This window comes from Psychrobacter celer, assembly GCF_016107555.1.
Taxonomy (GTDB): domain Bacteria; phylum Pseudomonadota; class Gammaproteobacteria; order Pseudomonadales; family Moraxellaceae; genus Psychrobacter; species Psychrobacter celer.
This window is the reverse complement of record NZ_JABASU010000023.1, coordinates 1-46,455: the sequence shown is the minus strand read 5'-3', so window position 1 is coordinate 46,455 and position 46,455 is coordinate 1. Positions and strand designations below refer to the sequence as shown.

43 protein-coding genes are annotated in these 46,455 nt (G+C 46.3%); 12 read left to right on the top strand and 31 right to left on the bottom strand.

All coding sequences use genetic code 11. The features are described 5' to 3' along the window. Positions 1–458: 458 nt before the first annotated feature. Both pssA and JFC05_RS10360 read right to left on the bottom strand, forming a co-directional pair. Positions 459–1,241, bottom strand: coding sequence for a CDP-diacylglycerol--serine O-phosphatidyltransferase (gene pssA / locus JFC05_RS10365; protein ID WP_192994954.1), 783 nt, complete (start codon positions 1,239–1,241; stop codon positions 459–461). 100 nt (positions 1,242–1,341) lie between these two features. Continuing rightward, positions 1,342–2,226: a 23S rRNA (adenine(2030)-N(6))-methyltransferase RlmJ gene (locus tag JFC05_RS10360; RefSeq protein WP_198336826.1), complete on the bottom strand. Its 885-nt coding sequence runs from the start codon at positions 2,224–2,226 to the stop codon at positions 1,342–1,344. Between the two features lie 131 nt (positions 2,227–2,357). On the opposite strand from JFC05_RS10360, the gene JFC05_RS10355 reads away from it, so the two are divergent. Both JFC05_RS10355 and dapE read left to right on the top strand, forming a co-directional pair. Further along, entirely contained in the window at positions 2,358–3,113 is a 756-nt protein-coding gene (locus JFC05_RS10355) for a 2OG-Fe(II) oxygenase (protein ID WP_198336825.1), read from the top strand. A gap of 114 nt (positions 3,114–3,227) precedes the next feature. Further along, entirely contained in the window at positions 3,228–4,430 is a 1,203-nt protein-coding gene (gene dapE, locus JFC05_RS10350; RefSeq protein WP_420850569.1) for a succinyl-diaminopimelate desuccinylase, read from the top strand. 253 nt (positions 4,431–4,683) lie between these two features. Here the strand turns inward: dapE and JFC05_RS10345 are convergent, their stop codons facing one another. The 6 genes from JFC05_RS10345 to JFC05_RS10320 form a co-directional block, all read right to left on the bottom strand. After that, entirely contained in the window at positions 4,684–5,178 is a 495-nt protein-coding gene (locus tag JFC05_RS10345) for a GyrI-like domain-containing protein (protein WP_198336824.1), read from the bottom strand. Positions 5,179–5,243: 65 nt separating this feature from the next. Next, a complete protein-coding gene (gene iscX / locus JFC05_RS10340) occupies positions 5,244–5,453 on the bottom strand; it encodes a Fe-S cluster assembly protein IscX (RefSeq protein WP_198336823.1) in 210 nt (69 codons plus the stop codon). A 147-nt stretch (positions 5,454–5,600) separates the two neighbouring features. Further along, on the bottom strand, positions 5,601–6,140 hold the full coding sequence (locus JFC05_RS10335; protein WP_105244940.1) for an acyl-CoA thioesterase: 540 nt from the start codon (positions 6,138–6,140) through the stop codon (positions 5,601–5,603). Between the two features lie 142 nt (positions 6,141–6,282). Continuing rightward, on the bottom strand, positions 6,283–7,683 hold the full coding sequence (locus JFC05_RS10330; RefSeq protein WP_198336822.1) for an NAD(P)(+) transhydrogenase (Re/Si-specific) subunit beta: 1,401 nt from the start codon (positions 7,681–7,683) through the stop codon (positions 6,283–6,285). Further along, positions 7,680–8,027, bottom strand: a complete 348-nt coding sequence (locus JFC05_RS10325; protein WP_198336829.1) for a proton-translocating transhydrogenase family protein — start codon at positions 8,025–8,027, stop codon at positions 7,680–7,682. Before JFC05_RS10325 ends, JFC05_RS10330 begins: the two co-directional genes overlap by 4 nt. 97 nt (positions 8,028–8,124) lie before the next feature. Then, positions 8,125–9,282 carry a Re/Si-specific NAD(P)(+) transhydrogenase subunit alpha gene (locus tag JFC05_RS10320; RefSeq protein WP_198336821.1) on the bottom strand — a complete coding sequence of 386 codons (1,158 nt, stop codon included), beginning with the start codon at positions 9,280–9,282 and terminating at the stop codon, positions 8,125–8,127. A gap of 496 nt (positions 9,283–9,778) precedes the next feature. Between JFC05_RS10320 and yaaA the strand changes: the two genes are divergently transcribed. Beyond that, positions 9,779–10,579 (top strand): peroxide stress protein YaaA, encoded by an 801-nt coding sequence (yaaA, locus tag JFC05_RS10315; RefSeq protein WP_198336820.1) that lies wholly within the window; start codon positions 9,779–9,781, stop codon positions 10,577–10,579. Positions 10,580–10,789: 210 nt separating this feature from the next. On the opposite strand, the gene groL is transcribed toward yaaA, so the two are convergent. Then, complete coding sequence (gene groL / locus JFC05_RS10310; RefSeq protein WP_105244935.1) at positions 10,790–12,442, bottom strand: chaperonin GroEL; 1,653 nt, start codon at positions 12,440–12,442, stop codon at positions 10,790–10,792. Positions 12,443–12,598: 156 nt separating this feature from the next. Continuing rightward, positions 12,599–12,889 carry a co-chaperone GroES gene (locus JFC05_RS10305; RefSeq protein WP_075102316.1) on the bottom strand — a complete coding sequence of 97 codons (291 nt, stop codon included), beginning with the start codon at positions 12,887–12,889 and terminating at the stop codon, positions 12,599–12,601. 637 nt (positions 12,890–13,526) lie between these two features. Between JFC05_RS10305 and JFC05_RS10300 the strand changes: the two genes are divergently transcribed. Further along, positions 13,527–14,279, top strand: a complete 753-nt coding sequence (locus tag JFC05_RS10300) for a DUF3108 domain-containing protein (protein WP_198336819.1) — start codon at positions 13,527–13,529, stop codon at positions 14,277–14,279. 136 nt (positions 14,280–14,415) lie between these two features. On the opposite strand, the gene JFC05_RS10295 is transcribed toward JFC05_RS10300, so the two are convergent. Next, on the bottom strand, positions 14,416–14,904 hold the full coding sequence (locus JFC05_RS10295) for a hypothetical protein (RefSeq protein WP_198336818.1): 489 nt from the start codon (positions 14,902–14,904) through the stop codon (positions 14,416–14,418). 91 nt (positions 14,905–14,995) lie between these two features. After that, positions 14,996–15,613, bottom strand: coding sequence for an NAD(P)H:quinone oxidoreductase (wrbA, locus tag JFC05_RS10290; RefSeq protein ID WP_105244932.1), 618 nt, complete (start codon positions 15,611–15,613; stop codon positions 14,996–14,998). Between the two features lie 288 nt (positions 15,614–15,901). Here wrbA and JFC05_RS10285 point away from each other — a divergent pair, with 288 nt between their 5' ends. The 3 genes from JFC05_RS10285 to JFC05_RS10275 all read left to right on the top strand — a co-directional run bounded on the left by JFC05_RS10285 (position 15,902) and on the right by JFC05_RS10275 (position 20,827). Then, entirely contained in the window at positions 15,902–17,473 is a 1,572-nt protein-coding gene (locus tag JFC05_RS10285; protein ID WP_198336817.1) for a YihY/virulence factor BrkB family protein, read from the top strand. Between the two features lie 459 nt (positions 17,474–17,932). Beyond that, positions 17,933–19,504, top strand: coding sequence for a DUF2254 domain-containing protein (locus JFC05_RS10280; RefSeq protein ID WP_198336816.1), 1,572 nt, complete (start codon positions 17,933–17,935; stop codon positions 19,502–19,504). Between the two features lie 48 nt (positions 19,505–19,552). Further along, a complete protein-coding gene (locus JFC05_RS10275) occupies positions 19,553–20,827 on the top strand; it encodes a cation:proton antiporter (RefSeq protein ID WP_100749103.1) in 1,275 nt (424 codons plus the stop codon). A gap of 266 nt (positions 20,828–21,093) precedes the next feature. On the opposite strand, the gene JFC05_RS10270 is transcribed toward JFC05_RS10275, so the two are convergent. Genes JFC05_RS10270 through JFC05_RS10260 form a run of 3 tightly spaced genes read right to left on the bottom strand, consistent with a single transcriptional unit; the run spans position 21,094 to position 23,980 of the window. Then, entirely contained in the window at positions 21,094–21,642 is a 549-nt protein-coding gene (locus JFC05_RS10270) for a DUF2127 domain-containing protein (protein ID WP_198336815.1), read from the bottom strand. Continuing rightward, positions 21,635–22,846, bottom strand: a complete 1,212-nt coding sequence (locus JFC05_RS10265) for a dihydroorotase (protein WP_413772318.1) — start codon at positions 22,844–22,846, stop codon at positions 21,635–21,637. Before JFC05_RS10265 ends, JFC05_RS10270 begins: the two co-directional genes overlap by 8 nt. Before the next feature lie 60 nt (positions 22,847–22,906). Beyond that, positions 22,907–23,980, bottom strand: a complete 1,074-nt coding sequence (locus JFC05_RS10260) for an aspartate carbamoyltransferase catalytic subunit (protein WP_198336814.1) — start codon at positions 23,978–23,980, stop codon at positions 22,907–22,909. Between the two features lie 394 nt (positions 23,981–24,374). Here JFC05_RS10260 and JFC05_RS10255 point away from each other — a divergent pair, with 394 nt between their 5' ends. After that, positions 24,375–25,358 (top strand): class 1 fructose-bisphosphatase, encoded by a 984-nt coding sequence (locus JFC05_RS10255; protein ID WP_198336813.1) that lies wholly within the window; start codon positions 24,375–24,377, stop codon positions 25,356–25,358. A 100-nt stretch (positions 25,359–25,458) separates the two neighbouring features. Continuing rightward, the gene (locus JFC05_RS10250) at positions 25,459–26,259 is read left to right on the top strand and encodes a TrmH family RNA methyltransferase (RefSeq protein WP_198336812.1); all 801 of its coding nucleotides are present in this window, start codon (positions 25,459–25,461) and stop codon (positions 26,257–26,259) included. Positions 26,260–26,387: 128 nt separating this feature from the next. Here JFC05_RS10250 and JFC05_RS10245 read toward each other — a convergent pair whose 3' ends face one another. The 9 genes from JFC05_RS10245 to JFC05_RS10205 form a co-directional block, all read right to left on the bottom strand. Continuing rightward, positions 26,388–27,566, bottom strand: coding sequence for a cupin-like domain-containing protein (locus tag JFC05_RS10245; RefSeq protein ID WP_198336811.1), 1,179 nt, complete (start codon positions 27,564–27,566; stop codon positions 26,388–26,390). Positions 27,567–27,872: 306 nt separating this feature from the next. Next, complete coding sequence (locus JFC05_RS10240) at positions 27,873–28,805, bottom strand: electron transfer flavoprotein subunit alpha/FixB family protein (RefSeq protein ID WP_105244923.1); 933 nt, start codon at positions 28,803–28,805, stop codon at positions 27,873–27,875. A 155-nt stretch (positions 28,806–28,960) separates the two neighbouring features. After that, the gene (locus JFC05_RS10235; protein ID WP_075102301.1) at positions 28,961–29,710 is read right to left on the bottom strand and encodes an electron transfer flavoprotein subunit beta/FixA family protein; all 750 of its coding nucleotides are present in this window, start codon (positions 29,708–29,710) and stop codon (positions 28,961–28,963) included. 473 nt (positions 29,711–30,183) lie between these two features. Continuing rightward, positions 30,184–30,747, bottom strand: coding sequence for a DUF421 domain-containing protein (locus JFC05_RS10230; protein WP_198336810.1), 564 nt, complete (start codon positions 30,745–30,747; stop codon positions 30,184–30,186). Positions 30,748–30,958: 211 nt separating this feature from the next. Continuing rightward, on the bottom strand, positions 30,959–31,171 hold the full coding sequence (locus JFC05_RS10225; protein ID WP_071003179.1) for a cold-shock protein: 213 nt from the start codon (positions 31,169–31,171) through the stop codon (positions 30,959–30,961). Positions 31,172–31,557: 386 nt separating this feature from the next. Further along, positions 31,558–31,986, bottom strand: coding sequence for a hypothetical protein (locus JFC05_RS10220; RefSeq protein ID WP_075102299.1), 429 nt, complete (start codon positions 31,984–31,986; stop codon positions 31,558–31,560). 469 nt (positions 31,987–32,455) lie between these two features. Continuing rightward, complete coding sequence (gene ilvC, locus JFC05_RS10215; RefSeq protein WP_105244921.1) at positions 32,456–33,472, bottom strand: ketol-acid reductoisomerase; 1,017 nt, start codon at positions 33,470–33,472, stop codon at positions 32,456–32,458. 141 nt (positions 33,473–33,613) lie between these two features. Next, a complete protein-coding gene (ilvN, locus tag JFC05_RS10210) occupies positions 33,614–34,111 on the bottom strand; it encodes an acetolactate synthase small subunit (protein ID WP_192994616.1) in 498 nt (165 codons plus the stop codon). Next, positions 34,111–35,823, bottom strand: coding sequence for an acetolactate synthase 3 large subunit (locus JFC05_RS10205; protein ID WP_198336828.1), 1,713 nt, complete (start codon positions 35,821–35,823; stop codon positions 34,111–34,113). The genes ilvN and JFC05_RS10205 overlap by 1 nt, the downstream gene beginning before the upstream one ends. A gap of 1,033 nt (positions 35,824–36,856) precedes the next feature. Here JFC05_RS10205 and JFC05_RS10200 point away from each other — a divergent pair. Continuing rightward, complete coding sequence (locus JFC05_RS10200; protein WP_105244920.1) at positions 36,857–37,363, top strand: DUF4124 domain-containing protein; 507 nt, start codon at positions 36,857–36,859, stop codon at positions 37,361–37,363. 140 nt (positions 37,364–37,503) lie between these two features. Here the strand turns inward: JFC05_RS10200 and JFC05_RS10195 are convergent, their stop codons facing one another. Further along, complete coding sequence (locus JFC05_RS10195) at positions 37,504–39,321, bottom strand: NAD(P)H-hydrate dehydratase (protein WP_198336809.1); 1,818 nt, start codon at positions 39,319–39,321, stop codon at positions 37,504–37,506. Positions 39,322–39,406: 85 nt separating this feature from the next. Here JFC05_RS10195 and queG point away from each other — a divergent pair, with 85 nt between their 5' ends. Beyond that, positions 39,407–40,642, top strand: a complete 1,236-nt coding sequence (gene queG, locus JFC05_RS10190; RefSeq protein ID WP_198336808.1) for a tRNA epoxyqueuosine(34) reductase QueG — start codon at positions 39,407–39,409, stop codon at positions 40,640–40,642. Positions 40,643–40,844: 202 nt separating this feature from the next. Here the strand turns inward: queG and lysM are convergent, their stop codons facing one another. From lysM to JFC05_RS10160, 6 genes are all read right to left on the bottom strand, one after another. Beyond that, a complete protein-coding gene (gene lysM, locus JFC05_RS10185) occupies positions 40,845–41,354 on the bottom strand; it encodes a peptidoglycan-binding protein LysM (protein ID WP_105244917.1) in 510 nt (169 codons plus the stop codon). A 387-nt stretch (positions 41,355–41,741) separates the two neighbouring features. Continuing rightward, positions 41,742–41,978, bottom strand: a complete 237-nt coding sequence (gene acpP, locus JFC05_RS10180) for an acyl carrier protein (RefSeq protein WP_068034635.1) — start codon at positions 41,976–41,978, stop codon at positions 41,742–41,744. 276 nt (positions 41,979–42,254) lie between these two features. Beyond that, positions 42,255–42,983 (bottom strand): 3-oxoacyl-ACP reductase FabG, encoded by a 729-nt coding sequence (gene fabG / locus JFC05_RS10175; RefSeq protein WP_198336807.1) that lies wholly within the window; start codon positions 42,981–42,983, stop codon positions 42,255–42,257. Beyond that, positions 42,980–43,948, bottom strand: a complete 969-nt coding sequence (gene fabD / locus JFC05_RS10170) for an ACP S-malonyltransferase (RefSeq protein ID WP_198336806.1) — start codon at positions 43,946–43,948, stop codon at positions 42,980–42,982. Before fabD ends, fabG begins: the two co-directional genes overlap by 4 nt. A 422-nt stretch (positions 43,949–44,370) precedes the next feature. Beyond that, complete coding sequence (rpmF, locus tag JFC05_RS10165) at positions 44,371–44,553, bottom strand: 50S ribosomal protein L32 (RefSeq protein WP_010196743.1); 183 nt, start codon at positions 44,551–44,553, stop codon at positions 44,371–44,373. A 319-nt stretch (positions 44,554–44,872) separates the two neighbouring features. Continuing rightward, entirely contained in the window at positions 44,873–45,466 is a 594-nt protein-coding gene (locus tag JFC05_RS10160) for a YceD family protein (protein ID WP_105244915.1), read from the bottom strand. A 215-nt stretch (positions 45,467–45,681) separates the two neighbouring features. On the opposite strand from JFC05_RS10160, the gene JFC05_RS10155 reads away from it, so the two are divergent. Beyond that, on the top strand, positions 45,682–46,377 hold the full coding sequence (locus JFC05_RS10155) for an elongation factor P hydroxylase (RefSeq protein WP_198336827.1): 696 nt from the start codon (positions 45,682–45,684) through the stop codon (positions 46,375–46,377). Positions 46,378–46,455: the final 78 nt, after the last annotated feature.

Here is a 46,455-nt window from a genome sequence, read left to right as displayed (position 1 = left end):
ACGATTTGGTTTGTCAAGCTTTTTTTATAATTTGTTTCTCAAGGTTCGCTGCGTTGTTACTATGTAATCTACCCTAGTAATGCTTAGCTCGTCCTGATGAGGTGCGTATTATAGACGCTTTAAATAAGTTGTCAAGAGATAAATTATTTTATTTTAAATTAATTTAGTAGGCTTTGTTTTTAGAATGATGAATCATTCTGCTAACTGCCCTTCCCTTTCGACTGGGTGGCATTATACGCGTATTTAGATGGGGGTCAAGGGTGAACTGATAAATAATTCGCATTCTTTAATTATATCTCCAATGACTCCTCCTAACTAATTGTTATTACTATCAATATCTATTCATCAATATTTTTGTTTATCTCAGCCTATATCCTTAGGCTTAGCACCGTACTTAAAGACATAAAAAGGGGATCTACCTATCGGTAAATCCCTAGATACAAAGCCTAAAGGCAGCTCTAACTTTTTGCTTTTGCTTTAATCGTCGTAAAAATGCCCGATAACGCATAGAGAATGCCAATGGCTAAAATACCAACAGGAATGTCATAGAGAACGATGCTCATGATCAACACTCCAATGATAAGTACCACAAATGGGACTTTCTTTTTATCAAACTCTTTAAAGCTATAGTATTTGACATTGCTGACCATCAGCAGACCACAGATAACAACCCACACCGCAAACAAGAGTATAATAGCGGTATCATACTGTCCGACCCACTCATTATGATCGACCGCGACCATGACAGCGGACGTGACCAATATAGCCGCCAGTGGACTGGCCAAACCGACAAAGTATTTTTTATCAACTTCGCCTATCTGTACGTTAAACCTCGCTAGACGAAAAGCGGCGCAAGCGGTAAAAACAAAAGCACAGCCAATACCAATGCGGCCTAGCGGCTGCAACGCAAAACTATATACTAAAATCGCAGGCGCAACCCCAAAGGCCAGCATATCTGCTAAAGAGTCATACTGCTCGCCAAAAGGGCTTTGCGCATTGAGCATGCGTGCGACGCGGCCATCAGCACCATCTAAAATCGCCGACAAAAATATAGCCAGCGAGGCTTTGTAAAACGATCCTTGGGTACTGGCCAAAATCGAATAAAAGCCAGACAACAACGACAAGGTGGTAATCAAATTGGGGGCCAAATAGACACCGCGGCTGACCACCGGCTGACCCTCTGTAACTTCTGTCTCAATCACCTCAAACGTTAAGCCATCGTAATTATCATTATCCGCCATGCGAATATTGAACTCATGCTCGTCAACAAAAGGCGGCTGAGTTGCGGCATTATCATTTAAACTATGGTGAGATGGTTGCTCAGTCGTCATAACGGTATCCTTATTCGCCAACTAGCCAGCGGACATTGGTGGCACTATCAGGTGTCAGCTCTGGCGCATCAGCTACTTTTAGAGCAGGCTGCAAAAAGCGCAATATCTCACGGGCATGACTATCAAATTGCCATGGCGGATTGATGACGAGCAAACCTGTGCCATTGAGACCCACGGCGACATCATTTGGATAGATATTTAGCTCACAGACCAGCTGACGTCTCATCTCGGTACGCTTGAGTTTTTTGTAAAACAGCTCAACGGCTTCGATGTTTTTGATCGGGAACCACAGTGCATATGTGCCTTGTGGCCATTTATTATAGGCGGCGACGAGTAAATTGATCAGACGCGTAAAGTCTTTATGCTCTTGCTCATAAGGAGGATCAAGAAAAATAAGACCGCGGCGCTCGGCTGGCGGAATCACAGCGGTGACGCCTTCAAATGCATCACGATGATGAATGCCAATGGGCAGTTTGTACAATTGGTAGTTGAGCGCGTCATACTCGCTGGCTTTGGCCTCAAACGCTTCGCCGCGTACGCCAGTGTCTGGGTTTTTTTCGATATGATGGGCGATCCACCATGGCGAACCTGGGTAGACTTTATTATCATAAGTGGCTTTGGCTTGCTTGATGCCTGCTAGATAGTCTTTGACAGACGCTGGGGCTTGTGACATCTTGGTGTCATCGAGCTTTAACAATGCTTTGATGCCGCCCTCGGCTTCACCAGTTTTGCGCGCTTCTTCACTGCTGAGTGAATAAAGACCGCGACCACCGTAAGCGTCGAGCGCATAAAAGGGTTTGTTTTTTTGGCTTAGCTGATTAAGCAATTGCACCAATAAAATGTGTTTTACCACATCAGCAAAGTTACCAGCGTGATAAGCGTGTTTATAGTTCATAATCTCAAAAGTTTAAAGTAAGAAAAATTGCATCTATGGTAGCATAGGCAGCGTAAAAGATAATGTGGTTTTGGTAAATGCTCTTAATAAAAGGGCTTTGAATGCCAGCTGATTGATAATAACGAGGTGAGATGACTAAGATTATTAGCAACCTAAATGTGACAAAGCTGGTGGTCGATCATCCGATAGGACAGGACAACCCTCCGTTACTATCTCCAGACAGTCATAACGATGACCAAGACGCGCTTACCCAGCAGGTACTGCAACTGTCTGATTTTGCAGTCAGCTGGAAAGATAAGCTGACGGATAAGCAGCTTGATACATTTGTCACTGATGGCTGGCTCACTATTGATAATGTATTTAATAAGACCGCATTACTTGCGCTACAGGCTGAAAGTGGTTTTATTGACTATCGTGATGCGGCGCTAACCGCTGGCATTCGTATCAGTGATATTCGCGGTGATAGAATACGCTGGATCACAAAAAACTTTTTTGCTGGATTTTATTACTTGCAGTCCATCAACGCGCTAGCTGCTTTGTTCAATCAAAGCTTGTTTGCGGGTATTCGTCATAGTGAGGCGCATTATGCCTGCTATCCACCCGGCTTTGGCTATCAATGGCACAGCGACAACCCTGCTGGGCGCGATGAACGGGTGATCTCGGCGGTGTTTTATCTCAATGATGATTGGGGAGCGACTGACGGCGGTGCGCTAGAAGTCGTTGATAAGCATGGCACGCACCATGAAGTAATGCCAGTTGCTAATAGACTCATTATCTTCGACAGTGATTTGCAGCATCAAGTACAAATCGCTCATCGGCAACGCTACTCTATCGCAACATGGATGCGCCGAGATGGTTTGGTGCCGTTTGTTGAAGATAGTATGTAAAAGGTATAAGTCTATCATAAGCCGCTACCGCTTGTACCATGGCTGAATGTTCAACATACCCTAATCTTTAATCCAAAATCTTATCCTCTCACTTTATAATAAAAAGGTTTTTTCATGTCTGACGCTCACAATCAAAACATGACTCATCAGCAGCAAACACTGGACTTAAGCATCGCTTTGCTTGAGCGCCCTTCCGTCACTCCAGATGATGATGGCTGCCAAGATATTTTGTCGTCTCGCCTAGCGCAAGCAGGGTTTGACTGCGAGTTTATGTACTTTGGTAATAAAGAACAAAGCGGCGAGCATGCAGAAGTCAAAAACCTCTGGGCACGCCGTGGTACAGCCGACCCTGTGATATGTTTTGCTGGCCATACCGACGTCGTACCGACGGGTGACGAAAAAAACTGGACTTACCCGCCCTTTACCCCAACCATAAAAGATGGCTATCTCTGGGCGCGCGGTGCGGCAGATATGAAAACGGGCATTGCAGCCTTTACCATTGCCGCCGAGCGTTTCGTCGCGAGTCACCCTGAGCACAATGGCTCGATTGCCTTTTTAATCACTTCAGATGAAGAAGGTCCCTCTATCAATGGCACGGTGAAAGTCATTGAAACCTTAGAGGCTCGTCAAGAAAAAATTACTTATTGTCTCGTTGGTGAGCCGTCAAGTACTGATACGCTAGGCGATGTCATCAAAAATGGCCGCCGCGGATCGTTGGGTGCGGTGTTGACGGTCACAGGTAAGCAAGGTCATGTGGCTTATCCGCATTTAGCCTGCAACCCTATCCATGCAGCGATGTCTGCGCTCAGCGAGCTGACATCAACAACTTGGGACAACGGCAATGACTACTTCCCAGCCACCTCATTGCAGATATCAAATATCAATGGTGGTACGGGCGCAACCAACGTCATCCCCGAAACCTTAGAGGTCGTCTTTAACTTTCGCTTCTCGACCGAAACCAGTGAAGAGGAACTCAAAGCAAAAACACATGCCATTTTCGATAAGCATTTTGCTGATAGCAAAGCCAGTTATGATATCCAATGGAAATTATCCGGTCAGCCGTTTTTGACCCCTGAAGGCAAGCTGGTTTCAGCCTGTCAAAATGCGGTCAAGTCAGTCACAGGTACAGACACGACGCTATCGACATCAGGCGGTACATCTGATGGCCGCTTTATCGCTCCGACGGGCGCGCAAGTGGTCGAGCTTGGTGTCCGTAACGCCACCATTCATCAGGTCGATGAAAAAGTGGAAGTCGATGATTTGGGTAAGCTTGCGCAGATATACGAAGGGATTTTGGAAAATTTATTATTAGAGTAACTGTGTAGATAAAACCGAAAAGTAAAAAAGCGCGAGTCTTAGATGACTGGCGCTTTTTTATGGCTGGCTTTGGCTCAAAACTCATTTAAGTTGTTAGCTAGAGTGAATTCAGTATAAAAACGATACAGTGGGACTGGGATAAATTTTTCGCAGCATCGAGCAGCGTAGGCACAGCACGCAAGGAAAATTTAGACCAGTTCCACCTTGATATATAATGTATCTGTTTTATTTAGGATTGACTATAGTTACGGCTTTATCTAATACCTATATAAAGGTCGACTTGGCCGTACTCTAAATTCCCATCGATATAGTGCTCAAAGTCTACATCAAAGTTGCGAGTGTGTTCACAGTTTGGATCATTAAAGTACTCCCATGCCTTTTCCCATGCATTCATGACGGTATTAGGCATATGGCCTTCTTCAGAAAATACCAAGTACTTTCCTGCAGGAATATTTACCGCGACCAAGCCGCCTGCAGGGCTAGGCGCGCTTAATGCCTCAGGTTCACCCGTCACCTCCCAACTGGCCACCACATCAAACGCGCCTGCTAAATCATCACTCTCATAGTTATGATAAATACCGTAAATATCTTCGCCTTCAGGCAACTGTCCTGCGTAATTCTGGTAAAACTTCTGCCACAATCTACCAAGCTTGGCAGTGTCGTGGCTAACTTCAGCGTGATTGGTGGTACGAATGCTAATACCCTTACACGCTATCGCTTCGGCTAACTCTTTAATTTGAGACGTCATGATGCTGCCTGCCCTGTTGCTCTCTGTTATTGTTATTGGATGTACTGTTAAAGAAGAAAATCACCTTAATCGGCTTCATCGATCCAATTCATCTGAATGGCTTCTAAAATACCTTCGTTTGAGCGCTGCGGATCATCATCAAAGCCTTCAAGCTCAGTCACCCAGCGGTGCAAATCCGTAAAACGAATGTACTGCGGGTCGATCTCTGGAAATTTCTCATAAAGCTCAATGGCGATATCGAGACTGTCTGTCCATTTTAGTTTTTGCGGGGTCATGGTGGCTCCTTAGCGGTTATCATTTAAAAAGTCTTCTCAAGACGTTGATCGGCTAAATTATCAGCCTGTTTATTTACCTCTATCCTACCAAACTTCGCTAACTGATTATAGCCAAGTTCTTTATACAAACGGCTTTGATTAATCAGCCTATTTGGCAGACTTTACAGATTTAATCGCTACTTGATGCGCATTCCATGAGTCGATGACGTCATTGGTCTGCTCGCCGAGCATATCCAATACCGCCGGCGCACACTTACCTTTTTTATCGGTCAAGACAAACTTCGTCATCCCAATACCCATCAGTTGATGTTTGACAAAAAACCGCGTTTCAAAATACACGTACTTTTTATCCCAACCGACAAGCACGCTATTTACTGTCATTTTATTTAGAAATTTAATTTCTTTAAGATAGACCATCTCTTGCATGGCGATAATCCAGCCAAGATTTTTTATTCCCTTTTGATGACAGCAAGTCATCAGCCAGTTGGTGATGTTTAATTCTATAAAGGACAAATAACGATAATTGGGCAGATGATCGCGAAACCCCATATCGTGCGGCAAGACACGGTATTGACGTACTATCGGTGCGGCCAACATCTCGGCGCTCAGACACTGTTTTACTGACTGTTTATTTAGCTGCTGTTTTAGCAAACTAATCATAATAAAAAAACGTATCAACATGTTCATAAATGACTCTCTTAATTCTGATTTTGTATAAAGTCTAACTGAATAGAAAGATGGCTTACCTTAACGCAAAAAAGCCACCTAAGTGACTTTTTTATTTAAGAAAACATACTCAAAACTTATGCCGAAAAGCTGATTCTGGCGATTAATGACCGCCGCCATTAATACTACGTACCATCTCTTCGACCATCTTTTTGGCATCGCCAAAGATCATCATGGTTTTGTCCATATAGAAGAGGCTGTTATCAAGACCTGCATAGCCGGTGCTCATCGAACGCTTGATGACCATCACCGTTTGCGCTTTGTTGGCTTCTAAAATGGGCATACCAAAGATAGGAGATGTCGGATCGTCTTTTGCTGACGGGTTGACAACATCGTTGGCACCGATGACCAAGACCACGTCGGTACTGGCAAAGTCGGAATTAATCTCATCCATCTCTAGGATATCGTCATAAGGCACGTCGGCTTCTGCCAATAGTACGTTCATGTGCCCTGGCATACGACCAGCAACAGGATGAATGGCAAAGCGAACGTTGACACCTTCGTCTTTTAATAGCTCGTACAATTCTTTTACCGCGTTTTGCGCGCGGCCTTGTGCCATACCGTAACCTGGTACGATGACCACATTGCTGGCATTGGACATAAGGAACCCTGCGTCTTCTGCTGAGCCTGATTTGTATGTTTTTGGTGCGCCATCATCACCGTCTGCAGCGGACGCTGCCGTGCCCATACCGCCAAACAAAACGTTTAGTAGAGAGCGGTTCATGGCTTTACACATGATATAAGACAAAATCGCACCTGAGGAACCGACGAGCGAGCCTGCGATAATAAGCATCGAGTTGCCCAGTGTAAAGCCAATACCTGCTGCCGCCCAACCTGAAAATGAGTTCAGTAGCGACACGACCACTGGCATATCACCGCCGCCGATAGGCGCAATCCACATCCAGCCAAAAATCACTGCAATCACTGTCATCGCATAAAACGCAGGCAAGGAATCCGTGACAAAATACACCCCGCCAAACCCAATCATCGCTATAAATAGCAAGGCTTGGACAGGTTTTACCCAGCCGCCAGTGATTGTTTTTGCCCAGCTTTTTGCCGCAAGCTTACCAAAAGCAAAGACAGAGGCAGAAAAAGTAATCGCACCGATAAAGCACCCGATAAATAGCTCAGCACGGGCAACCGCGCCATGCTGCTGCTCGGTATGCAGTACCGTGGCCAGCGCAATCGCCACCGCCGCCAGACCGACAAATGAGTGCATCAACGCTACCGTTTCTGGCATTTGCGTCATCGCGACGGTTTTTGCTTTCCACATGCCGACGATGGCACCTAAGATCATCGCACCGATGATTAACCACAGCACAGGGCCTTCTGTTAAGAAAAAGGTGGTGATAACAGCAATTGCCATCGCTGCCATACCAAAACGGTTGCCACGAATCGCTGTCTTTGGACTCGACAATCCGCGTAACGTTAAAACAAAGAGGATAGCGCCGACTAAATAAAACCAATCTGCATTGGTGGCAATAAATTGGGTTAAATCGCTCATGCATCACCTCCGCTTTTCGTCGAGCTGGCTTCAAGAGTAGGCGCTTTTTTTGCTTTAGGCTTAAACATCGCGAGCATACGTTCAGTCACCGCAAAACCACCAAAGATATTGATACTGGCCAAAAATACCGCAAAAGCACCAAGCAAACTGGTCGGGGTAAACATCGAGCCGTCGATATGGACAGTCTGTAGCATCGCACCGACGATCACGATACTTGATAAGGCGTTGGTCACCGCCATCAATGGCGTATGTAGCGCTGGGGTCACACCCCAGACGACGTAATATCCAACAAAGATAGCGAGTACAAATATGGTAAAAATCGCGACAAATGGTGTGCTACTCATGGCTGCACCGGCAGGCGCTGCCGCTAAAATGGTGGCAATCATCTTATCCTCCTAAAAATTTATTCGTGTCTGGCAAATGTATGGCGACCAGCAAGGGCTAGCGTTTGGCCAAGCGCACTTGGTTGTCGTGGGTCACTGCCAGTGCACCCTGAATCTCATCTTCCATATCTAAGTTCAGTGCCAGTTTGTTTGCTGACTCGTCATCTGTAGCAGCTGGTGCAATTAAGGTGGTGATAAAGTTGACAAGGTTATTGGCATACAAGTCTGAAGACTGCGCCGCAAGCATTGATGGAATATTGGCCGCGCCAACGATACGTACGCCATTGTCTGTGGTGACGGTCTCATTTGGCGCACTGCCCTCGACGTTACCGCCCGTTCCAGCTGCCATGTCAATCAGAACCGAGCCGGCTTTCATTTTGGCAAGGGTTGCCTGATGGACTAAGCGCGGAGCTTGACGACCAGGGATTTGTGCTGTGGTAATGACAATATCGGCATTGCTTAATGCTTTGTCGACGACTGCAGCTTGGTCTTTGATATATTGTTCTGATGGCGTCCACGCATAGCCGCCCGTCGCTTTGGCTTTTTGTGCTTCGTCGTCACTCATTGGCACATCCAGCCATTTACCGCCCAGCGACTCCACCTGCTCTTTTGCGGCAGGGCGTAGATCACTGGCTTCTACCACCGCGCCCAAACGCTTGGCTGTCGCGATGGCTTGTAACCCTGCAACACCGACGCCCAATATCACCACTTTGGCGGGTTTTACTGTCCCTGCCGAGGTCATAAACATCGGAAATGGACGCGAGTATTCATTGGCCGCCAGCAGCACTGCTTTGTAGCCTGCAAGGTTGGCTTGTGACGACAGCACATCCATGTTTTGGGCGCGTGACAGTGTGCGAGGCAATAGCTCCATCGCAAAGGCCGTAATGCCTTTAGCAGCATACGTGTCTAGCTGCGTATTACGGTAAGGGTCTAGCATACCGACGACGATTTGGCCTGCACTCAAATGCTCTACCACTTCGGCGGGCAAGTCGTGAATGGTGGTAATAATTTGAGACTGGGCAATCACCTCGGCGCTGCTGCTGGCAATGTCGGCTCCTGCCGCCTGATACAGCGCATCAGCATAGTAGGCTGCCTGCCCTGCACCTGACTGGATGACGACCTCAAACCCAAGCTTACGCAGTTTTTTGACCGCGTCTGGGGTTAGCGCGACACGGCTCTCGCTTGCGATATCTGCACTGATTACACCGATTTTCATACCGTCTCCTTACTTACGTCTAATGACTTTATTTACGTCTCAATGACTACCTTTAATACCCTCAACGCACATTTAAAAAGCACAGGGGACAAAAAAACCTTTGGTCGTTGTTGGTTCAAAATGTTGACCAAAGGCTATCATTTTAATAAATGATGACCACATCACCATCATGTCTTTTTATTATAGAGACATCATCCGCCAACTTTCATTGCCTAATGGTGACCAACAAGTAAAATTAAAAGTTAGGCATTTACACCATCTGGATAACTTTTATTGTTATATTAACAACTTTTATTTTTCTACGAAAGCTAACCCCTTGCCGAATATAGCCTACTGGTCATCTTAACGCCCTTTCAAATGTTTGCTTTTTTGTCAATTAAGCAGCAAATCCCCTCAATCATGACGTCAAATCACGTTAAAATTGCATATAAGGTATAATCAGAGCACTTGACACCGCGATAGACAGATCATTGATTTCACAGAATAAGGATTAGCCATGTATTTTTTACTCTCTCCTGCCAAGTCTTTAAATGAAACAGACGACATCCCTGTCAACCTAGGCAACTACTATAGCCAGCCTGAGCTGATTGACCACGCACAGGCACTAATGAAAATACTAAAGACAAAAGAGCCGGTTGATTTGCAAGCGCTGATGAGTATCTCGGATGATCTGGCGCAGCTCAATGCGGCGCGTAACCAACAGTGGCAATGGGATAACGATAAACCTTTTACCACCAAAAATGCCAAACCTGCCGCTTATCTATTTGATGGTGATGTTTATACAGGTCTGGATATGTATGGTATGGACAAGGACACTGCCATCTACGTCAACGAGCATTTGGGTATTTTGTCAGGTCTTTATGGTGTGCTAAAACCGCTCGATTTGATCCAGCCGTATCGCTTAGAAATGGGCACTAAGCTGAAAAATGAGCGCGGTGACAACCTATATGAGTTTTGGGGCGAGGAAGTGACTGATGTTATCAATGCACGCATGGCTGATAGCGAAGACAAGGTATTGATTAATTTAGCGTCTAATGAGTATTTTAAGTCGGTAAAAAAGAAGGCATTAAATGCTAAAGTTATCACGCCCAGATTTGAGGATGAGAAAAATGGCAACTATAAAGTGATTAGCTTTTATGCCAAAAAAGCCCGTGGATTGATGGTGAAATATGCTGCTGACCATAAACTGACCGAGGCTGAGCAGTTAAAGCAGTTTGATTTGGCGGGATATTACTATGTCGATGAGCTGTCTGACGACAAAACGTGGACATTTCGTCGTGATGAGGCAGATGCGTAATCTTTTAGCCAAAACATGCTTATCTTGCATAAAAAAACCCCCGATAAGCTCAGCCTATCGGGGGTTTTATTTGGACTAGATTTTACAGGTACGTGATATTATTCATACTTTCAGCGAAAAGCGATTTATCAAGGAAGACGAGCGAAAATAGTACCTATTGTACATTGAGCGCGTCTGACAAAGAGAAATCGCTTTGTAGCAGGAGTAGAATTACATCATGCCGCCCATTCCACCCATACCGCCCATTCCACCAGCAGCGCCGCCCATAGCAGCCATTGGGTCATCACCTTCTGGCAGATCAGTAATCATCGCTTCAGTCGTGAGCATGAGGCCTGCAACAGAGGCAGCGTTTTCTAATGCTGAGCGTGATACTTTGGCAGGGTCAAGGATACCCATCTCTAGCATATCGCCATACTCGCCACTCGCAGCGTTATAGCCATAGTTACCGCTACCGCCTTTCACCTCATTGACGACCACCGACGCTTCTTCGCCTGCGTTGGTGACGATTTGACGAAGTGGTGCTTCCATCGCGCGGCGTAGGATGTTGATACCTGCGTTTTGGTCGTCGTTGTCGCCAGTTAAGTCAGACAAGGCACTCATCGCACGGACTAATGCAACACCGCCACCAGGGACGACACCTTCTTCAACCGCAGCGCGAGTGGCATGTAGCGCATCGTCAACACGGTCTTTTTTCTCTTTCATTTCTGTTTCAGTCGCTGCGCCGACTTTGATAACGGCTACGCCGCCTGACAGTTTGGCCACACGCTCTTGTAGCTTTTCTTTATCATAGTCAGAGGTAGACTCTGCGATTTGACGGTTGATAGATTCAACACGATTATCGATGTCGGCTTTGTTGCCAGCACCATCGACGATGACGGTGTTTTCTTTACCAACAGTGACTTTTTTCGCAGTACCCAATTGCTCTAGAGTCGCAGTCTCAAGGCTCAGACCAATCTCTTCAGAGATGACCGTGCCGCCCGTTAGCGTTGCGATATCTTCTAGCATGGCTTTACGACGATCACCGAAACCTGGTGCTTTAACGGCACAAGTTTTTAGGCCGCCACGCATGTTGTTGACCACTAGCGTAGCCAATGCTTCGTTTTCTACGTCTTCAGCAATGATTAGCAATGGCTTGCTTTGCTGCATCACTTGCTCAAGTAGTGGCACGATTTCACGGATGTTGCTGATTTTTTTGTCAACTAGCAAGATGTATGGGTTTTCAAATTCAGCTGTTAGGCTGTCTTGCTTGTTGGCAAAGTATGGGCTGATATAACCACGGTCAAACTGCATACCTTCGACCACTTCTAGGGTATCTTCAAAGCTTGAACCTTCTTCAACCGTGATCACGCCTTGCTTACCGACTTTTTCCATCGCTTGCGAGATCAGCTCACCGATTTTGGTGTCTGAGTTGGCAGAGATAGAACCTACTTGGGCGATTGCTTTGTGATCATCAGCTGGGGTAGATAGATTATGAATCTCTTTAACCGCTTCGCGTACTGCTTTGTCGATACCGCGTTTTAGATCCATTGGGTTCATGCCAGCAGCGACAGACTTCATGCCTTCTTGCAAGATCGACTGAGCCAATACGGTCGCCGTCGTAGTACCGTCACCAGCGACATCGTTGGTACGGCTCGCGACTTCACGAACCAATTGTGCGCCCATGTTTTCGAATTTGTTTTCAAGCTCAATCTCTTTGGCAACCGACACACCGTCTTTGGTGATGGTTGGCGCGCCAAAAGACTTGTCGATCACCACGTTGCGACCTTTAGGGCCTAGCGTGACTTTTACGGCGTTTGCCAAAACGTTGACACCGTCCATCATTTGCGTGCGAGCATCAATACCAAATTTTACATCTTTTGCCATGTTAATTTACTCCATTATTATAAGTATAAAAATACATTTAAATGAGTCGAAAGTGTATTGACCAGCTTGACGTTTTAAATGAGCGTCATTAAATATAGGTCATTACAGACGCCTATGGTCAAAGATATGCTGAGTACTCAATCATACTCAAAAGGACTAGCCTTCTAGCACACCCAATACATCAGACTCTTTCATAATAAGTAGTTCTTCGCCGTCAACTTTCACGGTTTGACCAGCATATTGACCGAACAAGACTTTGTCGCCAGCTTTTACATCTAACGCGCGAATGTCGCCATTGTCACGAATCTGACCATTGCCTGTTGCCAACACTTCACCTTGTGATGGTTTTTCTTGTGCCGAACCAGGTAGCAAGATACCACCAGCAGTCTTTTGCTCTTCTTCTACGCGGCGAACGACGATACGGTCATGTAAAGGACGAATGTTCATCGATATGACTCCAAAAGTTGGTTATAACGTTAAAGGGTTTATTTGAATTAATGGTCTCAAGACCAGTATCTATAAGAAATGTGACCAAAAAGTGACATCTCATAGATAAGCTTTGAGCTTGTATCAAAAAGTGGGGGCAGGGGGCGTTTGGTTCAAGTGTAAAAACCAAAAATTTAAAAGAATTTTTTCTCCTGTTCGTATATTAGGGCGTGTCCTCATTTTAAAAATGGCGACAAAAATGAGATAAATCGCCGTCAAACAAGGAAGATAGCGCAAGTAATATCGAGATATTAGTCAGCTATTTGACACCGTTTGGCCAGATTTAGCCATTTTTAGCCCATTTAGATGGCTATCGATTGAATTGAGGACACGCCCTAGCTATCAGGCAGCCTTATTGGGCAACTTTGTAGGCAGCGCTGTGCTTTACTGGTTTTACAGCAAGTTACGTACAGATAGGGCGATCGCGTGGCTAGCAACATTGACTACAAGAGGCAAACGTCACTTGGGAGTACCTGCCTTGAAAGTGTAATAGAGTATGACCATCATAGTCTCTGAGATCATAATAATAGCAATAAGTTACCACTGCTCAATCAATGTTAAACAAACAGTGATAAACAGAATGTATTAAGGACTATCCATGAGCTTTATATTTAAATCTAACATTAACAACCCTGCCCGCAGCAAGTCGACAGTATTGTCCGCCTTCACCACAGGCGTGAGCATTGCTGCTATTGGAGCCTTGAGTATGACCGCACCCACCCTCGCTAGCGCCAAAACCGTCCAGCCCTCTAGTGCCAATTATAGCTTTACGGTAGAAGACAAATACAAAGGCACTGCCACCCGTACGCTAGGCAAATCGGGCAATACTTGGAAGTATAATGTCAAAGCACGGGTGGCAGGTGTTGCCAATGCGTCGCAAAGCAGTACCTTTACCATCAAGGGTAACAACGTCATTCCGACGCAGGCCAGCACCACTTATAAACTGCTGGGTCTTGGCCGTACGCACAAGCTAAGCTTTAACCCAAGCAGCAAAAAAGTCACCAGTACCTATAAAGGCAAAACTATAACCATGGATATGGCGCAGCAAGCCTTTGATGACTTAAGTCTTGAAGTGCAAATTCGTCAAGATTTACTAAACGGTAAGTTCTCTGGTAACTACTACATGGCCAAAAAAGACAAGGTAGAAAAAACGCCATTTAAAAAATCGGGCAATACCAAAATCACGGTGCCAGCCGGTACCTTTGATACTGTCCGTATTGACCGTATTCATGACGACAATGACCGCTCAACCAGTTTTTGGTTAGCGCCGAGCTTGGATTATTTGCCCATCAAAGTCAGTCAGATTAACGATGGTAAAAAGATGGATCTAGAGCTGACTAAGGTCAATTAATTTTCAGCTTATCGCTCACTTGACGCTGAGCGAGTCTTATAAAAAAAGCGGTACTCTGCATGAGAGTGCCGCTTTTTTATCCAATCTTTTTGTGATCTAAGATCTTTTATGCCAACAGCAGAGGTAAAAAACCAATCTAGCGAGCGCGCGGCTTCTTGACGACATTATTCATCGACGGCAAGCGTTTTAGTAAAATAAACAGCCAAACATTGATGGCAAACAACAATACAAAATCAATCAGATATACCGCTATTTCCGCCCAGCTGCTGCCATACGCGCGCGTAAACAGCACCACGCCACTTGCGCCCAAATATATTAGAGTAAACATACTACCGACCAATAACGCATAAGGCGAGCGCCCGCGCACGATCCATGGCGTCAGTATAAAAGCTGGCAAAAGCCATAGTGCTTGCCATGCGATACCGCCCACAATATCAGGGCGACTGGCATTAAACACATTGATCAAGATGGGCAACCCAAGCAGTCTATACACCAACCAAATCAGCCACGTCATCATCAAGCGCTGACGCATGGGCGTAATAGGTTTTTGCGGGGTGGCCGCGCGCCCAGACTCTACAGCTGGCGCATTGCTATGGGTGTCGCTATCAGAGCGGTTGGTAGCCATTATAGATACAGGTTTCCTCATTCACAGCAGCGACAGTTGGGGGCTACTGACAGTATAGTAAAAGACAAAGGTAGTAGAAGACAAAAGCCGTTTATCGTTGCCAATTGGCCTGCGCCAATGCGCGAGCACTAATCGCCAAACGCCGACCTTGAGCGATACCGAGCTCGCGCTCATCATCAGAGACTGGCTGGTCATGTAATGCACCGCTCACATGACTGGCACCATAAGGTGTCCCGCCGCGATGCGTCCGATTTAATGCAGGTTCAGCATACGGTACCCCAACGATGATCATACCGTGATGCATCAATGGCAACATCATCGTGAGCAATGTGGACTCTTGGCCACCATGCATCGAGCCTGTCGCCGTAAATACCGAGGCAGGCTTGTTTTGTAGGTTTCCCGCCAGCCAGAGCGTGACCGTATTGTCCCAAAAGTACTTCATAGGCGCGGCCATATTGCCAAAGTGCGTGGGGCTACCGAGTGCAAGGCCGCTACAGTCTTTGAGATCGTCCATGGTGCAATACAGATCGCCCTCATCAGGAATCGCAGGTTTGCTGGCCGTGGTCTCAGGCGCGACGGTCGGCACTGTACGGATGCGCGCTGTCATCCCAGCCTCTTCGATACCTTGAGCGATGGCGTATGCTAATGTCTTTGTCGTGCCATAATTTGAATAATAAAGCACCAAAACGTAAGGGTTGGCCTGACTCATTAACCGTCCTTCCTCATAAAGTCATTGATAGTATTATCTATATATCATTATTTATCGATCAATAACGATATCGCCCGCGATAGGCGATGCGATGATGTGCTCATTATGCCCCAGTCATTCACCGACATGCAAACCAGCTGACGACTATTTTACGACCACTTACTCCAGCCACGCCTACCTGATGCCTTATCAAAGAGCCGCTGTGCATTTTGACACAATTAAACGGCAGATGATAACGACGCATCTTTGTTACACTATTGTCTCTCTACTTCCTGCTAAATGGTCACTATGGAAAACTTAAGCAAAAGACTCCCATTTTTACATCAGCGCTGGTTCCAGTTTTTACGGTTTTTGACGCGGCACTTTTTTGAAGACAACTGCCAGCAAAAAGCCGCCTCCCTTACGTATACCACCATGCTGTCGATCGTGCCTGTATTGACCGTTTTGCTCATGATATTGTCCTCTGTACCGGCACTGGCATCCGTCAGAGCAGAGATATATGAGGTAATTTATAGCAACTTATTGCCGCAATCGAGCATGCAAGTCAGTGAATATATCAATAGCTTCGCTGAAAAATCATCGAACCTTACCATCATCGGCGCCATGGTGCTATTTTTTACCACCATCATGACCTTGACCACCATTGAGCGTGCCTTTAATCAAATCTGGCGGGTGGAGAGCCGCTCAGGTGGTATAAAGAGTCTGCTGCGCTATTGGACGATTGTGACCTTGGGGCCTATGGTGCTGGGTACAGCGTTTATCGCTTCAAGCACGGTACAAAGCTTGAGTTTTTTAAATCGCCAAATAGCAGGCTACGGTATTGATTGGGGATTTTGGGTACAAGTGGTGTCGGTTGGTATCACCATGGCCGGCTTTATAGGGATGTATTGGTTTATTCCCAAAGCCCGTGTGCCCGCAAAAAATGCAGCCATCGCTGGGGTCTTGGTGACGATTATTTTTGAGCTGATGAAGCATCTGTTTGGCACAGTGATGGCAAACTTTACCAGCTATGAGGCCATTTACGGAGCCTTTGCCGCCTTGCCTATCTTTTTGTTATGGATATACCTGTCTTGGAATTTGATTTTGTTAGGCGTTGAGATCAGCTATACCTTAACTATTTTTGAGACCGAAGAAGTCTACCCGCGCCATCCACTGCTGAGCTTACTCGACATGTTAAACCTTGTGTACACCCATCATCTAAAAGGCGAAGCGGTCAGTGAGCAAGCCCTGCGCAATGTGTTGGGCCGCAAAGAGCTACCCAAATGGTATACCTATATCAACTACCTCCAAGACAGCAACCTCATCACCATGACCGAAGATGAGGACTATGTACTCAAAAAAGACTTGAGCAAGATGACATTGTGGGATTTTTATCGCACTTTGCCCTATCCTTTGCCGATCAAAGACGAGCTCGATGAGATGAGAGTAGAAGAGCAAAAGCCATGGCTCAGCCTCCTAGTGGATCGATTTGAGCATACGGAAGCCTATGCCAAGCAGCAGCTAGATTTGCCGTTGAATGTTATCTTTACCAACGCCGAACCGCGCAAAAACCCTGATGACAAAGGCACGAATAAAAACACCCAACACCCTTTATTTAAAAAACCTGAATTTAGAAAAACATCGCAAGCCGCTCCTAACAGCTTAGCTCAACAGTCAACTGATACAACAGCGACCCCGCACTTTGATCCAGCCGCTTATGACAAGGACAGTAAGGTTGAGTGTGATGCGCATGATAATGAAATCATCATTCCTATAGACCCAAAAACGCCGCCGTCTCCACAAACCAGCAGATGGGGACACAAAAGCACAATCATCACCGAAGCGGACAACCCTAAGCACGGCTCTAATAATAAAAATTAGTTTGCTAAAATAAGCTTCTATAGTCGATACACTCTAAAAATGTCATAGCGCTACTGGGATGCTATTTTTAAACGTAGGTTGCGCAGCCTCTGGGAGCGCAGCACGCAAGTAAAATTTATACCAGTGGCGCGTTTAAATCCATAATAGTTTTATATTCAGCTAACTATATAATAGGGGCTTATTTTTACTAAATTTTTCATCGTTATTATTTATATGATAAGGTAATAAATAGTCAAAAGATTACTCCAGCGTTACGCTTAAATTTATCACCATTTTATTTTGAACCGGCTATAGGGCGTAGACGCAGCAAGCAAGGACAATGAATCCCTGTAGGACGATACCTGTTTTAAAATAGATTCACTATATACGATCTCGTCAGTCATTTTTGGAGCGCGAACATTGGACAAACATCCTGAAAATGGCTTTTTTAAGCGACTACTCTTATTTTCAGTGCAGAGAATGAAGGCGTTTTCGCAGCTTTGGTCGTTACAGACATTGGCTGACCTGCCCGATCGTCTAAGAAATTTGTGGCAGGAGTTGATCGGCTCTTATTGGTTTATTCCAACTGCTTGCGTCATCGCCGGCATCTTACTGGCGCCGGTATTGGTGACGATAGATCAGCACTTTGACCGCGAGACCGTTCGAGAGATTACCTTTGCTTTTACGGGTGATGACGATGCGGCGCGCGCCATCATGACCTCGATTGCTGGCGCTGTATTGGGCGTTGCTGGTACGACGTTCTCAATTACGATTGCCGTTCTTTCGATGGCCTCCTCCCAGTTTGGCCCACGGCTATTACGCAACTTTTTGACAGACACACCAAACCAGTTTGTCTTAGGGGCGTTTATTGGTACCTTTAGCTATAGCTTGTTGGTACTCAAGTCGATTCATAAGTATGATGTGGCCTTTGGCGTACCGCAACTGGCGGTGACCTTTGGGATTATCATGGCGATCATCTGTGCGCTGTTATTGGTCTATTTTGTCCAGCATATGGTCCACGCTATTCAGGCCTCGCACGTCATTCAAAACGCCAGCAACGATGCCATTAATAATATTCACTACTGGTATGGCGATTATTGTGATATTCAGCATCAGCGCGATGTCGAGCAGCACGATGTCGAGCAGTTTCACCAGTGGCAGGCAACGCCGATTTATCCGCCGCAATCGGGCTACCTGCAGCACATTTATTTGGAGTCATTAATCACCCTGACTCAAGAGTATGGCGGCGTGGTGCATCTGCAGAGCAACCTCGGTGATTATGTCACTGACAAAAACGTCATTGGGCATTTTTATCAACGTCCGACAGACCATCCCAATAATCGGCAAAAAACCGCAACGCCGCAGTTGGCCGTGGTGCCACGTGCCCCTGATGGTATGTTTTGGCAGCGCTTTGCCGGTTGTATTCGTATCGAGCAGCGACTGGCACACTCCAATGATATCGCCTATAGTCTGGGGCAGATGACCGAGATTGCGGTGCGCGCCCTCTCACCTGGTATCAATGACCCAAAAACAGCCGTCAACTGCGTACAATCGCTCACCAGTTGCCTGAGCATTATGATGCGTCGTCAGCCGCCCAGCCCCTATCATTTTTATGTACCTGCCGAGCACCGTGACAAACCGCCGTATACCGCCATACCAAAACAAGTAGTGGCGCAGCAGCGCGTGGCTATCTTGGCCGTGGTGACTTATACGCCCAAAATATCAGAATTCATCAATACCTCACTTGGAGAGATTCGGCGCTATGCCGCAGCTGATGCCATGGTCCTAAAGGCGCTGTGTCAAGCGATGGTCAATCTCAACTATGCCTGTATCAATCAAGCACAGCAGCAGACCTTGCTGCATGAGCTACAGCTAATTGAGCGCGCAGGAGAAGAAAACCTAAGCTACCAAGAGCTTATCGATGACCTAAGCGCGATGTGTCAGCAAGCCAAAGCCTTTATTATTGATAAAAACTCGCAGCACCAACACTTTCACTATGTCAGTGACTTTGCCGCCAGCATTCACCAAAGTCTGCAGGCGCACACTAAATAATTTGTACTGATTACTTTTACTACTTATCACTCATAAGAGACCTGTTTTATGGCATCTGCAACCAGCCTGACCATACTTGAAATCAGCGCTATCTTTTTATCGATTACTGCCCTGCTGACCTATGTCAATCATCGCTTTATCGGTCTGCCCACGACCATTGGAGTCATGGTCATCTCGATTGTCCTATCTATCGGTGCGATTTTTTTGGGTTTTTTGGGGTTCGACCAGCTCATTGATTATGAAGTGAGCTTACTAGAGCAGCTAGATTTTACCGAGGTGCTATTGGACGGTATGCTCTCGATGCTTTTATTTGCAGGGGCACTGCATGTCAATATCAGTGACTTAAAACGCTATCGACTGCCCATTGGTATTCTCGCCTGCGTGGGTACCCTAGTCTCAGCCTTGCTAATCGCCACTGCGCTCTATCTTATGTTGCCCTTCTTTGGATTTGGCTTGCCGTTTCTTTGGTGTTTGTTGTTTGGCGCTTTAATCTCGCCGACCGACCCTATCGCGGTGATGGGCATCTTATCATCCGCTGGCGCCCCAAAAAGCTTAGAGACCGTCATCGCAGGCGAGTCGTTGTTTAATGATGGTATCGGCGTCGTTATTTTTGTCCTGCTACTTGGTATTTTATCCAGCGGCGATATCCCAACAGCCAACTATGTGGCCCATACCTTGGCCGTTGAGGCAGGCGGCGGCATTGTGTTTGGTCTGGTGCTCGGGGCGATTTTGTACTATATGCTAAAGAGCATTGATAGTTATCAAGAAGAGGTGCTATTGACGCTGGCGGGGGTGATCGGCGGCTATGCGCTGGCCAGTCATTGGCATCTCTCAGGGCCACTGGCCATGGTCATGATGGGACTGATGGTCGGTAATCGCGGACGAGCACTGGCGATGAGTGACAAAACACGACACTATATCGATCTATTTTGGGAGCTGATCGATGAGATTCTCAATGCGATTTTATTTGTCTTAATTGGACTTGAGGTGGTGATGATTGCATATTCTGGCAATTTATTTATCGCTGCAGGTTTGACGATTGTTATTGCCTTGCTTGCCCGTTTTATCGTTGTCGGTATGACCACAAAGACCCTTCAGCGGCAGCTTGACTTGCCAACTGGAGCGTGGAAAGTACTGACATGGGGCGGACTGCGCGGCGGCATCTCGGTGGCACTGGTGCTGCAGCTACCAACGGGCGCAGAGCGTGACATTTTACTGGCGCTCACGTATGCGGTGGTCATCTTCTCTATCTTGGTACAAGGCTTGAGCGTTGGTAAGGTCGCAAAAAGCATTGCGCCTGATAAGCAGGCCACCACGCTATAATTCGCTTAAAAGTCGTTTGTCCCTCTATTATCATCATAAAAAAGACCAGCATAAGCATTTATTGCTATGCTGGTCTACTGTACAGTCAATCCGATATAAAAATGATACCTTGAGAGGAAAAGTTGTTTTTCGTAGCCTCTGTCGGCGTAGGCACAGCACCCAAGAAAAACAACGTTTCATTGAGCGACTTGATAGCCATGTATCTGTTTTACTTGGACTCGACTATGTTTGACGGTACTACTGAGTTGATGGGCTAAATAAAATCGTTATATCAACCCCTTTCGTTTCATATTGCGATAAACCACAAACACGATAACGATATTTGAAATCAGTATCGCAAGCTTAAACCAATCAAACGGGCGGGCTAGCAAATAGTAAATCTCGATAGGTATAAATATGCCATAGCCCAGCACACCAAACCAATACGCCCATGTCTTATCTTGCCACAAGCCATACGCCTCCAAAAAACGCAAGCTGGCGTACGCAACGATCAGTAGCAAAAACATGGGCCAGTTTTTACTGGCCTGCTGGGCAATGCGCACCGCACTTTCGATCTGCGGCGCTAGCAGCTGACCGAAGCTTTGCTGCCAAGCGTCATTTGCATGGCTTAGCCAGTACTCAAGGCTTGCATGCCATGACCATAACGCCCCAGCGCCAAGAATAGCCCCCGTCCCTTTGACCACCTCATAGATGGCCACTGCTTTGATAGATTCACTGGCGGTGCTCGTCGACTTGTGTGATCGGTGGGGCGCATGAGAAGAGCCATCCTCGACAGATGGCGGCAAACGATCATCTGATCGAGGCAGATTAGCCAAAGAAAGTCTCCACGACGCGGCCTTGCAACTGCTGGTTAAAGAATGGCGTGTTTTTGCCGTTTGAGAGCATAGACTCTTTGGTGACTTGCCATTTTAGTGTAGGATCGACCAATACCGCGCCACCGATGTGCTCATATTGCTCACTGATGCCTGCGATTTTAGCAGGATTGAGACAGATTTTATCTACCAGTTGCTCGAGCGTTAAGACCTCGTCGTGTACCAACTGACAAGCCAGCGCCATAAAGGTATCAAAGTTTGAGATACCAGGAGTGCTCTCAGCAAACGGGGCTTTTTTGGCGGTGCTATTGAGTGGCTCATGATGGCTACAGATGGCATCGATGGTCCCGTCTTTTAGGCCACGGCGAATGGCTTGCTGATCGGTATTACTACGCAGCGGCGGCAGCACATACGCTTGGGCGTTAAAACCTTCCAAATTATCATCGGTCAAATAAAGCTGATGCATGGCCACATCACACGTGACAGGCAAGCCCTTATCTTTTGCCCAGCGCATCAGCTCAATCGAAGACTTGCAAGACAGCTGGCTAAAGTGGGCGGCAATGCCTGTTTCTTCCACCATCAGCAGCTGCGTAGACAAAGCCACTGTCTCAGCGATCCACGGGATACCTTGTAAGCCATGATAAGATGCAATATAGCCCTCATGCGCCACCCCTTCTCCCGCCAGACTTGGCTCATTGGGATAAAAGAATACCTTCATACCAAACGTGGCCGCGTACTCAAGCGTACGTAGCAGCACCAGATCATTGCTAAAGGGTCTGCGTGCATTAGAAACCGCGATGCAGCCGCCTTTTTTTAGGCCAGCGATGTTAGAGGGGCGCTCACCTTCTAGACCTGCCGTCAATGCACCTAAAATATGCAAATGAATGCCGCCATCGCTCAGCGCACGCTCACGTAGGCCTTTTAATAATGATCCGTTTTCTAAAATGGGGGTCGTGTCGGGCGGAATGACCACATGCAAAAACCCATTGCCACGCGCCGCCGACCCTTCTGACTGTAAGGTGCCATGCTGCTGCTGACCTGGCTCGCGCAAACGCGCGCACAAATCGACCAATGGTGGGAGCAGCCACATCTCGCGCCCCGCCTCTAAGCTTGCGAGCTTATCATAGACAGTGCTTGGTAATGATTGTTTGATGGCGGCCGGCAGGTGGTCAAATATCGGCGCATCTGTATTGAGTGTAGTAGACATGAGCGTTATTACCGTATCGATAAAATGAAAATAAAAAAGAGTAAAATAATCGTTTGGGCTTTATAGGCGAGCCGCCTGATGGGCGCGCTGACCTTCCATGGCCAATGCCAACACCGCCATACGAATCGCAATACCATTATTCACCTGCTTTAAGATGACCGACTGAGCGCCATCAGCCACGCTTGAGGCAATCTCTACCCCGCGGTTCATCGGCCCTGGGTGCATGACGAGGGCATCAGGCTTGGCCAATGCCACCCGCTCTGGGGTGATGCCATAATGTTTGTAGTACTCACTAGATGATGCCAGTAGCGGCGAGCCAATACGCTCATTTTGAATTCTCAAGCCCATGATGACATCACAATCGCTGACGCACGCATTCATGTCTTCATAGACCTTGACACCATACCGTTCAATACCTTTTGGCAGTAAGGTACGCGGTGCGCAGACACGAATGTCTTTTACGCCTAAGGTCTGCAGCGCACTGATGTCCGAGCGAGCTACCCGAGAGTGTTTAATATCACCAATAATGGCTACTGATAGCGCCTCAAACGGCCGCGGTGCTTCGCGGTGAATCGTCAGCATATCGAGCATACCTTGAGTCGGATGCGCATGCCAGCCATCCCCACCATTGATGATAGCAATATCAGGCGTCACCTCTGTCGCCATAAAGTGCGCTGCACCCGAGGCCGAATGACGCACCACAAAGATATCTGCCGTCATGGCTTGCAGATTCCACAAGGTATCGCGTAGGCTCTCGCCCTTTTTGGTACTAGAGCGTTCGATATCGATATTGAGCACATTGGCACCAAGACGTTTTTCGGCCACTTCAAAGGTCGTACGGGTACGCGTCGATGGTTCAAAAAATAAGTTCATCACCGTATAGCCGTCAAGCTCAGGACGGTTAATCAGTTGCCCATTTTCATCAAAAAAAGTCTCTGCTTTGGCGATGATTGCTTGCAGCTGAGCCTTATTGAGTCCTTCTACGCCCAAAAAGTGACGAATACGATTGTCTGCATTGAGCTGCGGACGACTCAATGAGCTATTGAGCCTTTGATGAATGGTATTGGGGTCGAACTTGGCATAATCAGTGGGTGAGACCGACTGCGTTAAGGGACTATCGATAGAGTTTGGCATAAGGACACGTCTTTATTGTGAGTTGATATGAGGCTATATGAAGGACTGTATAAGATACGTCCATGATACACAGCCCGTCAGTCTTTATTGGCTTTTATTCGATCATTTGGTGTTGGCATGGGCAGACACGGGGACTTTTTAGCGCTTATTTGCTACAATTTACCCTAATGACACAAGCGTCTTATCGGTGAGATATCTTGTCGCCTTCAGGACGCCGCCGAGTCAAACCATAAATCATTAACAATGCACATAGTGTAGCTGATTTTGTGGTCAGGACAAAGACGCGCTATCAGCTATTTCAAAATTTGCTTAGCCGTTGAGCGATGGCCACGACATCTTTTTATCATGATCCGTTTTTTATTTTATCTCTTTATATAACTTATCAGGAAGCCTTATGAGCACCTTAGCAAATTATCTAGACGCGCATGCTAAAGACCCTGCGCTTAGCGACGTAATCACCACCGTGACGGAGGTGGGCAAGACCATCTCTGGGCTGCTCAAAAAAGGCGCGCTCGCCGATATCTTGGGCGAAGCGGGCAATCAAAACGTCCAAGGCGAAGAGCAAAAAAAGCTAGACGTGCTGGCCAATGACTTACTGCTGGACGCCTTAGCAAAAAACACTCACTGCGCAGGCGTCGCCTCAGAAGAGTTAGATGATGCCACCCCTGCCAATGCAGATGGTAGCCTATTGGTGTTGTTTGACCCGCTCGACGGCTCATCAAACATCGACATCAACATGGCGGTTGGCACCATTTTTTCTATCTTACCGTATGAGCGTCAAGGGCAGAACAGCGAAAACAGTGACTTTTTGCAAGCGGGCAATCAGCAGCTGGCAGCTGGTTACTTGCTATATGGCACCTCTACGGTGCTGGCACTGACCATCGCTGATAATGTGGTTATGTTTAGCCTAGACCCAGACAGTGGCGACTATATTCTTATCAATGACCATGTGCAAATCGCCGCCGATACCAGCGAATATGCTATTAATGCTTCCAATTATCGCTACTGGCTGGCGCCGATGCAGCAATATATCGATGAGCTTATCGCGGGCAAGACGGGCGTTCGCGGCCGTGATTTTAATACGCGCTGGGTCGCTGCAATGGTCGGCGATGTTCATCGCATTTTATGCCGCGGTGGTCTCTTTACTTATCCGTTCGACACCAAATACCCTAACAAGGCAGGTAAGCTGCGTTTGATGTATGAAGCCAATCCGATGAGTTTGCTGATTGAGCGGGCAGGCGGCGCGGCGACAGATGCCATCAACCGTATTTTGGACATCGAGCCGACTGACATTCACCAGCGTGTGCCGGTGGTATTAGGCAGCAAAAACGAAGTCAACTATGTCAAAGACTTGCACGTACAGCACACTCACTCATAAGCTTGACCCATCGGTTTATCGCAATCAGGATAACGCTTGTTTTGTTTAATCGCACCTTATCCTGATTGCTTCACTTATATTTTTCTCTAAGCGATCTATTATGGTAGCAAACCCCACCGAGCTGATTACCTCAGATAAGAATAATACCGTCAAGCTGGTCAAAGGTTTGTTGACGCAAGCCCGCCAGCGCAAAAAACACAGCCAGACCGTACTCGAAGGCGTACATCTGATTGATGCTGCATTGCGTAGTGATTATCCGTTTGCCCAAATCCTGCTGGCTGAATCAGCGCATACGCATCCTGAGGTTGGGCAACTATTGACGCGCCTACCAAGTCATACGCCGATCATAACGCTATCAGACTCGCTGTACGAGAGTATTCGTAGTCTCGGTACGGGTATCGACATCATGGCGCTGATTACCATACCCACGCCCAGCTTACCGATGCTTGCAGAGGATTGTTTGATCCTCAATGACGTACAAGACAGTGGCAATGTGGGCACCTTGCTACGCACAGCAGCAGCGGTTGGTATCCCTCATATTTTATGTACCAGCGCGACGGCGCAGGCTTGGTCGCCTAAGACCTTGCGAGCAGGTATGGGCGCACAGTTTGCCCTACATATCTATGAAGGCTTGAGTATTCAAGACATTTTAGATCATGTGCAAGCGCCGTTATTTGCCACCAGCTCCCACACTGATACGCTTATTTATCAGCACGATTTGACCCAGCCTATCGCTTGGATTATGGGTCATGAGGGTCAAGGGGTGTGTGCCGAGCTGATGCAATGCGCCACGCCCATTGCCCTACCACAGCCCAATGGTCAAGAAAGCCTCAACGTCGCCATCGCAGGCTCACTATGCCTATATGAGACATTACGTCAACGAAAATACGCTACCCTTTAGTACACCTGTCTTTGTGCTAAAACGCATGCCTCAGCTTTCGAGATACGCATAAAAAGGACTGATAACGCAGTAGGTTATCAGTCCTTTTTCGTTGAAGTCACAAAACCGAAAAACCTTTATGATGCCGCTCAGCCCTGTGCTTTTTTAAAGCCTTCTGCATAGCTGTTTGGTGCATTGAAATTGGTAAAGCTGATACTAATGGATTTATCTAATCCTTCCACGCAGTGCCACCATCCAATCGGAATAAACAACGCATCGCCTGCCGCAATCGTCACCTCGACAGGCGTGACATGCTGCATTAGCGGGTGAGTTTTTAGATTCACATTAGGAAAATCCACTTCACTATAGACATGCAAATCGTTGTACATCCATGGCACTTGCCACGCTGGAATCAAGGTGACTTTTTTGCGGCCGTAGATTTGCACCAGCATGTTATTGGTCAAATCATGGTGTAACGGCGTAAAGGTGCCTTTTGGTCCCATCCAAAAATACGTGCTAAAGGCTGGATCATCAGCCAAAAGCTGACGATAGCCGTCTCCAAAATCCCCAATACCGGCAAACGCAGGCTTGATGGCATCGACATTTTGCTGTGTATTGTTGGCAGTCATATAATAATTGTTGCTTTCGCCATTATTTTCTATCATATCGACAAATTCAGACATGCGCATCGATTTGCGGTATTTATCAGAATGACGTTCAAACAACGCATCACTTTCACGGTCAAACTGTACTTGAATCTCAGCCGCGCCCAAGACCTCAGCAAAGTATCGCGGGCTCCATTTTTTGAGCGCTGGCCAATGGTTGATGCCGTTTTGGAGTACGACAGGTTTGTGCTTACTGTAGTAGTTTTTAATAAACACCTCAAAAGCCGGCGTATCGATGACATCAAGCTGCTGATTATAGCCAGGATCTAACCGCGCGAGGTGGTCACAAGTCGCAAGTAGCCATTCACGTTTTTTGAGGGTCTGAGCGGTTTTTGCCGCTGCTCGTAGATAAGGGCTTTTGCTCGCGGTTTGTATCTCTAGCGCAATCTCAGCGCTGCTAAACCCTTGTTGCGCCAGCGTCTTAACTATGCCTGCCTTACTCGTTCCTGCAAGCAAATTGCTAGCGACCCACTCTTTCCAATTATTTGGCAGCTTGCGTATGGTCTGCTTGCTCTCATTCGCTGCCAGCTCTGGCTCGTCGCTTAACGCAGCTTTGATCTGAGCATCAGAAAAGTGATGGTTTTTTAGGGTGTCGATGATGGCATCTGTCTGTACGCCGCGCATGATATTGGTCATCACCCACTCTTGCCACTCTTGAGGCAAAGCTGTTGCCGTATTTAGTGCTGCACTTATTGGTACCTCCTAATCCTTTAGATTACTCATTCCTTGATTGATGCTTTGGTTTTATAAAGCCTTTGCTTTATGAAACCATTGATAGACAGCGTCATCACTACTATCGTTACCTCTCAGCCGTATAACATAGCATGTTATCAGCCAATCATCACGACATTATCGTCTTTTGCGGTTGTGATAAAACACTCATAAAAAAGCCTCCGGTCCAATAAACCGAAGGCCTTTAACTTACCATTAACTATGTATAAGCACAGACAAGTGCTTAGTCATATAAACTTAGATTTTGCTGGTTAGCTCAGGAAGCGCTTCAAACAAATCTGCTTCTAAGAAGTAATCAGCAACGCTAGCGATTGGCGCTTCTGGGTCATTGTTGATCGCCACGATGACTTTAGAGTCTTTCATACCGGCCAAATGCTGAATTGCACCTGAGATACCAGCTGCGATATATAGCTGCGGCGCAACGATCTTACCGGTTTGACCGACCTGCATATCGTTTGGTACATAGCCTGCATCCACAGCGGCACGTGATGCGCCAACCGCAGCGCCTAGCTTGTCAGCTAATGGCTCGATGTATTTGGTGAAGTTCTCACCGTTTGCCAATGCACGGCCACCAGAGACAACGATACTCGCTGACGTCAGCTCAGGACGGTCAGATTGCGCCATCTCTTCATTGACAAAGCTTGCTTTGCCCGTCTCTTGCACACTGTCAATAGTCTCAACCGTCGCCGAGCCGCCTTCAGCAGCTACTGGATCGAACGCTGTGGTACGAACCGTAACGACCACTTTATCTTCTGATGTCTTCACGGTAGCGGTCGCATTACCAGCATAGATAGGACGCTCAAAGGTTTGCGCATCTACGACTGCTGAGATTTCAGAGAGCATGCTCACATCTAGCAATGCGGCCACACGTGGCATAAAGTTTTTGCCAGTGGTGGTCGCTGCAGCAACGATATGGCTATAATCGCCGGCCACATCAGCAACCAATAGAGCCACATTACCCGCTAATTGGTGCTCATATGCTGCGTTGTCTGCCAGTAATACTTTGGTCACGCCTTCAGCTTTTGCTGCTTCATCAGCGACTGCTTGCGCGCCGCTACCTGCGACCAATACATGAACGTCATCGCCCATTTGTTTTGCTGCTGCGATGGTGTTCAAAGTTGCCTTTTTTAGACTGGCATTGTCATGTTCTGCATATACCAAAATTGCCATTGTTTTAATCCTTTATTTGTTCGTATCATCGATTCATGAAGGGGTTTGTGTACAACGTGGTCTATATGGCCCTATGACTTGTCTTTATAGACGCAGCTTTATAGGCTTAGCCTTGTACACAATATGCCGCCGCGAAGTATCCAATCATTAAGACATTAGATTACTTTTGCTTCATTTTTTAGCTTATCGACCAACTCATCAACAGAACCCACTGTGATACCAGCTTTGCGTTCAGCAGGTGGTACGACTTTGATAATCTCTTGCTTAGATGCCATATCTACACCAAAATCAGCTGGCGTTTTTTCATCAAGCGGTTTTTTCTTCGCTTTCATGATGTTTGGCAATTTGGCATAACGTGGCTCATTCAAACGCAAGTCAGTGGTGATGACTGCTGGCAAATCAAGCGCAACCGTCTGCAAGCCGCCATCGATTTCGCGAGTGACGTTTACTTTATCGCCTTCGACTTTTACTTCTGATGCAAAGGTACCCTGACCGATACCCATCAATGCTGCAAGCATCTGACCTGTTTGGTTGTTGTCATCATCAATCGCTTGTTTACCCAAAAGAATAATATCGGTGCTTTCGCTTTCGGCGATATTTTTTAGGATTTTAGCGACTTGTAGAGGGTATGGCTTGTCGTCAGTCAATACTAAAACCCCACGATCTGCGCCCAGTGCCAAGGCCGCACGAATCTGCTCTTGTGACTCTTTAGGACCAATAGAGGCAACAATAATCTCGTCAATGACGCCAGCTTCTTTTAGACGAACTGCTTCTTCTACTGCAATCTCGTCAAAAGGGTTGATTGACATCTTAGTGTTTGATAAATCAACGCCAGAGTTATCGGCTTTTACACGAACTTTTACGTTGTAATCAATGACACGCTTGACCGCTACTAATGCTTTCATACGTTCCTCGTTTATTAATGTTATGAATTAAAAAATTGCCAGTTAAGAACCAAAGGTTCATGGTTATTCAAACTGTCGTTCAAAATACTACTCAAGGTTTATACTGCGTCAATAGATAGTAGTTAATTAAGAGAGATGAAACAATACCAAAACGCATATTTGTCGCATATTTCTTATTAATAAAATCCACTAAGGCTAAGCCCGCCGCTATTATCAGACCTACGTATCTTGCGTGAGCACAGGCCCAAGGTCAAGACAACGCCGTGAATAATGCGTCATAAATTTGTCACCATTCTATAATAAATAGTTTATAAACGCACAATTCCCCCTGATGTCCTCTTCCTTTTTTTGACCCCAAGCTTTATTCTTCACTCCGTTATAGCATTGCTAGCATACAGCTTGCTTAAGGCTTTGTTATGACTTCTTACCCTACCAGTGTTTGGCGCGTCATTGCTCATCAAAGCAGCCTGAGCTTAGCTTGACTCATGGTGGCTTGGTCTCATCAACAGCTCGCTGTCACGTATGTCATCAAACAACGCCCAGTCAGGCGGGACATCATTGTTTTTGATGACGCTCATGTCTCCTGTCGTCTCCATAATCACCGCAAACACTTCTGTCTTGGACTTTAGGCCGTTTTTGCGCAGCACTTCTTGTACATCACTGGTGCTTAAATTTGCCTCGGCCAAATTGTCTGCAAAATACTCGCCGTGAGCCATCAATATAATGGCTTTATTGTCAATCAACGATTTGAGTGGTTTGACCTTGCGCCTGATCATAGAAATCAGCCCTTGCATGACAAATAACACCGCCACAGCAAATAGACCCTGCATCAGTGATGGCGAATCAGACAACACCGTAGAGGCTAAAATACTACCGATAGCAACCGTCATGGCAAAGTCGTGACTAGATAGTTTTGAAAAACTGCGCAGCCCCATCAAGCGAGTAAAGAGCATCAAGCCCACATAAAACCCCACAGCAGATAAAGATATACCCACCAGCTGTTGCCAATCAATCGAAAACCATGTCTGCCACTTCATAAATCAACCTTATATCGCTATTCTCAATCAATCCTATATCGCAAATAACCGAAAAACAAACCCCACAAAAAAAGCAACCTGATAAGAGGTTGCTTTTTTTTAAAGTCTAAACAGTATTTTTATTGTTTTTATAAACAAAAAGTTTATGCATATCGTCACTCTAACTGTCATCGAGCGTACTGAACATCAGTGTGCCCAAGCAGCAAAGAGATTATAGTGCTTCGATTTGCTCAGCTTGTGGACCTTTTTTGCCCTCACCTAAGATGAACGACACTTTTTGGCCTTCGGCTAGAGTTTTGAAACCGCTACCTTGGATGGCGCTGTAGTGAGCGAATACGTCTTGTCCGCCGTTGTCTTGAGCGATAAAACCAAAACCTTTAGCTTCATTAAACCACTTTACAGTGCCTTCAACTTTATCTGACATAAATTTTCCTAACTCTTTAACTGTTGGCGAGACTGGTGTCGTCACCGATTAATTGATATATACCCAAATGACTTTTGTTGCAGCGGACTGGCAAAAACCACCAAGCCCCTGTTAAATAAAGCAAAGTTATTGCTTTAAATCCTCTGGGTACAAGCCGATTATAACAGCTTTTCCTAACGGCAACAGCTTAAATTGATGATTTTTGTAAATAGTTATGAGGAATAAAAACCAATGATCACCGGCAGTACTGATACAATATAATCATTTGATAACAAAGGAATTATCAATAATAACATCAACTGCTTTCGTTACGATTGACGTTACTTTTACTTGGCCATCCTTTTATTCTTCTAATCATCTTTCTAACGAGATAACTAAATAGCCCCCTACCCCTGCGATATCGGGAGCCATGGCGCACTTAGTACCAATAGACAAAGCGCAAAAAATATCAATGAAAACGACTGGCTATAAGCGATGTATTTGGCCGGAACCACCAGATCCTGCGGTGAGTCTGGAATACCCTTACGTTTGAGCAGGCGTGTGCCATAGACCCAGCCAAAGGTGGTATAGATACCATAGGCCGCAGGGACGGTAATGGCCAGTGGCGTTAGGTCTATGGCATAGAGCATGACAACAGAGACAAAAAACCACGATGTATCCAATAATGAGCTGATCTGAAAAAACTTTGATTTGGGCAGTTTGCCGTCTGTTTTTTTGAGCATCTCCCCTTCTATCCAAATCAAGACTGCTACCACAGCGCTCAGAGTAATGTAAACGAATTGCGGCGTTAGCCAGTCAGGATAAGATATTTGCACAACAGACAACCTGTATTCTAGAAAAAAGAAGCACTTTGCGACAATGAGACAAAGACAAAAAAAAAGACTGATGGCGGCAACCATCAACAAAAAATGCGCGGCAGCTATAGTCGATACACTATAAAAATGTCATAGCGCTACTGGGATGAATTTTGCGCAACCTCTGGGAACGCAGCACGCAAGTAAAATTTATACCAGTAGCGCGTTTCAATCCATAACAGTTTTACATTCAGCTAACTATAACTGCTATACGCACCGATTATCATCACTATTAGCCACCATAATTAAGACCGTAATGCCTGCCTATATTGGGCAGCGTTTTTTGTTTTTCAACCCATATCATTTATTCTTAGCCCATACCCACCTACAAAAAACCCATGCTATCTATTGATAACATGGGTTTGTCTCACGCAGCCAGTATAAAGATAGCGTATATGGCTACTTATAAGCGTAGGCTTGGGGTTTTGGTTTAGTTTTTGTCTTTATCGATGATCTTGTTGCCACCGATCCATGGCATCATAGCACGCAATTTGGCACCAGTGATTTCGATCTGATGCTCAGCGTTGTTACGGCGACGGGCAGTCATTGATGGGTAGTTGGTCGCGCCTTCAGAGATAAACATTTTCGCGTACTCACCAGACTGGATGCGTTTTAAGGCATTGCGCATCGCTTCACGTGATTGCTCGTTGATGACCTCTGTACCAGTGACGTATTCGCCGTATTCAGCGTTGTTACTGATTGAGTAGTTCATGTCAGCGATACCGCCTTCATACATGAGGTCGACGATAAGCTTTAGCTCATGCAAGCACTCAAAATAGGCCATTTCTGGCGCGTAACCTGCTTCAGTTAGCGTCTCAAAGCCCATTTTGACCAGCTCTACTGCGCCGCCACAAAGTACTGCTTGCTCACCGAATAGATCGGTTTCTGTCTCATCTTTAAACGTCGTCTCGATGATACCCGAGCGGCCACCGCCCACGCCTGCTGCATAAGATAGCGCCAACTGCTTGGCTTGACCAGATGCGTCTTGGTAAACTGCGATAAGATCAGGGATACCGCCGCCTTTGGTGAACTCAGAACGTACTGTGTGACCTGGCGCTTTTGGTGCGACCATGATGACATCAAGATCACCGCGCGGCACTACTTGGTTGTAATGAATGGCAAAACCGTGCGCGAAAGCTAAGGTAGCGCCCTCTTTGATGTTGGGTTCGATTACTTCATTATACAGCTCTTTTTGGAACTCATCAGGCGTCAAAATCATGACAACGTCGGCCGCTTTTACCGCTTCTTCGACTTCAGCGACTTTTAGACCAGCATTTTCAGCTTTTTTCCATGAGCCCGAGTTGGCACGTAGGCCCACGGTGACATCGACGTCTGAGTCTTGTAGGTTCAGCGCGTGGGCGTGACCTTGTGAGCCGTAGCCAATGATGGCCACTTTTTTGCCTTGGATAATCGATAGATCACAATCTTTATCATAATAAACGTTCATAAATAGAGTCCTTTTCCTCAATCATGGCGTGCCATGGATAGTAAGCGCTCCTACTTCAACCATTCTCATAGAGTGTGGGCTAAGATGAGCGCGCTGTTGATAATAAACTACATTGTTTACAGTATTAGTCACTACTGCCGACTAAAGACTTAGGGTTTTTTCTCCACGTGCGATACCGATGACGCCTGAGCGAACCACTTCCATAATACGCTCGCGGCCAATCACATCGATAAAGCCGTCGAGCTTGGCTTTATCACCGACGATTTGGATGGTATATAGATTGGATGTCACATCCACGATTTGTGCGCGGAAGATATCAGCACTACGCTTAATTTCCTCGCGTACGCTGCCAGTCGCGCGCACTTTGATCAACATCAGCTCACGCTCGACATGGATATTATCCGTCAGATTCAGTACCTTAACCACTTCGATTAATTTATGCAATTGTTTCGTGATTTGCTCGATTCGCTCAGGTGAGGTAATGGTCGTCACGGTCAGACGCGAGATACTTGGGTCATCAGTGGGCGCGACGTTTAGCGTCTCGATGTTATAGCCACGCTGGGAAAACAAGCCGACCAAACGCGACAACGAACCCGCTTCGTTTTCCATCAATACCGAAATCAGATGTTGTTGTTGCATTAGGTGCGCTCCCCTTTTGTTAACCACATATCACGCATGGATTGACCCGCGATTTGCATTGGATATACATGCTCATGACGATCGACATAAACATCGATAAATACCAGTCTGTCTTTGATTGCCATGGCTTCGGCCAACTGAGCCTCCATCGTCGCAGGATCGGTGATTTTGATACCGACGTGACCATAGCTCTCTGCCAACTTCACAAAATCTGGTAGTGAATTCATATAAGACTGTGCGTGACGGCCTTCATACAGCATGTCTTGCCACTGCTTAACCATACCCAGCTGAGCATTGTTTAGGTTTAATATTTTGACAGGTAGATTGTATTGCAAGCAAGTTGATAGCTCTTGGATATTCATCTGAATAGAGCCTTCACCAGTGATGCACACCACATCGCGCTCAGGCCTTGCAAGCTTGGCCGCCATTGCATAAGGCAGTCCTACACCCATGGTGCCAAGACCACCTGAGTTTAGCCATTGACGCGGCTCATCATAGGTATAATATAAAGCGGCAAACATCTGATGCTGACCGACGTCACTGGTGATAATGGCTTTGCCATCTGTCACTTTGCACAGTGCTTGGACGACGCTTTGCGGCTTGATACCTTCATCGGTACTGGTATCGTAGCGCAAGCCATGACGCGTACGCCACTCGTTGATTTGTGACCACCAATCTTGCAAGGCGTGCTGCTCAAGCTCTTTGTCATCACCGATGATACCTAGCATATCTGTCAAGACCGCCTTGACATCCCCGACGATTGGAATATGGGCATTGATCGTCTTAGAAATGGAAGCCGGATCGATATCGATATGGATAATCGTCGCATTTGGACAGAATTTTTTGACGTTATTGGTCACGCGGTCATCGAAGCGCGCACCAATTGCCAAGATGACATCCGCATGGTGCATGGTCATGTTGGCCTCATAAGTGCCATGCATACCTAGCATACCTAAGAACTGACGATCGGAGCCTGGGAAGGTGCCAAGCCCCATCAATGTATTGGTCACAGGTAAGTTTAAACGATGAGCAAGATCGGTCAGCTCTGCGTGGGCCTTACTCCAAATCACACCGCCGCCAGCATAGACGACAGGGCGCTGCGCTGATAATAGGTTCTCAACCGCTTTTTTGATTTGACCGCTATGGCCTTTTTGTGATGGCTGATACGAGCGCAAGAATACCTCAGCAGGATACTCGTAAGCGTACTTTTCACTAGGAGCCGTCATGTCTTTTGGCACATCGATAACCACAGGACCTGGGCGTCCAGACTGGGCGATATAAAAGGCTTTTTTGACGATCATCGGGATTTCGCTGGCATGGCGCACCTGAAAGCTGTGCTTGACGATAGGGCGTGATACCCCAACCATATCTGTTTCTTGGAAAGCGTCTTCACCAATCAAGCTGCTTGGCACCTGACCTGAAATCACCACCATCGGAACTGAATCCATAAAGGCGGTTGCGATGGCCGTCACCGTGTTGGTCGCACCAGGGCCTGAGGTGGCGAGCACCACCCCTGTCTTGCCTGTCACGCGTGAATAGGCATCTGCCATATGACCTGCGGCCTGCTCATGACGTACCAAAATATGCTCAATGGCGTCTTGTTGAAACAAAGCATCATAAATATGAAGTACCGCGCCACCTGGGTAACCAAAAATATAGTCAACCCCTTCATCGGTCAGCGATTGCACCAACATCTCAGCACCAGATAGCATCACTGGCTGCGCACTACCCTCTGCAAGACGTTGCTGTTTTTCTTCGAAGTTTTTTGCGGCATTACCCGTCTGGGTATGTCCGGTCATATTCGGACTTTGCGTGGTTTGCGTCACTGTCATCACCTTTTTTTGCGGCGAGAATTTGCGGTGTTTTATAATAAAAACCATTACCGACTGGTGTGATTTTTAGCACCATAAAACAAGCGCCAACTCTTATCCATATCAAGAATGTGTGCCCACCATACGTAAGTCATACTGTTTGGACACAGCATCAGACTCAAATACAGCAAGGTATTGAGGTCAGTTTGTGACAGGAAGTTATCGATGTACGATGACAAGATACGAGTGCATCTATAAAAGAATCTTATTATTGAAGGGGATTACCAAGCAGCTGTTCTCAAAACCTTTGTTTTAAAAACCGTTGTTTTAAAAACTTAGCATCTGTCAGACTAACGGATGCAAAGGCGTTGACACAATATACATAAATCATTATAAACAAATCAGATAGCACTCATGGTTAGTGGCGGATAACAAGGTCGTTAAGCCCTATAACCGACTATTGATTTCGTATTATCATTACATATCAAGCCGTTTTTGAGACAAACGTAAGCATGACACTTAGTAGGGTTCAAATAACAAGTTTATCTTAGTCATTGTAGACAGATAAGTCCGGAGACAATGTATTTTGTGATTTGTGGTGGTCTTCCTGATCACCCTCACAACACATCATCACAAAGAAAACAAAACCGTGCAAGCTACCGATAAGTAACCTGTGGTCCTTGTCCTCAAGTGCCACGGCAATATCATAAAAGCCGCTCACTGACCAATCAACTGTCCTTATATTCGATGGTTTATCAGCTATTGTCAAGAAAAACTTATATCTCCTATCCCTAACTATTGGTTATTAAATAATATACATTGATAAGAATTATTTGATAGAATCAAACCTCGGTACATTTTTAGTACCATCTAAATACTAGAGTGTTATATTTATACCAATATTTTTATTTTGCCACTTAAGAGGAACTCTGCTATGGCATATGCGTTTTCACAATATACTGCTACCAAACTCCTTGTCAGTGCGAGTATGGCAGGTATGCTAATGCTGTCGATGAGCGCCAGTCATGCTATTCAAGTGTATAAGTCTATCGGCGCGCACGGTGAAGTAAAATATAGCCAACATGCACCGCAAAATGGCAAAAATGTCGAGTTAATTGAATTTCGCAGCGATGGACGGCAAAACAACGCCGGAGAAATGGCGGGAAAAACAGATGCCAGTCAAAGTAGCAATGCTCAGACCGCCGAGCAGCAACGCGTGGCACAGCTAGAGGCTCGCATCAAAGAGCAAGAGGCACAAGCCAATGCACAGCGTTGTCAGTCACTACGTAATAACTTAACCAACCTCAATGTCGGTGGCCGTATCTATGAAATGGATGCCAATGGCAAACGTCAATATTTGGATGGCCGAGAGATTGAGCTAAAACGTGAACGGGTGCAGCAAGCAATTGATCAATATTGTGGTAACTCTGCAGCCTTGTAAACTAACGCTCGGCGCATTGCGGTTCGCCGCTTATGCCAGTGGATTGGGGCGTGCCTTCATCTCTCGCCCATTTAGATGACTATCTACTCAATTGAGGACACGCCCTACCTATAGCGTTATCGGTCTTACTGTTGATCTTACTACCAGCTGTCATCACTGACGGTAAGTTCCTGCATGACATGACGAATGGCCGCCGGCATATCTTGCGCCTGTAGCCCTCGTTGACCAATCAATAACGCCGTTTTATCGGTTTGATTGATCAACATATCGCCTGCCATACCGTGTAGAAGCACTGCTTGCTGTAGACCGCGCGACTCTCTTATCAAGTCATTTTGCGCCAGCAGTCCAGCAATCAGGCCAGATAGGACATCGCCCATGCCTGCTGTCGCCATGCCTGCATTGCCTGCCGCACAGACATAAATCTGTGCCTGCTGCTCTCTTTGCTCTAGCACCAATGACCCTGCCCCCTTCAATACCCAATCACCGCCATAATCTGTCGCACACTGTCTAATAGCAGCCAATCTGTCGCTCTCTACTTGACTGACTTCCATACCTAATAGCTTTGCGGCTTCACCACTGTGCGGTGTCAGGCAGACTGAGTGATGGGCGCTATGCTGTTGCAAGGCGGCGATAAGCGGGTGATGCTCCTTATGCAAATCCGCCAGATGATACAGGCCATCAGCGTCGATGACGATTGGTTTTTTTTCTGCAATGGCAGCTTTTAGATAGCAGACAAATAATTTTTTGGCTTTATCATCACGTCCCAAGCCCATACCGATAGCGATGACGCTGGCTCCCTTAAGCAATTGCATTACCCCATCGACATCATGTAGGTTTATCGTCATGGCATCAGGCAGTGAGGTCAGCAAGGCTGCATGAAAAGCTTCATGACATGCCACAGTGATCTTACCTGCTCCCGTTGCCATGGCACTAGAAGCTGATAGTATCGCCGCACCGCCCATCCCTTGCGAGCCATCTACACGGTTGCCACCGATGATGAGCACATGGCCATAGCTGCCTTTATAGCTGTTTTGCTGGCGAGGGGTTAGAGCGTACGCACTTGTGACCAGCTTTGCCACCGGTTTAAGAGCATTATCCTCCAGCGCATAAGGTATCAGCGCGATGTCGACGACTTGGCCACTATAATCCATACCGTCTTTGGTATGCAGACCAAACTTACGCGCCACCAAGCACAGAGTCATATCTGCCTGTATCGCGGCACCAGCAAACACTTCACCTGTCGCCGCGACCAAACCACTAGGAATGTCCACCGCAATCACAAACGGCTTATAGCATTTGGCCAATTGGTTAAATCGATAAATAGCGCTCTGGTAGATGCCTGCTGGCGCACGGTCCAACCCAATGCCAAAGATTGCATCGATATAGACATCAGCATCCACTGCATAACCACTCGCTTGCCATGTACTCGTATCAGCATCGATATCAGGGCTAGCGTCCCACTCAGCGCACATCTCTTCAAAGCGCTGATAACGACACCCCTTTGCCAATGCTGTTTGTTTTGCGCTTTCGGCATCAGAGATAGATGTCGCACTATTTATATCAGTATCCTGTATTTTAGAGCTATCTGTCTCAAGATCGTCTTTACTAAAACCAACTGTCACGACCTGTACCTGCCAGCCCATGCGCTGTAGATAATGCGCAAGGAGCCAGCCATCACCGCCATTATTGCCCTTACCTACCCAAATACTTGCCCGCTGCTGATACCTATGACGACGGGCAGGTGTACCGTTAATAGAGGCCGTCGCGCATTTTTGTTCATGTGCCTTTTGTATATACTGCGCCATCTGCCACGCTGCTTGCTGCATAAGCCCAAAGCTATCATGCCCTTGTGCAAACCAAGCCTGCTCCATGGCATAGACCTGCTCACTGTTATACAGTGCCGTGGTCTCATTGGGCATTATTGACGCTAATGCTGATAAATGACAATCCGGTTTCATATTTGCTCCTTTATTCATTTTTATGCTTGCACTCCATACTCACTGCCTTATCATAGCGATACTTCTTTGATTTTTATTATTCTTTATGTCTACTCTCTCAAAACCGGACTTACCCGATACCTCTAACGGCCAGACAGCGGCTGCGACGCCTGCTCCCCTATCGCAGGTACCTAGCAAAAAAATCGACGTCAAAAGTGACTCACCATTCACAAGTGCCGAGGATGTCAAGCAGTGGATTAAGTCTCAAGCACAGACGTTGGGGTTTGGGGACTGTGGTTTTCTCTCCGTGCATCATCCATTATTTGCTCAGCAGATGACGCAGCTACAGCAGTGGCTGGCAAAAGGCTATGAAGGACAGCTGCAGTTTATGCACAACAATCACCATTTGCGCGCTCACCCCGATCAACTGGTAGAAGGTGCCAAAACCATCGTCAGTGTGCGCATGGATTATTTGACGCAGACGCCTACGCCGCGGACGGTCGCTGATAACGATTTTCCCAATCAAGGCATCATAGCGCGTTATGCACGAGGGCGCGACTATCATAAAACCATGCGCAGTCGTCTAAAGCAATTGGCATTACAAATCGAAGCCATGCTTCCTGAATGGCAACACCTGAATATCGGCTCGGCGCAAGAGTTTGTTTTTCGGCCATTTAGCGACTCAGCCCCCATCTTTGAGCGGCCAATCGCAGATGCCGCTGGTCTTGGCTGGACAGGCAAACATACTTTGCTGCTCAACAAACAAGCAGGCTCTTTTTTTGTACTAGGAGAGCTGTTCATCAGTCTCGAGCTGCCAGACGACGCTCCTGTCAAGTCGCATTGCGGCAGTTGTAGCGCTTGTATTGATGTCTGCCCCACTCAGGCCATTGTCGCGCCTTATGAGCTAAACGCCTCTGCTTGTATCTCTTATTTGACCATCGAACATGATGGTATCATCGATGAAAAATATCGCCGCGCCATTGGCAATCGCGTCTTTGGCTGTGATGATTGCCAGCTCATCTGTCCGTGGAACCGTTATGCCAATATTACAACTGTCGAAGACTTTGCACCGCGGCACAGTCTTGACAACAGCAGTTTGCTTGAGCTGTGGCAATGGCAAGAAGCGGATTTTATGCAAAAAACTCAAGGCAGCCCGCTTAGACGCACAGGCTACGTTAATTTTTTACGCAATATCGCGATTGCACTTGGCAATGCCAACGGCAGTCAAGAGGTCATTACCCAGTTGCAGGCTAAGCTGCAGACCCATAACGCCATGCTAGACGAGCATATACATTGGGCAATCGCTGAACAACAACAAAAGCTCAGCGATAATGATGCTTAATATCCTGTCTCATCACAGCTGCTTACGGTTAGTCGCTTCTTATGGCGAGTCGCTGCTTAGTCAAATAGCTTTAACCAGTGATGTCAACAATCTCTTACCCAATAAAAAGCGTCTCTTATGTAAGAGACGCTTTTTTGCCAATGAGCAATTTTTTTAATACAGTAATCTCAGGCTTATCTGCCTATTGTATTAAGCTATCACATTAAGGTTTTGGAATACGTAAGACTTGACCTGGGTAAATTTTGTCTGGATCAGATAACATGGGCTTATTGGCCTCAAAAATCTTCATATAATCCCCAGATGAGCCATACACTTCTTTGGCAATCTTCGATAAGCTATCGCCAGATTTTACCGTATACATGGTTGATTCTGGAGCATCTTCTTCGATATCGATATTATCGATGACTTTTGCTACATTTTGCACGTTACCGATAGCGATAATGGCTTTTTCGCGGTCTGCTTGTGTCTTGGCATTACCGCTGATTTCTGCAGTATCTGTCGTACCATTGTATTTGATCTTTAGATTGCTGATATTCAGATTTTGCTGCTGAATACGGCGAAGCAAAATATTGGCTACTGACTGGGCAGAAGGCTCAGTGCTCTGTACTGGGGTGTTGGCATCTGCTTTGGTCTCTGATTTGGCGTCATGTTTGGCATCATCACGGTTAAAGATTTTTTCGCCGATGTCTTTTGCAAAACTAAAAATACCCATCTAACTACTCCTTGAACTATTGTTATTTGTTATGCATCGTTATTGTTGTAGATAATGTCTCACTATCAGTGATGTCAGTCATCTTCCTCGTATATAAACGTTAATACGATGACTTCATATGCAATTAATTCATACACAGCATCAAGCCATATACAACGATGTCTGCATCACGTCGACATTTTGAGTATAACAAAAACGCTTCATTTAAATAGTAAGAGTATGTTGAGTAATGTTAATTTCATAAAGTATATGTTAATACTTTGAGATTGTTAAACACTCAAATGTACCATTGAAGTCCATATATGAAATGCGACAAGCACAAAAAACCGCCAACCCATAGGGCAAGCGGCTTTTTAGACTGGCTGAGCCAATCAGATGACTACAGCATTATAGCTGGGCTTGTACGTAATCGATTGCTTTTTGAACCGTCGTCAACTCTGCAGAGTCTTCGTCAGGGATAGTGATACCAAAATCACTTTCAAATGACATTACCAATTCAACCAAATCTAGTGAATCTGCACCTAGATCTTCCATGAATGAGGCGTCATTGTTGATGTCTTCAACGTTCATACCCAATTGCTCAGCCACAGCTGATTTAACTCTTAGCTCGGTATCGTTGCTCATGTAGATTGCTCCTTTATCATCTATTATTTTTAATAAACTGCTATAGCGTGCAGTCTACACTCTATAGCAGGGTATATAAAATGGGATTTGCCAGATCAGCGACATCGCCGTCTGAGTACTCTATGACACCTGATACAGTCTGTCTAATGTCTACTAAAGTCCTGTCATGATACAGTGCTTTGACATAAAAGTATCCGTCATTATAACACCCTTTATTATAGTTTACACTCGTTCACACAGTTTTTTATTATTTCTATGTAACACTTGTGCGTCACTTTACATATACATCCCGCCATTGACTGGAATGACTGCGCCAGTTATATAGCTGGCCTCATCGCTGGCTAGGAAGTGTACAGCAGCAGCGATATCTTCTGGCTGACCCAAACGGCTGATGGGGACAGCGTCGAGCATCGAGTTTAGCAAGCGCTCGTCCAACTCGTCCGTCATGTCCGTTTCGATCAGACCTGGTGCGACGCAGTTGATGGTCACCTGTCTTGAGCCAATCTCGCGCGCCAGCGTCCGACTAAAGCCTTCGACACCCGCTTTGGTAGCAGCATAGTTGGACTGACCTGCATTACCCATCTGCGCCACCACAGAGGTGATATTGATGATGCGTCCACGGCGTGCTTTCATCATGCCGCGTACCGCACGTTTGCTCATACGATAGACTGAGGTTAAGTTGGTATCGACGACGTTTTCCCAATCCTCGTCTTTCATACGCATTAGCAACCCGTCTTGGGTGATACCTGCATTGTTGACCAATACTTGTACGGCACCGTAGACGCTTTCAATCTCTTCAAATAACTTTTCGATTTGCGTGGTATCACGGACGTCTAATACGCGGCCGATACCACCGCTATCGTGTAGATACTCATCAATCAGCTCAGCGCCCTTTTCGGTGGTCGCCGTGCCAATCACAAAGTGTCCTTCTTTTGCAAACCGCTTGGCGACAGCTTTACCGATACCGCGACTGGCACCAGTGACTAGGGTAATTGTGCGGCTCATGATAACACCTCCATTAACTTATCTAGACGGGCAGGCTTATCTGTAGGATAGCTGGTAATCGGCTGTGCTTGGCGCTTGGCCAAGTTGCTGAGTACGTTGCCACTGCCGCATTCGATTAATACATTGATTTGTTTATCAGCCAGCTCTTGCATGGTCTGTGACCACAAGACCGGTTGGCTTAGTTGCTCAGTCAGTGCTTGTTTGATGCCAGCGGCACTGGTTTCAACGCGCGCATGGCGATTTTGAATCACAGGAATGGTGGCTTGATCAAACTTGATACCTGCCAATATCTCGGCTAGGGCGTCACTTGCAGGCGCCATCAATGCGCAGTGAGACGGTACACTGACCTTCAAAGGTATGGATTTTTTGCCCGTATTTTGTACTTTATCGATAACGGCATTCACGCCAGCTGCGTTGCCCGAAATGACCACTTGCCCTGGACTGTTAAAGTTAGCAGCGCCCACGATGGCGTCATCGACATGCTCGGTCGCTTGCTCGCAGAGGTTTTCGACTCGGTGATCCTCTAACCCCAACACAGCTGCCATAGCGGTATCTACACCGACCACAGCCTCTTGCATCAACTGGCCGCGTTTATGCACTAAGGTGACGGCATCGGCAAGTGAGATCACTTCAGCGGCGCAAAGGGCGCTGTACTCACCTAACGAGTGACCCGCTAGGTAGCAAGGCGCAGTGGTGATTTTTTGTTGTAAGATACGCCAAATTGCCATACTTGCTGTCAGTAGCGCAGGCTGCGTATATTGGGTTTGATTGAGCTTTTCTTCGTCTTGACAGATTGCCCATAAGTCCTCGCCAAGCGCGTCGCTGGCTTCGGTAAAGGTTTCACGAATCTCTGGGTAGATGTCAGCAAGCTCGCTAGTCATCCCGACTACTTGCGATCCTTGTCCAGGAAAAATCACCGCCATACGAATCGGCTGCTTTTTTACCATATCGGGTACAGAGGCCATAACCAATATTCCTTATTTAATTGGAAATATCCCTAAATCAATGGGGGTTATTATATTATTAAATACTGTATAAAGCCGTTGATTTGACGTTTGGTCTAAAAAACGGAACATTCGTAAACTATACACTGACACACGCTATTATCATAGTAGGTGGTGCGGCAAAGGTGAGCAAAACCCTGACTTAATAGATGGTAGCTGCATCGGTGCTTGTCTACAAAAGAGAGTAACATCATACGCTTTTTAGACAAAAAGTCTAAAAAAACGATAGCAAAAAGCCAAGTTATCCAGCCACATAATTTATGATAGCGAAATAACTTGGCTTTTTTTGGCTTAAAGCGAATTGCTTCATAACAGCAACACAAAAATAATGATAGTCACCTGTACTATCATTATTTTGTATTGACCATTATAGAACCAACGACTTAAGCGTCTTGACTGACCTTAAATAACTGACGGCCACGGTAGAAACCATCTTTGGTCATATGATGACGACGATGTTTTTCACCAGTGGTAGCATCTACGCTTAGCTCAGCCACTTCCATACGATGGTGTGAACGGCGCATGTCACGACGAGAACGGCTTTTACGACTTTTTTGAACAGCCATGATATAGCTCCTATACTTAAAGGGATAAGCTTAAAATTCAGCTTTAGTCGATACTGACAGAGGCTATAGAATCACAACAACCTAAGTCTTAAGCATCATTGGTTAAATAGATTGCCACCTACATAAAGTGCTGACTACGTCTAAAATCGATAGAAAATTTGCCCAGTCAGCTTCTATCAGCAAGCAACTTGTTGCTAGAATGCAATAAACCGGACATTATACGCATGTTTGATGGATTAATAAAGCCCTGCCTTTCACTCTTTGATAGAAAGCGGATAAAAGGCATCATAATCTGCCATAGGCTCATTTGCCACCGCGGTTATAGTTTGCCTTTGAGCGATGCCAATGCTGCAAAAGGATTTTCGTTTTCTTCTTCCTCTGGAATCTCACCAAACTGCTCAACACTCATTTCACAATCATCGTGCTTAGGGGCCATGGGTGTTTTGAGCAATATCTCATCTTCTACCAGCTTTTTTAATGGCAGCAAGTTTTCTGGTGATTGCTCAGGAATGATTTCATCAAGTAATAAATAATCTTGCTCTTCATCGACCAAGCTTATTTGGCTGTCATCATCCAACAACGCGATGTCATAATCATCAGACAAATCAATGGCAATTGGCTGCAAACAGCGCTGACAGGTGAGCCAGATATCGCCCGCCAAGGTAAAGGCGAGATGCAGCACATTATTATGACGGTATAATTGAGTATTTAGCTGTATTATTTGTTGCTCATGCTCTGTGGTCAATATGGCAGCCAAACGCTCAAAACTGCGTGGTTCTACCTCTCCTGCCCACTCAAACCCACTGTCGGCCCATTTATCTAACGAGATATTTTCAGGCATAACGCTTGATACGGACGCTTTTTTATGGTCAGTGTTATTTGCTGACGGCTTATTTTCTAAAGTGTTTGACATGCGCGGCCTCATTCATCAAAACGGTGTATAATATTGCCTGCAATACTAACGGAAAGCACCGAGGGGTGCCAGCGCTAGTATGTTACTATTTTTTGATACCGGCTATATTTACCGCATTGTCGCTTCACTCTGCCGCTTGGCCTTCGCTCACAAGGTCTTTTGTCTTTATTCTCTATTTGCTCTGTATCCGATCTATGACTTGTTTTACCCATCCAATGGACTTTTCTACCCTCCAGCCCCGTATTCATGCGCCGATATTACATCAGCGTCTGAGCCGCTTAATAGCCTCTAGCCACCCAGATAATACGCCATCATCAATCATGACAAACGCGCACCTATCAATCTGGCAAGAGGGCTGGCAAAAAATATCTACTACAAAGGTAGACAGTGGCCAGCAGCCTTCAGTAGCAGATAGTGAACAAGCGGTGACTGATTGGCTGATTGATTTGTTTAATACAGTGTTTGCGCATCAAAAGGTTGTATTGGTTCGTGGTCAGAGTGAGCCAGAATACTTCCCTGCAACAGCCACTCTACCAGCGAGAATTGAGTTCGCGCATGGGTTCTTTGCCAGCGCTCTGCACGAGCTTAGCCATTGGTGCATCGCTGGTGAGGCACGTCGGCAGTTGGCAGACTTTGGCTACTGGTATGCCCCAGATGGCCGTAGTGAAGCGCAGCAGCAAGCATTTGAGCGCGTAGAGATCAAACCGCAAGCCCTAGAATGTTTATTCACCTTAGCATGCGGGCGTGTGTTTCAAGTGTCACAAGACAACTTGTTTGCGGACTTCGATACCAGCGGTAGCACCTTTGCACTCGACGTATATCAGCAAGCTGAGGACTATATCGCCCGCCCTCATACCCTGCCCCGCGATGCTAAAACCTTATTGCATACTTTTTTGTGCGTGTGCAATTAATTTAGGGGCTGTCCTAGATAAGTAAAATTATTTAGGATAGCACTATGAGAAAGAGTAAACTAAGTTGGTATAAACAAA

Excerpts from the sequence above, each read along its gene's own strand:
- pssA (WP_192994954.1), bottom strand. The coding sequence starts at position 1,241 with ATGGCGGATAATGATAATTACGATGGCTTAACGTTTGAGGTGATTGAG.
- JFC05_RS10360 (WP_198336826.1), bottom strand. The coding sequence starts at position 2,226 with ATGAACTATAAACACGCTTATCACGCTGGTAACTTTGCTGATGTGGTA.
- JFC05_RS10355 (WP_198336825.1), top strand. The coding sequence starts at position 2,358 with ATGACTAAGATTATTAGCAACCTAAATGTGACAAAGCTGGTGGTCGAT.
- dapE (WP_420850569.1), top strand. The coding sequence starts at position 3,228 with ATGTCTGACGCTCACAATCAAAACATGACTCATCAGCAGCAAACACTG.
- JFC05_RS10345 (WP_198336824.1), bottom strand. The coding sequence starts at position 5,178 with ATGACGTCTCAAATTAAAGAGTTAGCCGAAGCGATAGCGTGTAAGGGT.
- iscX (WP_198336823.1), bottom strand. The coding sequence starts at position 5,453 with ATGACCCCGCAAAAACTAAAATGGACAGACAGTCTCGATATCGCCATT.
- JFC05_RS10335 (WP_105244940.1), bottom strand. The coding sequence starts at position 6,140 with ATGAACATGTTGATACGTTTTTTTATTATGATTAGTTTGCTAAAACAG.
- JFC05_RS10330 (WP_198336822.1), bottom strand. The coding sequence starts at position 7,683 with ATGAGCGATTTAACCCAATTTATTGCCACCAATGCAGATTGGTTTTAT.
- JFC05_RS10325 (WP_198336829.1), bottom strand. The coding sequence starts at position 8,027 with ATGAGTAGCACACCATTTGTCGCGATTTTTACCATATTTGTACTCGCT.
- JFC05_RS10320 (WP_198336821.1), bottom strand. The coding sequence starts at position 9,282 with ATGAAAATCGGTGTAATCAGTGCAGATATCGCAAGCGAGAGCCGTGTC.
- yaaA (WP_198336820.1), top strand. The coding sequence starts at position 9,779 with ATGTATTTTTTACTCTCTCCTGCCAAGTCTTTAAATGAAACAGACGAC.
- groL (WP_105244935.1), bottom strand. The coding sequence starts at position 12,442 with ATGGCAAAAGATGTAAAATTTGGTATTGATGCTCGCACGCAAATGATG.
- JFC05_RS10305 (WP_075102316.1), bottom strand. The coding sequence starts at position 12,889 with ATGAACATTCGTCCTTTACATGACCGTATCGTCGTTCGCCGCGTAGAA.
- JFC05_RS10300 (WP_198336819.1), top strand. The coding sequence starts at position 13,527 with ATGAGCTTTATATTTAAATCTAACATTAACAACCCTGCCCGCAGCAAG.
- JFC05_RS10295 (WP_198336818.1), bottom strand. The coding sequence starts at position 14,904 with ATGGCTACCAACCGCTCTGATAGCGACACCCATAGCAATGCGCCAGCT.
- wrbA (WP_105244932.1), bottom strand. The coding sequence starts at position 15,613 with ATGAGTCAGGCCAACCCTTACGTTTTGGTGCTTTATTATTCAAATTAT.
- JFC05_RS10285 (WP_198336817.1), top strand. The coding sequence starts at position 15,902 with ATGGAAAACTTAAGCAAAAGACTCCCATTTTTACATCAGCGCTGGTTC.
- JFC05_RS10280 (WP_198336816.1), top strand. The coding sequence starts at position 17,933 with ATGAAGGCGTTTTCGCAGCTTTGGTCGTTACAGACATTGGCTGACCTG.
- JFC05_RS10275 (WP_100749103.1), top strand. The coding sequence starts at position 19,553 with ATGGCATCTGCAACCAGCCTGACCATACTTGAAATCAGCGCTATCTTT.
- JFC05_RS10265 (WP_413772318.1), bottom strand. The coding sequence starts at position 22,846 with ATGTCTACTACACTCAATACAGATGCGCCGATATTTGACCACCTGCCG.
- JFC05_RS10260 (WP_198336814.1), bottom strand. The coding sequence starts at position 23,980 with ATGCCAAACTCTATCGATAGTCCCTTAACGCAGTCGGTCTCACCCACT.
- JFC05_RS10255 (WP_198336813.1), top strand. The coding sequence starts at position 24,375 with ATGAGCACCTTAGCAAATTATCTAGACGCGCATGCTAAAGACCCTGCG.
- JFC05_RS10250 (WP_198336812.1), top strand. The coding sequence starts at position 25,459 with ATGGTAGCAAACCCCACCGAGCTGATTACCTCAGATAAGAATAATACC.
- JFC05_RS10240 (WP_105244923.1), bottom strand. The coding sequence starts at position 28,805 with ATGGCAATTTTGGTATATGCAGAACATGACAATGCCAGTCTAAAAAAG.
- JFC05_RS10235 (WP_075102301.1), bottom strand. The coding sequence starts at position 29,710 with ATGAAAGCATTAGTAGCGGTCAAGCGTGTCATTGATTACAACGTAAAA.
- JFC05_RS10230 (WP_198336810.1), bottom strand. The coding sequence starts at position 30,747 with ATGAAGTGGCAGACATGGTTTTCGATTGATTGGCAACAGCTGGTGGGT.
- JFC05_RS10225 (WP_071003179.1), bottom strand. The coding sequence starts at position 31,171 with ATGTCAGATAAAGTTGAAGGCACTGTAAAGTGGTTTAATGAAGCTAAA.
- ilvC (WP_105244921.1), bottom strand. The coding sequence starts at position 33,472 with ATGAACGTTTATTATGATAAAGATTGTGATCTATCGATTATCCAAGGC.
- ilvN (WP_192994616.1), bottom strand. The coding sequence starts at position 34,111 with ATGCAACAACAACATCTGATTTCGGTATTGATGGAAAACGAAGCGGGT.
- JFC05_RS10205 (WP_198336828.1), bottom strand. The coding sequence starts at position 35,823 with ATGCTATCTGGTGCTGAGATGTTGGTGCAATCGCTGACCGATGAAGGG.
- JFC05_RS10200 (WP_105244920.1), top strand. The coding sequence starts at position 36,857 with ATGGCATATGCGTTTTCACAATATACTGCTACCAAACTCCTTGTCAGT.
- JFC05_RS10195 (WP_198336809.1), bottom strand. The coding sequence starts at position 39,321 with ATGAAACCGGATTGTCATTTATCAGCATTAGCGTCAATAATGCCCAAT.
- queG (WP_198336808.1), top strand. The coding sequence starts at position 39,407 with ATGTCTACTCTCTCAAAACCGGACTTACCCGATACCTCTAACGGCCAG.
- lysM (WP_105244917.1), bottom strand. The coding sequence starts at position 41,354 with ATGGGTATTTTTAGTTTTGCAAAAGACATCGGCGAAAAAATCTTTAAC.
- acpP (WP_068034635.1), bottom strand. The coding sequence starts at position 41,978 with ATGAGCAACGATACCGAGCTAAGAGTTAAATCAGCTGTGGCTGAGCAA.
- fabG (WP_198336807.1), bottom strand. The coding sequence starts at position 42,983 with ATGAGCCGCACAATTACCCTAGTCACTGGTGCCAGTCGCGGTATCGGT.
- fabD (WP_198336806.1), bottom strand. The coding sequence starts at position 43,948 with ATGGCCTCTGTACCCGATATGGTAAAAAAGCAGCCGATTCGTATGGCG.
- rpmF (WP_010196743.1), bottom strand. The coding sequence starts at position 44,553 with ATGGCTGTTCAAAAAAGTCGTAAAAGCCGTTCTCGTCGTGACATGCGC.
- JFC05_RS10160 (WP_105244915.1), bottom strand. The coding sequence starts at position 45,466 with ATGTCAAACACTTTAGAAAATAAGCCGTCAGCAAATAACACTGACCAT.
- JFC05_RS10155 (WP_198336827.1), top strand. The coding sequence starts at position 45,682 with ATGGACTTTTCTACCCTCCAGCCCCGTATTCATGCGCCGATATTACAT.